The organism is Paenibacillus sp. EB106-05-06-XG162, from assembly GCF_058791655.1.
This window is the reverse complement of record NZ_JBYTDT010000023.1, coordinates 1-57,671: the sequence shown is the minus strand read 5'-3', so window position 1 is coordinate 57,671 and position 57,671 is coordinate 1. Positions and strand designations below refer to the sequence as shown.

General features: G+C 44.7%; 48 protein-coding genes and 3 pseudogenes (1 of these 51 running past the window's edge). 40 read left to right on the top strand and 11 right to left on the bottom strand.

Going from position 1 to position 57,671, the window contains the following annotated elements:
- On the bottom strand, positions 1-964 hold the beginning of the coding sequence (locus tag AC3WU2_RS28340) for a PQQ-dependent sugar dehydrogenase (RefSeq protein ID WP_492458257.1). 1,298 nt of this gene lie to the left of the window's left edge; 964 of the gene's 2,262 nt are visible here — the first part of the coding sequence; it begins with the start codon at positions 962-964; its stop codon lies beyond the left edge, outside the window.
- A 685-nt stretch (positions 965-1,649) separates the two neighbouring features.
- Between AC3WU2_RS28340 and AC3WU2_RS28335 the strand changes: the two genes are divergently transcribed.
- The 12 genes from AC3WU2_RS28335 (at position 1,650) to AC3WU2_RS28280 (ending at position 12,073) form a co-directional block, all read left to right on the top strand.
- A complete protein-coding gene (locus tag AC3WU2_RS28335) occupies positions 1,650-2,567 on the top strand; it encodes a GNAT family N-acetyltransferase (protein WP_492458256.1) in 918 nt (305 codons plus the stop codon).
- An 86-nt stretch (positions 2,568-2,653) separates the two neighbouring features.
- Complete coding sequence (locus AC3WU2_RS28330; RefSeq protein ID WP_492458255.1) at positions 2,654-3,403, top strand: kanamycin nucleotidyltransferase C-terminal domain-containing protein; 750 nt, start codon at positions 2,654-2,656, stop codon at positions 3,401-3,403.
- 26 nt (positions 3,404-3,429) lie between these two features.
- Positions 3,430-3,768, top strand: coding sequence for a hypothetical protein (locus AC3WU2_RS28325; RefSeq protein WP_492458254.1), 339 nt, complete (start codon positions 3,430-3,432; stop codon positions 3,766-3,768).
- Between the two features lie 105 nt (positions 3,769-3,873).
- Positions 3,874-4,266: a nucleoside 2-deoxyribosyltransferase gene (locus AC3WU2_RS28320; RefSeq protein WP_492458253.1), complete on the top strand. Its 393-nt coding sequence runs from the start codon at positions 3,874-3,876 to the stop codon at positions 4,264-4,266.
- A gap of 77 nt (positions 4,267-4,343) precedes the next feature.
- Positions 4,344-4,805 (top strand): hypothetical protein, encoded by a 462-nt coding sequence (locus tag AC3WU2_RS28315; protein ID WP_492458252.1) that lies wholly within the window; start codon positions 4,344-4,346, stop codon positions 4,803-4,805.
- Between the two features lie 82 nt (positions 4,806-4,887).
- The gene (locus tag AC3WU2_RS28310) at positions 4,888-5,724 is read left to right on the top strand and encodes an alpha/beta hydrolase (RefSeq protein WP_492458251.1); all 837 of its coding nucleotides are present in this window, start codon (positions 4,888-4,890) and stop codon (positions 5,722-5,724) included.
- Positions 5,725-5,950: 226 nt separating this feature from the next.
- Positions 5,951-6,637, top strand: coding sequence for a response regulator transcription factor (locus AC3WU2_RS28305; protein WP_492458250.1), 687 nt, complete (start codon positions 5,951-5,953; stop codon positions 6,635-6,637).
- On the top strand, positions 6,638-8,173 hold the full coding sequence (locus AC3WU2_RS28300; protein ID WP_492458249.1) for a sensor histidine kinase: 1,536 nt from the start codon (positions 6,638-6,640) through the stop codon (positions 8,171-8,173).
- A gap of 204 nt (positions 8,174-8,377) precedes the next feature.
- On the top strand, positions 8,378-9,553 hold the full coding sequence (locus tag AC3WU2_RS28295) for a TolB family protein (RefSeq protein WP_492458248.1): 1,176 nt from the start codon (positions 8,378-8,380) through the stop codon (positions 9,551-9,553).
- A gap of 30 nt (positions 9,554-9,583) precedes the next feature.
- On the top strand, positions 9,584-10,279 hold the full coding sequence (locus tag AC3WU2_RS28290) for a stalk domain-containing protein (protein ID WP_492458247.1): 696 nt from the start codon (positions 9,584-9,586) through the stop codon (positions 10,277-10,279).
- Positions 10,280-10,539: 260 nt separating this feature from the next.
- Complete coding sequence (locus tag AC3WU2_RS28285; RefSeq protein WP_492458246.1) at positions 10,540-11,154, top strand: hypothetical protein; 615 nt, start codon at positions 10,540-10,542, stop codon at positions 11,152-11,154.
- 571 nt (positions 11,155-11,725) lie between these two features.
- Positions 11,726-12,073 carry a VOC family protein gene (locus AC3WU2_RS28280; protein ID WP_492458270.1) on the top strand — a complete coding sequence of 116 codons (348 nt, stop codon included), beginning with the start codon at positions 11,726-11,728 and terminating at the stop codon, positions 12,071-12,073.
- An 84-nt stretch (positions 12,074-12,157) separates the two neighbouring features.
- Here AC3WU2_RS28280 and AC3WU2_RS28275 read toward each other — a convergent pair whose 3' ends face one another.
- A complete protein-coding gene (locus AC3WU2_RS28275) occupies positions 12,158-12,976 on the bottom strand; it encodes an IS3 family transposase (protein ID WP_492458245.1) in 819 nt (272 codons plus the stop codon).
- Between the two features lie 22 nt (positions 12,977-12,998).
- Positions 12,999-13,712: a transposase gene (locus AC3WU2_RS28270; protein ID WP_492458244.1), complete on the bottom strand. Its 714-nt coding sequence runs from the start codon at positions 13,710-13,712 to the stop codon at positions 12,999-13,001.
- Between the two features lie 211 nt (positions 13,713-13,923).
- Between AC3WU2_RS28270 and AC3WU2_RS28265 the strand changes: the two genes are divergently transcribed.
- On the top strand, positions 13,924-14,358 hold the full coding sequence (locus AC3WU2_RS28265) for an LSm family protein (RefSeq protein WP_492458243.1): 435 nt from the start codon (positions 13,924-13,926) through the stop codon (positions 14,356-14,358).
- Positions 14,359-14,650: 292 nt separating this feature from the next.
- Here the strand turns inward: AC3WU2_RS28265 and AC3WU2_RS28260 are convergent, their stop codons facing one another.
- Positions 14,651-15,376 (bottom strand): P-loop NTPase family protein, encoded by a 726-nt coding sequence (locus tag AC3WU2_RS28260; RefSeq protein WP_492458242.1) that lies wholly within the window; start codon positions 15,374-15,376, stop codon positions 14,651-14,653.
- 276 nt (positions 15,377-15,652) lie between these two features.
- Here AC3WU2_RS28260 and AC3WU2_RS28255 point away from each other — a divergent pair, with 276 nt between their 5' ends.
- Positions 15,653-16,492: a copper amine oxidase N-terminal domain-containing protein gene (locus tag AC3WU2_RS28255; protein WP_492458241.1), complete on the top strand. Its 840-nt coding sequence runs from the start codon at positions 15,653-15,655 to the stop codon at positions 16,490-16,492.
- 244 nt (positions 16,493-16,736) lie between these two features.
- On the opposite strand, the gene AC3WU2_RS28250 is transcribed toward AC3WU2_RS28255, so the two are convergent.
- Both AC3WU2_RS28250 and AC3WU2_RS28245 read right to left on the bottom strand, forming a co-directional pair.
- A complete protein-coding gene (locus tag AC3WU2_RS28250; protein WP_492458240.1) occupies positions 16,737-17,567 on the bottom strand; it encodes a carbohydrate ABC transporter permease in 831 nt (276 codons plus the stop codon).
- 2 nt (positions 17,568-17,569) lie between these two features.
- Positions 17,570-18,253 carry a carbohydrate ABC transporter permease gene (locus tag AC3WU2_RS28245; protein ID WP_492458239.1) on the bottom strand — a complete coding sequence of 228 codons (684 nt, stop codon included), beginning with the start codon at positions 18,251-18,253 and terminating at the stop codon, positions 17,570-17,572.
- Between the two features lie 276 nt (positions 18,254-18,529).
- On the opposite strand from AC3WU2_RS28245, the gene AC3WU2_RS28240 reads away from it, so the two are divergent.
- Positions 18,530-19,315 (top strand): alpha/beta fold hydrolase, encoded by a 786-nt coding sequence (locus AC3WU2_RS28240; RefSeq protein ID WP_492458238.1) that lies wholly within the window; start codon positions 18,530-18,532, stop codon positions 19,313-19,315.
- Positions 19,290-19,880 carry a TetR/AcrR family transcriptional regulator gene (locus tag AC3WU2_RS28235; protein ID WP_492458237.1) on the top strand — a complete coding sequence of 197 codons (591 nt, stop codon included), beginning with the start codon at positions 19,290-19,292 and terminating at the stop codon, positions 19,878-19,880. The genes AC3WU2_RS28240 and AC3WU2_RS28235 overlap by 26 nt, the downstream gene beginning before the upstream one ends.
- Positions 19,881-20,213: 333 nt before the next feature.
- Here AC3WU2_RS28235 and AC3WU2_RS28230 read toward each other — a convergent pair whose 3' ends face one another.
- Entirely contained in the window at positions 20,214-20,510 is a 297-nt protein-coding gene (locus AC3WU2_RS28230; RefSeq protein WP_492458236.1) for a hypothetical protein, read from the bottom strand.
- Between the two features lie 256 nt (positions 20,511-20,766).
- Between AC3WU2_RS28230 and AC3WU2_RS28225 the strand changes: the two genes are divergently transcribed.
- Positions 20,767-21,210, top strand: a complete 444-nt coding sequence (locus AC3WU2_RS28225; protein ID WP_492458235.1) for a cell wall hydrolase — start codon at positions 20,767-20,769, stop codon at positions 21,208-21,210.
- A gap of 444 nt (positions 21,211-21,654) precedes the next feature.
- On the opposite strand, the gene AC3WU2_RS28220 is transcribed toward AC3WU2_RS28225, so the two are convergent.
- On the bottom strand, positions 21,655-22,263 hold the full coding sequence (locus AC3WU2_RS28220; protein ID WP_492458234.1) for a TetR/AcrR family transcriptional regulator: 609 nt from the start codon (positions 22,261-22,263) through the stop codon (positions 21,655-21,657).
- A gap of 162 nt (positions 22,264-22,425) precedes the next feature.
- Here AC3WU2_RS28220 and AC3WU2_RS28215 point away from each other — a divergent pair, with 162 nt between their 5' ends.
- Positions 22,426-23,874, top strand: a complete 1,449-nt coding sequence (locus AC3WU2_RS28215) for an MDR family MFS transporter (protein ID WP_492458233.1) — start codon at positions 22,426-22,428, stop codon at positions 23,872-23,874.
- A gap of 339 nt (positions 23,875-24,213) precedes the next feature.
- Here the strand turns inward: AC3WU2_RS28215 and AC3WU2_RS28210 are convergent, their stop codons facing one another.
- Positions 24,214-24,891: a hypothetical protein gene (locus AC3WU2_RS28210; RefSeq protein ID WP_018759883.1), complete on the bottom strand. Its 678-nt coding sequence runs from the start codon at positions 24,889-24,891 to the stop codon at positions 24,214-24,216.
- A 395-nt stretch (positions 24,892-25,286) separates the two neighbouring features.
- Between AC3WU2_RS28210 and AC3WU2_RS28205 the strand changes: the two genes are divergently transcribed.
- The 19 genes and pseudogenes from AC3WU2_RS28205 (at position 25,287) to AC3WU2_RS28115 (ending at position 50,280) form a co-directional block, all read left to right on the top strand.
- Positions 25,287-25,733 (top strand): GNAT family N-acetyltransferase, encoded by a 447-nt coding sequence (locus AC3WU2_RS28205; RefSeq protein WP_492458232.1) that lies wholly within the window; start codon positions 25,287-25,289, stop codon positions 25,731-25,733.
- Between the two features lie 514 nt (positions 25,734-26,247).
- Positions 26,248-28,302, top strand: coding sequence for a hypothetical protein (locus tag AC3WU2_RS28200; protein ID WP_492458231.1), 2,055 nt, complete (start codon positions 26,248-26,250; stop codon positions 28,300-28,302).
- 12 nt (positions 28,303-28,314) lie between these two features.
- Positions 28,315-30,162 (top strand): FIMAH domain-containing protein, encoded by a 1,848-nt coding sequence (locus AC3WU2_RS28195; RefSeq protein WP_492458230.1) that lies wholly within the window; start codon positions 28,315-28,317, stop codon positions 30,160-30,162.
- 189 nt (positions 30,163-30,351) lie between these two features.
- Complete coding sequence (locus AC3WU2_RS28190) at positions 30,352-32,151, top strand: sensor histidine kinase (protein ID WP_492458229.1); 1,800 nt, start codon at positions 30,352-30,354, stop codon at positions 32,149-32,151.
- Positions 32,129-33,604, top strand: coding sequence for a response regulator (locus AC3WU2_RS28185; RefSeq protein ID WP_492458228.1), 1,476 nt, complete (start codon positions 32,129-32,131; stop codon positions 33,602-33,604). The genes AC3WU2_RS28190 and AC3WU2_RS28185 overlap by 23 nt, the downstream gene beginning before the upstream one ends.
- Before the next feature lie 124 nt (positions 33,605-33,728).
- Positions 33,729-34,643: an ABC transporter permease gene (locus tag AC3WU2_RS28180; RefSeq protein ID WP_492458227.1), complete on the top strand. Its 915-nt coding sequence runs from the start codon at positions 33,729-33,731 to the stop codon at positions 34,641-34,643.
- Positions 34,637-35,497 (top strand): carbohydrate ABC transporter permease, encoded by an 861-nt coding sequence (locus AC3WU2_RS28175; RefSeq protein ID WP_492458226.1) that lies wholly within the window; start codon positions 34,637-34,639, stop codon positions 35,495-35,497. Before AC3WU2_RS28180 ends, AC3WU2_RS28175 begins: the two co-directional genes overlap by 7 nt.
- Positions 35,498-35,550: 53 nt before the next feature.
- Entirely contained in the window at positions 35,551-37,065 is a 1,515-nt protein-coding gene (locus AC3WU2_RS28170) for an extracellular solute-binding protein (RefSeq protein ID WP_492458225.1), read from the top strand.
- 66 nt (positions 37,066-37,131) lie between these two features.
- Complete coding sequence (locus tag AC3WU2_RS28165; protein ID WP_492458224.1) at positions 37,132-38,238, top strand: M14 family zinc carboxypeptidase; 1,107 nt, start codon at positions 37,132-37,134, stop codon at positions 38,236-38,238.
- A gap of 17 nt (positions 38,239-38,255) precedes the next feature.
- On the top strand, positions 38,256-40,616 hold the full coding sequence (locus AC3WU2_RS28160) for an FAD-dependent oxidoreductase (protein WP_492458223.1): 2,361 nt from the start codon (positions 38,256-38,258) through the stop codon (positions 40,614-40,616).
- Positions 40,617-40,631: 15 nt separating this feature from the next.
- Complete coding sequence (locus AC3WU2_RS28155) at positions 40,632-40,808, top strand: DNA-directed RNA polymerase subunit alpha C-terminal domain-containing protein (protein WP_492458222.1); 177 nt, start codon at positions 40,632-40,634, stop codon at positions 40,806-40,808.
- A gap of 269 nt (positions 40,809-41,077) precedes the next feature.
- Positions 41,078-41,737, top strand: a pseudogene (locus AC3WU2_RS28150) (ATP-binding cassette domain-containing protein); the annotation flags it as partial.
- A gap of 330 nt (positions 41,738-42,067) precedes the next feature.
- Positions 42,068-44,014, top strand: coding sequence for a serine hydrolase domain-containing protein (locus AC3WU2_RS28145; RefSeq protein ID WP_492458221.1), 1,947 nt, complete (start codon positions 42,068-42,070; stop codon positions 44,012-44,014).
- A gap of 508 nt (positions 44,015-44,522) precedes the next feature.
- Complete coding sequence (locus tag AC3WU2_RS28140) at positions 44,523-45,074, top strand: SGNH/GDSL hydrolase family protein (protein WP_492458220.1); 552 nt, start codon at positions 44,523-44,525, stop codon at positions 45,072-45,074.
- 280 nt (positions 45,075-45,354) lie between these two features.
- Positions 45,355-45,919, top strand: a pseudogene (locus AC3WU2_RS28135) (ATP-binding protein); the annotation flags it as partial.
- Positions 45,920-46,028: 109 nt separating this feature from the next.
- Positions 46,029-46,184, top strand: coding sequence for a hypothetical protein (locus AC3WU2_RS28130; protein WP_492458219.1), 156 nt, complete (start codon positions 46,029-46,031; stop codon positions 46,182-46,184).
- A gap of 126 nt (positions 46,185-46,310) precedes the next feature.
- Positions 46,311-48,659: a S9 family peptidase gene (locus tag AC3WU2_RS28125; RefSeq protein ID WP_492458218.1), complete on the top strand. Its 2,349-nt coding sequence runs from the start codon at positions 46,311-46,313 to the stop codon at positions 48,657-48,659.
- A gap of 355 nt (positions 48,660-49,014) precedes the next feature.
- Positions 49,015-49,788 (top strand): DUF4097 family beta strand repeat-containing protein, encoded by a 774-nt coding sequence (locus AC3WU2_RS28120; protein ID WP_492458217.1) that lies wholly within the window; start codon positions 49,015-49,017, stop codon positions 49,786-49,788.
- Positions 49,789-50,073: 285 nt separating this feature from the next.
- Positions 50,074-50,280 (top strand): hypothetical protein, encoded by a 207-nt coding sequence (locus AC3WU2_RS28115; protein ID WP_492458216.1) that lies wholly within the window; start codon positions 50,074-50,076, stop codon positions 50,278-50,280.
- A gap of 128 nt (positions 50,281-50,408) precedes the next feature.
- Here the strand turns inward: AC3WU2_RS28115 and AC3WU2_RS28110 are convergent, their stop codons facing one another.
- Positions 50,409-51,908, bottom strand: a complete 1,500-nt coding sequence (locus AC3WU2_RS28110; RefSeq protein WP_492458215.1) for a stalk domain-containing protein — start codon at positions 51,906-51,908, stop codon at positions 50,409-50,411.
- A gap of 386 nt (positions 51,909-52,294) precedes the next feature.
- On the opposite strand from AC3WU2_RS28110, the gene AC3WU2_RS28105 reads away from it, so the two are divergent.
- Together AC3WU2_RS28105 and AC3WU2_RS28100 are read left to right on the top strand one after the other, a co-directional pair.
- Positions 52,295-52,513 carry a hypothetical protein gene (locus AC3WU2_RS28105; RefSeq protein ID WP_492458214.1) on the top strand — a complete coding sequence of 73 codons (219 nt, stop codon included), beginning with the start codon at positions 52,295-52,297 and terminating at the stop codon, positions 52,511-52,513.
- Between the two features lie 172 nt (positions 52,514-52,685).
- Positions 52,686-56,006: a DUF4855 domain-containing protein gene (locus tag AC3WU2_RS28100; protein ID WP_492458213.1), complete on the top strand. Its 3,321-nt coding sequence runs from the start codon at positions 52,686-52,688 to the stop codon at positions 56,004-56,006.
- A gap of 123 nt (positions 56,007-56,129) precedes the next feature.
- On the opposite strand, the pseudogene AC3WU2_RS28095 reads toward AC3WU2_RS28100, so the two are convergent.
- Positions 56,130-56,456 (bottom strand): annotated as a pseudogene (locus AC3WU2_RS28095) (DUF4275 family protein); the annotation flags it as partial.
- A gap of 552 nt (positions 56,457-57,008) precedes the next feature.
- Between AC3WU2_RS28095 and AC3WU2_RS28090 the strand changes: the two are divergent.
- Positions 57,009-57,431, top strand: coding sequence for a GNAT family N-acetyltransferase (locus AC3WU2_RS28090; RefSeq protein ID WP_492458212.1), 423 nt, complete (start codon positions 57,009-57,011; stop codon positions 57,429-57,431).
- The last annotated feature ends 240 nt before the right edge of the window (positions 57,432-57,671 follow it).

Below are 57,671 nucleotides of genomic sequence, written 5' to 3'. Positions count from 1 at the left end.
CCTGCGTATCGGTTTGGTTTGTCGTTTTTACGGTGAGAGGGCTGCTGGCGTTGGAGATATTCCCTGCCGCATCTTTGGCTTTGACCGTGAATTGATAGGTGGTATCCGGCGTTAATCCGGTAAAGGTGTAGGTCGTATCCTTGACATTCGCTTGCGTCATGACATTATCTTTGTATAAGTCATAGCCCTTCACACCAACATCATCCAGCGATGCGGTCCAGGATATGTTCGCAGTTGTATCCGTTACACGGTTTGCTTGCAAGTTTGTTGGTTCTGTAGGCGGGAATACATCACCGGTGGCATTGACTTTTACCTTGTCAAAGGTGGCCGTGCTTAGGCTGGATACATTATGGCTGGTGACAGCCAATCCTACATACAACGAAGCATTCATATTCAGAGTCAAGTTGCCCAAATCGCCCCAGTTCAACCCGTTGTTGGATACATATCCTTTGATCACATTGCCTTTGCGTTCAAGCTTTACCCAGGCTGGGCTCGTCGAAGCAATTTTAACACTCTGAGATGCTCCTCCCGTCTCAGTCCGGTACTGGAACGTGAACCCGTTGGAAGGCGTCAATAGCAAATCGGCATGCTTGGAATTGGCATTCAACGTTTCCCTTATCATTATACCGGCCTTCGCAAAATCGTGTGAATTGGTCTGAGAAGAAACAAGGGCAATAATGGCGCCGTCTCCCGTCCAGGGCTGATAGAGATAATTGAACTGATCTGATTTGCCCCAGATGTCTGTACCTGCGCCGCTTACGGTAAATTGATCAACCCCTGGATCGTAAGAAGCGCTACCCGTTAATCCAGGAGAACCGATATTTTGTTGCTTCCACGGATTCGGTACAGCACCTGCCATAGCTGCGACATCAACCTCTGCCTCGGCGAAGCCTGATGTAGGTAATAAAGCGAGTAGCATACAAAAGCAGAGACTCAAAGCCATAATTTTGCTTCGTGTAATCATCGCTACACCTCCTTTTTAGATTTTGGATGAAATCCTCCTCCCCTGAAAATTAAACCGCTTATACTTTCGATCTTTATTTTACCATATTTATCTAATATCGGAACTTAATTATACGAAAATAAATATTAAAATCTAATTACAACCATCCGATGCATTCTTTTATTCTCTTTCTTTTCGACCTGTTATGGAGAATTTACGTGCTATGCGGATGACTGCGTGGTGGTGTGCAAGACGAGAAAAGATGCGATCCGATCGTATGAACTTATCCAAACGATCATGGAAAGATTAGAGCTAACGATGCACCCGATGAAAACCCTAATTGTGGGTTTATGGTCTGTTGAAGAAGTGCTTGACTTTCTGAGGATGCATCACCGGAAGATCAAAGCGGAAACGTCTAAAGCAGGTGTTTATTACACAACACAAGGGGCTGGGAAGACCATCCCTTTACTCTAGTAGCGGGCAACGTAGTGATTATCGACTTAAAGAGTATTATTGTAAGGTCCGATAAAAATTGATTATAACTATTTAATATCAAACGAATTATCAAAAAATTGGTAAAATAATACTGTTATTTGAAAATTAAAATAATGGTGGTGTTTTGGCTTGAGCGAAGTAGAAGTTAGAATATTTACAAAGGATGATATGCTGAAGTTAGGTGATTTGAACCCAACGGAGAGTGAAAGACATGTCAATGCAATTTCGTAAATACAGAGATGAGAGCGATTACATGGCACTCCGAAAGATAATCACCCAAAAGTTTGCCGACCCAGCCCGCCGTTTTTATCCTAGTCTAGGGGATTTTGACTATAATCGCGCCTTCGGTGGTGAAAAATTCCTTCGAAATCTGATGGTTTCCGAAATCGATAATGGGACCATTATCGGCGCAATTTGGCCAGGGCATTATCGCATTCTTTATTGCTTTACTGGGTCTGAGTACGTTCATCTGGAAGAAGAAGTATTCGCCTGGATGGAACAATATTATTGTGGTCCATCACTTGAAGATCGTAGCGGACATGAGGTTTATATTTGGAGTTATGTCGAGGATTTTCACCGAGTAGAGACGCTGAAGGCTAGGGGATACGAACAGCATACTTGGTACATGTATTCTGGGGTAATTGATTTAGAAAATGTGATTCAAGAGCCTCGTTTTCCCGAGGGTTTCATGGTGCGTCCGATCGAGACGGGTGATTTAGAGCAAAAAGTCAATATCATGAGCGGTTCAGCGGGATTAACAGCGCCGGATATGGAGATATACGACCGTTTGATGTCCTGTCCAACCTATCATCAGGATTTGGACTTGGTTATAGTAGACGAGGTGAATCAAGTCGTCGGCTTTGCAAATATCTGGTTCGATAGTGAGAACAATATCGCAATTATCGAACCGTTTGGAACGGCTCCCACGCATCGAAGAAGGGGATTGGCAACTAACATGTTGTACGAGTGTATGCGCAGGTTAAAGGATGCCGGCGTCAGTAAACTCTATATCAATCATGGGGGAATGTGGACGCTTGATCCAGAGCCTGATGACGCGATGCGCGTCTACACGAGGGTTGGCTTCCAAGAACTCGGAAATATGTTTGTATGGTGTAAGTCCTTCTCTTGACTGTACCAGTCTATTAAGACCAGGATACTGCCAGATTGATGCTTACCAACGTATTCAAAAATGAAATACAGCAAGGAGGTAATTAGATGGTTAATGTTTTTGCCGTAGCTGATATAATTGTCAATCATATTCAGACTCATTACCCCCAAGATGTTGCTATCGTTGGATATTATGGATCATATTTGCAGGGTAGAGCGACGGAGCGGTCGGATTTGGATTTCTTCTTCATTCCGGCCACGGATAGAGGAAGACAAGTGGAATGCCAGTTTCTAATCGACGGTATAAGCTTTGATTTTTGGCCAATCGGTTGGGAGCGTGCTGAAAGGATGGCAACATTTGATGAGTGGAGTACTACGATTATTGCAGATTGTGAACTATTGTATGTACGATCTGATGATGATTTTTCTAGATTCATGTGTCTTCGAGAGAAGATAGCCATCATGGGGAATGACGCCAAAGCATCTACTATGATTAACAAAGCCGAATCTGTATTAACAGAATGCCTTATTAACCTGGCTAAAATGCAACTGTCAGAACACTCTAAGGAGCTATCCTATTGTCGAACCCAAGCTCAAGAGTTAGCCGGAAACATCTTTAAGTCACTTGGATTTTTAAACCAAATCTACTACAAGCGCAGTTGGGGCCACTATCGTGAGCAGATCAGAAATCTCCCCATTAAGCCTGAACAACTGGATGAACACCTCGACACCATGATGTTGAGTTCTACTCCCGATGAAATTATGTCGGCATGTGAGAAACTGACTTCAGATACTCTTCGCCTTTATTGGAGCGACAAAACAGTCAAGAAGAGATTCGCTCTTACAAAGAGCGAATGAAGGGGTATTACGAAGAAGAAAGGGGGATGATGAACAAGCTGCTAACCGCATGCGAAAAGGGCCATTACGAAACAGCTTTCTTCGTTGCTATAGGTGTTCAAGACGGGCTATCCCGAATATTGTATGCTGCTGAAAAAGGACGTTGGCCTGGTATTGTTGACTTAGGCGAGCATCGAGAGTATTACGTTCGTTATGGGTATCCAGATCTTGTCACTCTGTTGGATCCAACAAATTTCGAACCGTTAAGAATAGCCGTTCTGCAGCTTATAGAAAAGTTGGAGATTCACCTAAGAACAGAAGGAGTATCTTTGAACCAGTTCGATTCTGTTCCCGAGTTCGAATCATTTTATATAAACAGAGTTTAAGGCAGCCGGCTTTCTGTGTCGGCTGTCTTTGCTTAACTAACGCGCAGGACACTTCCAATATGTGTTAATATATAACTACTAAAGAAATCGGAACGGGGGAAGCATGTGAAATTTTACATAGCATCCAGTCTCAAAAATATAGAAAATGTACGGCGAGTTGCTGAAAGTTTAAAAGCCCGTGGGTTTATACAAACGTACGATTGGACAACACACTCAAATATAGACTCCATATCAAAACTCTGTAAAATTGGCCAAGAAGAAGTAACAGGGGTTTTGGATGCAGATGTTGTAATTGTTATATTTCCAGCGGGGAAAGGGAGCCATGTAGAGTTAGGAATTGCTATAGGAGCGAAAAAGAAAATATATTTATACTCCTCAGCACATGAAATCAATGATATCGGAACCACATGTACTTTTTATCATATAGACGAAATCGAACAGATTATTGGCTCATTAGAGGAGTTGATAGATTCTGTCTGTCTAGTGTACCAAACATGATTGAACGACAGGTGGATCATTTAAATTACCAGTTAGATTCCCGCGTCCTGTGTTAGTCCATAATTGGGAGGGCAACAATGAAGTATTTCACTGATATTTTTTTAAGAGAAGTAGTAATAGGTTCTGATGAAGATAAAGAACTAGCTAAATTATGGTCGAAAGCTCATGATGCCTACCTGACTCAATTACTTAAAATTCAACAAAGAATATCAAAAAAAGTATGGAAAATTGAATACGAAAATCTTTTACATGATTTAAATTTTCATAAATTAGAAATTGAACAAGGTAATTCTAACAAGCATCCAACTAATGTGAATTTATTATTTTCTGATTCAAAAATTAATTTGATTCAATACAAGCAAGTCAGATGTATTAATTTTAATTTTGATGAGGCTAGTAATGACATTGATTGTTTAGGTGTTCACGATTGCGTAGCATCTGAATTGCTAGAGGTAAATGATGAGTTCTTATCTCATGAATTATTTTTCTCATCAGGTGCCATAATTTATTTGGAATTCAAAAAAATAGCAATAAAATAAAGCGATAATTTGATTTATCGAAGTGACCATTTTGGTACAATTTGGTTCAGGATCAAATGGAATTATTCAGGGGGCGTATTAAATGAAAGCGATCATGGCTAAACCTTGGAGAAGCGTATTTTCTCCGTCAGAAGGCCACTCCATAACAGGTGATGTGAGAATCATTGATGACTTCTACATCCCTCAGTTAGACGTTGAAAGAAGAGTTTGGATATACCTACCTAGGGGATATGAGAATAGCAGTAAACACTATCCGGTTCTTTATATTCATGACGGTCAGAATGTCTTTGATAAAGTAACATCTAATGGTACGGAGTGGGAAATCGATGAGAGCCTAGAAGAATTGTCGCTTAAGGATGAGTCACTTGAGGCAATCGTGGTAGCGATTGATCACGGCGGGAATGAAGAACGGAATAATGAATATAACGTTTATTTCAATGAAGAATACCAATTCGGCGGAAAAGGTGAGTATTATATTGCGTTCTTGGTTGAAACATTAAAACCTTTTATCGACAGCCAGTATAGGACCCTTCCAGAACCTGAAAGTACAATCATTGCTGGTAGTTCTTTTGGAGCGTACATTTCGTTGTATGCAGCCGTTAAACATCAAGATGTTTTCGGGAAGGTTGGGGCTTTTTCTTTAATGATGTGGCAAGAACAAGGCCAATTAATAGATCTCATTACTTCAAATAAAATAAATCAAGATATGAAAATATACATAAGCATTGGTGTAAATGAAATCGATCATCCTTCGAACAACAAATTAGTGAATGATTTAGCAGCGCTTACCTATACAACTTTGAATCAGTCAGGAGCTGCTGAAAATGGAGTTTATTTTGATGTTGTTAGAGAAGGAAAGCACCATGAGGATACCTGGAAGGGATTATTTCCTGTTGCTTTTAAGTGGCTATTACAATAGCTAGATTGCAAAAGTTCGATCGAAGATAAACTAAGGTTGCTTGCGTTGAGCCATTACGCTAACGGGATACGATATTTTAATTGCATTAAGGCTGCCGGATGGCAGCCTTTTCTATTCTTACGAAAGGGCAGGTTCGTGTCTGGATCGTAGACTTCGATTAAGGACCGTGCAACCGTTTCTGCATGTTTGGTATAATACATGGTACAAAGCATTCGAGGAGATGTTCATGATCAAAATACTTGTGGTGGATGACGAGAGCAGCATTCGCGCGGCTGTAGCTTATGTGCTGCGTAGGGAAGGGTATGAGGTGGAGATGGCTGCGGACGGCAAGGAAGCGCTGGACAAGGTGGAGACGTTCCAGCCCACAGTGATGGTGCTCGATGTCATGATGCCTCGTGTAAGCGGATATGATGTATGCCGCAAGCTGGATGGTCGTCCGCGGCCTGCGATTCTGTTGCTGACTGTCAAGGATGATATTGTCGATAAAGTACTGGGACTGGAGCTAGGCGCTGACGATTACATGACCAAGCCCTTTGATATGCGGGAGCTGCTGGCCAGAGTCAAGGCGCTATCACGTCGTGGAGGTTATGTGGAGCAAATGCACCAGGAGCAGCAGGATGTACTGAGACTTGGAGAACTGTCCGCCGAGCAGTTCAGCCGTGCTGTGTCTATTCAAGGTGAACTACTGGATTTAACACCGAAGGAATTTGATCTACTGGTGTTACTGATGCGCAATCCGGAGCGGGTCTATTCACGGGAAATGCTGCTGGAGCAGGTATGGAATATGGATTTTGCAGGTGGCACCCGCACGGTGGACATCCATGTGCAGCGTCTGCGCAAAAAACTGGGCAGTCACCACGGACTCATTCAGACCGTTTACGGCATTGGTTATAAAAGCACGGGGTCACCCTAGATGATCGGCAAATTTCGGCTCGGCCTGAAGGGGAAAATATCGTTGTTTCTCGCCCTGTTGCTCGTTTTTATCGTAACCTGCCTGAGCGTGCTGGTGCTGAGCGGCATCCGGGAGAACCAGCGAACGATGTTGGAGCAGTCTTTTACCCAACAGGCAGAAGCCGCCAATCTTCGCGTGCGGGAGGAATATCTGTCCGGAAGCAGGATACCACCGGATCAGTTTATGGAGCAGACAGGTCAACGACTGGCTGTGGATTTGGGCGCGCAGAGCGGTATGGCGGTGACGCTGTATACGGTGGATGGCGCATTTGCCGGCACCTCGCTACCATTTCAGCCACAGGCCGATGTGCGGGATGCGCTGCAATTTACGGCTCAGGGGCAGTCGGCATACATTACCGAAGGAGACCAACTGTTGTTCCTCGCACCGTTGTACAATGCCGATCAGCGTCTTGGTACGGTGCAGTTTCATGCATCGCTTGCCGAGCAAAATGCATTTTACGCACGTATTCGCCAGTTGTTTCTTCTTGCCGGTGCCATCGTGCTGGGTGTCGGATTCCTAATCGGATACGTGTATGTTCGGCGGCAGGTCAATATCATTGCCCGGCTGAACAAGGCCGCATCACAAATTGGTCAAGGGGATTATCTGTCGGCCCCTTCAGTGATCAGAAAGGATGAGCTAGGCGAGCTGGCACAAGGAATCTATGACATGAGCAGCAGGATCTCCACGTCTGTCGGCGACCTGCATGAAGAGAAGCAGAAGCTAATTGAAACGGTAGGACGGTTGCGAGAGTTGGAGCAGCAGCAAAAACAGTTCATCGGCAATATCAGCCATGAGCTAAAGACGCCGTTAACTTCGATTATCGCGTACGCCGACCTGTTGGCAATGTACAGCGATGATCCTGCCCTACTGGACGATGCCGGAAGACGCATCCATGTGGAGGCACAGAGACTGTACGGTCTTGTGGAGAAGGCGCTACAGTTATCAGCGATGGACGTTTACGAGTTTGAGACACAGGTGGAAGCGGTTCCGCTGCGGCCCTTGCTCGAGGAAGCTGTGGCCCGGCTGCAAGGAAAGGCGGACAGCTGCAGGGTTACGATTCATACTTCGCTTGTTGAAGGTGAGGTGTGGGCCGATCCCGAGAACGTGATGCACATCATGCTCAATTTACTGGACAATGCGATCAAATATAACCGCCCAGGCGGACAAGTTCACCTGCTGAACTACACGGCAGCGTCAGCAGACGGAACACACCGGATGATCATTGAGGTTGCCGACACGGGAATCGGTATTCCCGAGTACGCCGTATCCCGAATTTTCGATCCGTTCTATACGGTCAGTCGAGACCGGTCAAGAGCTAGCGGCGGAACTGGACTTGGGTTAGCTCTGGTTCGCAATCTGACCGAGAAGCAAGGCGGAACGGTACAGCTGGTAGAGACGGGACCGGACGGATCGCGTCTCAGGGTGGAGCTTCTACTGCATGCCTTCGGTTCGAAGAGGATAATATATACACCAAATGACGAAGCCCGGAATGAATGAGATCATCCGGGCTTTTCGCCATGATTCAGACAATGCCGGCTACTGGATTGTTTACAAGTTCGTTACAAGTCGGATATGTTTATGCAATATTGTCTCTATATACTAAAGGCCATGGAGGAGCTTTACATCGGGTTGGATCGAAACGAGACAACAACTGGATCAAGCGGCCCGGGTCTGAATAATTTTTGAAGCAGGAGGTCCCTGATGAACAAAGGGAAGTACATCGCCGGTCTGATTGCCGCGACCTTGCTGACTGTCGGCATCTTATCCGGCTGTGACGTAGAGCGGAAGGACAGTACAGCACAAGTAGGCAACACGCCGGATACAACTGGCCAACCTAGCTCCGGGGCGGGAGGAGGAAAGCGTGAACTGACAGTCGTCAAAGAGAGTAAACCGCCTGCTGAACAGGGCATTGCCGTTCAGCGTATACATCAGGTAAATGGCGCAAATATCGAGAAATGGCTCTCAGACCATGAACTGGAGATTCAAGTCACCACCGTGGAAAAACAAGCTACCGCGACGGAGGAAGCACAATATAGCTACCATCGGTTCCGTCTCGATCTGGAGACTGGCGATCGGCAGAGCATCAAGGAACAGACAGAAGCGGACCAGGGAGAAGTCATCAAAACTTTCCTATCGCCGGATGGGAAATACAGCTTCATTCAGACCTGGAAGGACAAATATAAGGCCGTTAACGAGATCAAGAATATGGCTACAGGGGAGCGGCATGAGGTCACAGTCGACAATTATATGGAAGTGGGCGGCTGGCTCAATAATGACTCCTATGTTCTTGCAGCCGGCTCGATGAAGGGCCGAGGCGAGATATGGAACATTTCCGTGGACGGTACCCGGAAGAAGATCGAGCTGCAGGATCCTGATGTTGAGATCTTCACCGAATTTGCTACGGGCAACGGGAAGATTTACTACACCGATGCCAAGAGCCGTATGAAGAGTTTCACCCCCACACAATCCCGGCCAACCCTGCTTGCTAAGGACGTCTCAACTATGAGTCTATCCCCTGACAGTCAGCGGATCGCCGTCTCCACCGCGAGAAGCGGCGGGCAGGAAGACTCGCGTCTGCTCATCTACGACACGGGTGGTCATGTACAAGGTTTGTTGATCGGTAAGGGCGATTTGCTGTCCCATCAGTCATGGTCCCCCGATTCCTCCAAGCTGTCCTTCGCGGTCTATACCGAGGATAAAGGCGGGATGAATGGGATCTATATCTTTGATACGGTCTCGGGCAAGGTATCGCCGCTAGGGTTATCGTATTATCCGGTATACCCGCTGAGCTGGAACCCTTCTGGCACGAGGCTGGGTATTACCGTGGACGATAAAGAGAAGCTAATCGTCACGCATATTGTGGATTTCAAAAAATGATATTGTTCAGAAAAAAAGGAGAGAATCGATATGAAAAAAACACTTTTGACCGCCATCGTATTGGGAATGACTTTATCGGGAGCCGCCGGCGTATATGCCGGAAGTAAGCTGGAGAAGATCAACGCATATCTGAATCACGGCATTACCTTTAACGTAAACGGATCCGATCAATCGTTAACGGATAGTAACGGCAAAAAGCTGGCGCCAATCACCTATCAGAATACGACGTATTTGCCGGTGCGGGCCATCGCCAACCTGGCTGGAATCCAAGTAGGATTCGATGCCGCTAGCCAGCAAATTCGGCTTGAAACAGCACAGGACAGCGGTAACCCCGCAGATAAATGGACAACCATCCATTACAGCGAAACACAAATCAAGGCCATCAAAGAGACTTACGCCAAGTTTGAATCCTTTGAGACAGCCTATGTTCCACAGCAAATGGCCAAAAATGACAGCTACGTTAAAGCAGCAGCTACGGGCGATGGAGTCAATCTGATCTTTAAGCATATGACGGTGAACGTGTCGCCGCGGGATTATTCCGATGGCTATAAATCCAAGGAGGTTAAGCTGTCCAACGGCGTGAGCGCGAAGTGGTATACGCCTTCCAAAACCCCGCTGTTAGGTTTCCAATTGGACGACCGGACAGTGACGATCAGCTCCCCTGACGGTACCCTGAACAGCAGCCAAATTGAACAGGTCGCTGTTAGCGTAGCTGAACTGAAGTAAGGAATCGAGGAATCGCAACAGTACAGTTTTTTTAAAACGAAGAAGAACTCCTGATTAGGGGGTTCTTTTTTATCTGTTTAAATCGGAAACGTCACTTGTTGACGTATTAGGTGCTGTAGTATGTTAACCTTGATTCAGCCACGACTAGCGTTTCTGAAATCACGTGCAACTTTCCATTATATGGAGTCGTTTAAGAAGTGAAACAGACGGGACAACGGCTATTGAGTGAAGAGCGAGAAAACTTTTAGGAGTGAACAAATGTGAGGATATATTCTAAAAGCATTAGAATATTGATTGGTGTGGTTTTTATCGTTTGTGTAGTGGGAGGTGTAATGGTATTCCAAAGCACATATGCTAAAAGTACGACTATTCAAAGCCACACAAATTCTCCTAACTATCCTGAAAATGAACTTGGACAGACATACGGTTCTGCGGAAGAAGCCACCTCCGTTGAAATGCTACCTGATTTAATCCATGCAGGAAGTGTGAATGGCATTAATGGGTATATTCTGAGAAAAGATTATCTCGGTGAACCTGGCGATGTCCCACTATATGATGTTTATGGGAAAACCATAATTGGTTCTTTTCATATTGGCGCTAAGAATATGAATTTTCCTAAAAATAATAACGGACAAACATACGGATCTATCGCAGATGCTACTTCTCCAGAATCGGAACCTGAGTTAATCAGCGCTATGGGTGTGGATGGCACGACAGGATATGTACTGAATAAAGACTTAGATGGTGAGCAACCAAAATCACCCGAGGAAGCCATTGCGATACAGAACAGTAGATCACCAGGTGGTCGTGATATTCCGCTGTATGACGTTGATGGTGAAACCGTAATTGGTGAGTTTCATAATGGAGGAGAGTAATAAAAAAGTATGTTAAGTGTTCCGCTAACGAGGAACGATAGTTCAATAAAAGAGAAGTTCAATAAAGATGCCACTTCATTTATTCGGGGCGGTGATTGTTTTTAGATGAAAAGGCAGATGATATTAATCGGCTTAATAGTTATTGTTATTTGCGCGGCGTGGATCGTATATAAACGTTTCCTCGTTCAATCGACGTAACGTTGACGGGTGTTAAGTATCAGCTTAGCGCTGAGGGTGCGAAGGCGGGTACGGAACCAGCTACGGTAGTAATTCAGGGCAAATTGTATACGAGCCTGAAGGGTGAACATACATTCAAAAGTGAAGTGAGTATGTTATTCGCTGAGGTAAGCGACAGAAGGAGTAGTTTCTGTGGCAGTTGATCATAATAATTCTATTAAACTAACGTACACTATAGCTTGATAAATTCACTAAAACGCGGCTGCCAGCATGGATCGGTAGCCGCGTTGCGTTAACGAACAGGTTGGTTGAAGAAGGAATTTGTTTTTATTTCTTGAATTTCTAATTTAATCGAAAAATTAAAGAAATTAGAGAAGAGAGCGAGTTTATTATGATGATAAAAGGTTTCGGGGGAATATTTTGGAGGACTAAAAATCTAGATGCTATAAAAAAATGGTACAGTGAAGTGCTGAAGATTGAAATAGAAAATTGGAATGGGACTATTATTAAACCCCATTCAGGAAATGAAACCATCTTTTCTTTCTTTACTGAAGATGACCTTTACTTCCCAACAGATCAACAAGTGATGTTAAATTTCGAAGTTTATAATCTAAACGAGACTATTAAGCATCTTGAACAAATTGGTGTACCTCTTGTAAAGGAAAAAGAGATTAGTGAATATGGTAAGTTTATTTGGATTAAAGATCCTGAAGGTAGACTGGTTGAGCTCTGGGAGAAATAACGGGTTGTAATTATTATGTTGAACAAACGGCAGCCAGCATTGAACTGCACCCCGTCAAGTAGACAGTACAAATAATAAAAACAGTTAAGCGGCCTTGTTCCTGAATTCCATTGGACTAAGGCCGTTTAATTTTGCTTGTAATCGTTCGTTATTGTAAAAATGAATGTAGGTCTCGACGTCCTTCTTGAGATCATCAAAGGTTTCGTACGTGTGTAAATAATACTTCTCACATTTTAGAGTCCCCCAGAAGGATTCCATTGGGCCGTTATCGATGCATCGACCAACTCGAGACATACTCTGAGACAGCCCGTTTTTGTCCAAAAGCTTTTTAAAGTCCAACGATGTGTATTGAAATCCACGATCACTGTGAAGCATAGGTTTGCTTCCTGGAGCTGCTTGCAAAGCTTGCTCCAACGTCTGAAATACCAGCGGATTGTTATTGGAATGCCCCAATACAAAGGAGACGACGGATTTATCATGGAGATCTAGAATAGCGCTTAAATAGGCTTTTTGACCATGTCCATATTTGAATTCGGTCACATCCGTGACCCACTTCTCATTTGGTACTGAAGCCTCAAATTTACGGTTTAACAGGTTCTCTGCCACTTGCTGTGGAGTGGGATGCACATATTTCGCTCTTTTCCTACGGATTACAGACTGAATCCCCCTTAGCTTCATCAGCCGGTACACACGCTTATGGTTGATCGTTTTTCCGGTTTGCTTGCGCATATGTAGAGTTAATTGACGGTATCCAAAGGTACGCTCCACTTTCTCATAGATGTTCAGCATCACCTGCGCCAACTGCTCATTCTCTAGCTCATGAAAGCTGGGTCTACGATTTAGCCACTTGTAATAGCTCGAGCGTGCAATCCCTGCAATTTCACAGAGAAGCTGAATGCGCATTGATGCATCCTTGTGAAGAGCTTCAATGGCAAGGTAAACCGTTTCCTGTCGTATATGACCTAGCGTCGCCTTCTTCGAGTTCCTCTAACTTTTTTAAGAATGCATTCTCAGTCCAAAGGCGCTCAATTTCGTACTCCATTTGCTTCATCTTGAGTTTCTGTTGATCAGCCTCTGTTATCTCTTCAGGTGCTTTCTTTCTGCCTCGACCATCTTTTAACGCATCCTGACCACGATCCTCGAACTTTTTCACCCATTGATATACTTGCTGGTAAGAAACCTGAAATTGTTCCGCCGTCTTTTGGTAGTCATGCTGATTAACCAGGCAATACTGAACAATCTCTATCCGTTCCTGCCACGTTGTAGAGCGACCTTTTGTCATAGCTTTTGTTTCTCCTCTGTAGGCTTTTAAGCTGCTATGACCATTATACTTCTTAATCCAATCGGAAAGTTGTCTCGTACTAGCTATCTTGTATTTCTCAATGATCTGATACTGAGAAAGTCCCCCTTCAAGATAATCCTTCACAGCTTGGAGTTTAAGTTCAGCGCTGTAACTTCGGTTATGGGTACGGCGCTCCAGCCCTTCATAACCATACAATTTGTAGCGTCGTTGCCATTTCATTAACGTTGTTTTGTTAATCTCATACTTTTTAGCAGCAGCTAGAAAACCAATCTCTCCATTTGAAACTTCTTCAATGATGTTGAGTTTTTCTAGTGCATTATATTTTTTCCTGACCACGAAAAAACTCCCTTTACAGTAACAGGTTTTATTTTTTAACCTGTCTACCGTAGGGGGAGCATATCACATATGGGCTGTCGTTTTCTCTACTAGTACGAACACATTCATCTTGACCAATTCCTAACATTATAGTTTCATACGGCACGTGCGTAGAGACGGCTTGCTACTGCCTGAATAGATTGTAATACCTGTAGAAAAGAGGTGATGAACGATGGCTGTAAAATCCAAGATGACAAGGAACAGCGCAAAGCAATGGATAGGTCAACCAGTATATATCGAATTAAAGAACGGGCGCTCTTATGTTGGTTGGGTCACAGGTGCAGAGAGAGGGCAATTGATTTTGTCCGGACAGAGTAGCACGCGGAAGACAAAATTTATTTCTAAAAAAGGTGTACGCAAAGCTCGGGTTTCAAGTTTTATACCAGGTATGTTGGGGTCAATGATTGGGAGCGGTTCGATGTTTGGCGGTGCTATGAACCCCGGCGCCGGGGGCATCGGTGGAGGAAGCGCAGCAGGTGGAATAGGTGGGGGCTTTGGAGGCTTAGGGAGCATCATGGGATTTATGGGAAAAGCATTCCCTTTAATGAGGATGGGCTTTGGAATGATCAAATCCATTATGCCGATTATGAAAATGTTTAACGTTTAAGGATTATACCAGCTTTGCAGACTAAGCTGTCAGCGAAGCTGGTTATCTACATCGTACTAATATGAGAGTATTTTGGTTATATTCAATCAAAAAACGAAACAAACAACCTCTTTTACATGTTTTGGTCCCATGAAGATACACACCTACCAAATTGTCGGTTGACAAGAACATTGTCCGAATGAAGTCCGCTGAAAATGCGGGCTTTTTCGTATATCGGATCAAGTTCTTGTCATTTGGCGATGAAAAAACTTGATCCGATTCTTTTGAACGTTGGCCGTTACGATAAGCTTGTTTATACCGGTGGGAAAATGGAATCCTTCCGCTCGCCGTCTCTTACGCTCAGCAACGATTCCGACACAAAGCCGTCGATTCGTGCGTCATACTCTTCCCACGCATAATCATTGTTCTGGATGATCAACTTCGGGATCGGCCACGCATCGATGACCTCGCGGACGAATGCCTGGCTTGCGCTCCACACCTCGCCAGCCTGAACGAAATCTTCGTCCGATTGAAAGGAGACCGGTCCCCATTCGTTGCCCCGAATGCCGCATATGTACCGCCACTGCCCTTCGACATCGGTGTGGTAATAGTAGATCAGGTGAGGGTTCAGCGGCATCAACAACAGTTGCAGCGATTCGGTAAAGCTTTGGAGCTGCGAGATATTCATGCCTTGCAGATGCGAGACGCTGACAATGTCCTGGAAAAGGACGCTTTCGATAATGACGATGTCTTCGGGGCTGCTTAACTGCACCTCGACGAACCGGCCGTACCGGTCAACTAGCTGCCGAATGAAGGCGTTGGCACCTTCTGCGGTATTCAACGCATAGTACTGCTCCATGGGAGGCAGCAAAGGGTGATTTTCTTCCTGCTCGAGCAGGCATCTTGCGCTTACGCCTTGCGCTGTCAACCGGTTATGAATGCGGGTCGCCGCCGTCGTTTTGCCGGAGCCGGGGATACCGTCGATAATAAGCAATCGTTTCGTAGAATGAATGGATGGTGAGTGTCGTTGTTCGTTCATGGATGTTTCGGAATGCCTCCTTTGGTAAGTATATCGATTATACTTTCGACATTAGGAAGAAATTCCCTCTCTTCGACGGGGGCGAAATACCTTCCTTTTCTACTGTCGAGAATAGGGAAGGTATGCTAACATAGCAGCAGGAAGTGGGATAACTACCGAGCAGCGGTATCGTTCCAACATCGCATTCAACGCTGCGGGTCGAGACAAGCTAAGTCTAATAGGGGAGAGGCAATTGTGCTCTGGACAATAAATTCGGAAATGAGGGTGTTTATGAGAATGCTACAGAGAAAATTGATCGTGCTGGTGAGAGTTTTGACAGCCGCCGTTATGGCAATTACTTTCTTGAATATAGATTACCAGCACGGCAGCCCAAACAAAAACGTCGCTCTCGCTGCCGCCAAAGTGAATAGAGGTATAACCGTATTATGGAATGGCAAACCGTTGAAACTTGAGTCCGCTCCCGTTTTGCGGAAAGGCATTGTATTTCTGCCGATGAGGGAACTGTTTAGTGTCATGGGTGCAGAAATAATTTTTAATAAAGGACACATTGATGTTCATCAGGCAGATCACTATCTCGGACTGGATGTTGACAGCCTTAAGGCAAATGTGGATGGATCGAACGAAACTTTGCATGCGGCGCCATTTTATTCTGGTGGCAAAACCTATATCTCTCTCGATCTGCTATCTCAAGCTTTCGGCGCTAAAGAAAAGTGGGATCCAAAATCACAGCAAGCGGATATTCGCTGGAAAGGTCCAGATATTCTGTCATTCCAGCCGGGGATCGCCATTAAGTTCCCGAAAGGCTCCGATTCCGATGAAGAAAAGGTGATCCAGCTGGTGAAGAAAGCAATGCAAGCCATTGCAGACAAAGAAAAGTCGGTTCTGCGCTCGACAATGGATGAGAATGCCGATTACCTGGATTTTCTCATCGAATCAAAGATTCAATACCGCTTCACTCAGCTGGTCCACATCGAACCTTACGACGATTCGACGGGCCGGAAAAACATCACTTTAGGATTCTACACCCTGAATGCAGGAATCATCGAACACGGGAACTACATCTTTACATCGCTCAAGAACAAACAGGGAAAATGGTATATCGCAAATATTGACTGAGGAGAACCCCCCGGCACCTTATGCAAGAATTGACTTAAAGAAGTCGTTCAGCTAAACAGGCAAGAATTCAATTAACAAGGAACGATAGTTCAAAAAAGACTTTTGAAGGCAACAGAGGAATGTTTCGGAGACATCCGTACGGCTCCGGATCAAAAGAAATGAAATAGACGAATACATGAATCCTTGCTCCATTCGGATCAGGGATTTCATGTTTTCGTCTCAACCATTGCAAAGCATTAAGCTCTTATCCCTTTAGCGAGCCGGACGTGATGCCGTTAATGATATATTTTTGCATGAAAATGTAGAACAGAATGAGTGGTGCGACCGCCAGGAGCATCATCGGGAAGAAATTCGTCCAGTCGGTCGAGAATTGCCCAATATTGCGGAACACCTCTAAGAGCAATACACCCTTTGAACGGGATTGCAAGAACAACAATGGTGTCATGAAATCATTCCACACACCAAGTGTATTCAAAATTGCTACCGTGGCAATGACCGGCGTAAGCAGCGGGAATACAATTTGCCAGAAGGTCCTCCAAACCCCACAGCCGTCCACTCTTGCCGCTTCTTCCAGCTCAAATGGAACGGTAGAGCTGATAAAGCTTTTAATTAAAAAGATAGAGAACGGAAGGCTGTAACAAATTTCGATAAGAACAATGCCCGTGAGGGTATTCATAAGCCCAAGCTGGGCGACCTGTTTATAGAGGGCTAAGATCCCCATTTGGTACGGTACCATCATCCCAACCATGAATAACAGGAACACGATCCGATTGAAGTGATTCGTGCGTCGCACCAAGCTGTAAGCAGCCATCGTAGAGAACATAACAATACCCGCAACGGAGGAAATCGTAATGATCAGGTTGTTGCCGAGCACATGCAAGTAGTTCATTGCCTTAAAGGTGCGAATGTAATTGTCGAACGTGATGTTAACTGGAAGGCCCATCGGATCAGAGACCGCATCAGTTGGCGTCTTAAATGTCGTGATGATCAAATAGTAAATAGGGATCATAAAAATCGCCGCTAAGATGAGCATCATAATTTCCGTGACAGCAGTTTTTTTGGAATATCGATTCATGATTATCGCCGCTCCCACATCTTGATTAGTGACATGTGAATAAAGGTGATGATGCCAACGAGAATAACGAAGACGATGCCGAATGCGGCTCCGTAACTATAGAAACCTTCACTGAGCCCTTTCTTGAGCATGAGTGATACGATCGTTTCCGTAGAATACCCTGGGCCACCACCAGTCAAGGCATAAACAATATCAAATACCTTCATGCCATTTATCATCCCCATAACCGTATTGAAAGTGATCGCCGGAAGCAGGAGAGGAAGTGTGATATAGCGGAACATTTGCAGCCCACTCGCTCTATCAATCTTCGCCGCTTCGTAATAATCTGTTGAGATGCTCTGCAAGTTGGCCAAATAAATAACCATCGTGTAACCAACCCACTGCCATACGGAGGCGATGATGACCGAATAGAGTGCAAGATGAGGATCTCCGAGAAAATTGCTGAGTTCAAATCCAAGAGCGACTACAAGTTGATTAATCAAGCCAAAGTCGGAGGGTGAGTACATAAAATTCCAGAGATAACCGATAACCAATACACTGAACACCGCGGGAAGGAAGAACGCAGCCCGAAGCAGATTTTTTGTTTTTAATTTTTTATTGAGGAAGACCGCTAATGGAATGGCCAGTATATTCTGCCCAAGCATCGCGAGTACCGCATAGATTAACGTGTTACGAATACCTGTCAAATAGATTGATTCTTTAAACAGAGCTTTATAATTGTCTAGACCAACAAATTTGACAACGACCGGATGTACATCCGACCAGTTTGTAAAGCTGTATAAAGCGGTCTTTAACGTCGGAATGATGAAAAAGGTACAATAAATAAGTAAGGCAGGAATCAGGATCGGCAGCCGCGTTGCGCTAAAGGGCAGTTTAACTCCACCTTATATTGACTGTATGGTCAGTCATAAGATATAATAACAATGCAAGGGATGATTTAGCATATTGGGGAGGAGATTACTATGGATCTTTTTTACGAAATTCAAGGGGAAGGCTCGCCAATCGTCATGATTCACAGCCCGGGCGTCGATTCGAGGGAGTGGAAGTATGTCGCGCCGATATTGGCGCAATCCCGCAAGGTCATTACCTTCGATGGCCGAGGGACTGGGCGCTCGCCTGCTCCGCAAGTACCGACCAGCCTTGTGGAGGATTTGCGCAAGCTGCTCGAACATGTGGGGGTGGATCGTGTCACGCTAGTTGGTCATTCAATGGGCGGACAGGCGGCGACGGATTTTACGTTATCTTATCCATCGATGGTTGAGCGGCTTGTATTGGTAGCCCCTTCTCTAACGGGATTCACTTTTTCTCAGGAGTTTAACGAGTGGATGGCAGCTGTCAACTTGGCCGCTCCCAATATTGCGAGATTGGTGGAATTGTCTTTAGCCGGTCCGAATTATCGCGTCACGATTGCCAGTCCTCATCGGGATTTCCTTCGTGAAATGGCTGCTCACTACATGACGAGAGTGTTTACCGAATGGCAGAGCTTTGAAGTCCGCTGGCCCGAGCCGCCGGCGATTGAAAGGTTAGAGGAGATTGCTGTAAAGACGTTGTTTATTCATGGTACAGTAGAATGGCCGGACATGATCAAGATTGCCGAGCAATTCAAGCGGGTCCCATCGATTCGATTTGCTGAAATTGAAGGGGCGGATCATATGCTTACCTTGACCCACTCTGAAGAGCTCGCCGAGCACATAAAGCGTTTCGTACAGGGAGAACTCGACAATGCCTCGAACACAGGAAGAGAATGAGCGAATTCGTCAAGTCGCCAAGGAAAATATTCGCACGGCAGCTATGGAGATTTTTATCGAACGAGGGTACCATGACGCTTCGATTGATGATGTAGCGAAGAAGGCCGGCGTTTCCAAAGGCTTGATGTACAATTACTACAGGGGGAAGGAAGGGCTCCTCGAAGAAATGGTACAGAACCGGATCGAAGAAATTAATCAAGTGATGCAAGAGGCGTCCGCTCTTGGTTCACCGTCCGAACAGCTGAAACATATTGTTAAAGGTGCGCTTGACAATGTCAAGCAGCATCCTGAATTGTACCGCTTTTACTTGCATTTGCAAACACAGCCGAAAGAAGATAAAGTACTGTCCAAGTACAGCCAGATACTCAATGAGGCAATGGCCAAACAATTCGAAGTGCAGTGCGGGATGTTCGCCGGACTTGGAACCGCGAATGCGCGATTAAGATCACTATACTTCTCCTCTACTCTTCATGGAATGATGCTGATGATTTGCACCTATCCCGATCAATACCCGACCGAGGAAATGAAAAAACAGATCATCCAGCAATTTTGTACCGATCGATAATCGCACCAAACCGAACAATCGAACTCTACACTCCGCAGACATGCCTCAGCTCCGAACCGTTTGTATCAGCTTAATGCTGAAAAACCGCATCGCCTTCAGAGATCCTTGGCGATATGCTTCCAATAGTCAGATCGCCATTTCAGAGGTAGCTAGAAGAGTTCAGCTCATTCCGCTAACGGAGAACGATAGTTGAATAGAATAAATTGTTGAGCAGGCTGCTTAAGCCTGCTTATTTTATTGAACTAACTGGCAGTTTAGTTCAAAATCAGTTGAGCATTCTCCCCCATATGGTTTGTAAATAAAAAATGAGGAAGCAGACTCAAATCTACTTCCTCATTTTTTTATAAAAATACCATAGTCAAAAATTAATTCTTTAATTTCTGAATTAATTTGTTCAGCACTACGTGCAATTTCATTTTTTTTGAAGGTTCCTTCTTCATTAACTCGATAAAATTCACCAAAATGCGTATAAATTTTTTGTATTGAATGTTGTGCTTCATTTTTTTCTTCAGCAGTCATTTTTTTTTGTTCCGAAACATTATATTCTATAGGAGCTACTGAGTTTGCAAAAACTAATACGCCTGAACTAAGTACTCCTATTGTAATAAGTAAAGATATTTTTTTGATCATTGTTTATTCTCACCTTTCTTTAAGGTTAATTATTAATCATTTAAAGATTTTTAATCATGAGCACTGAACTAACGGGACACTATAGCTTAATAAATAGCTAAGACACGGCTGCCGACATGGATCGGTAGCCGTGTCTTAGCTAACGGGCAGAAGAGTATGGTGGAACGGCTATTTATTATCGGTCTCTATTTTGCCAGAGTAACACATCCGCTTCACCTGCAATATGATGAGTCTAGAAATCTAAAGAGGTGAGCCAATGGCAGTCGTAAAAGCCAGGAAACGGGATATTGATATGTTGGCAAGGTTGCTTCGAGCTGAAGCTGAGACCGAAGGCGAGACGGGCATGCTCCTTGTTGGAAATGTTGGCATTAACCGAGTAAGAGCGAATTGCTCCGATTTTAAAGGAATCCGGACGATTCCCGAAATGATCAATCAGGCGCATGCGTTCGAAGCATTGCAACATAGTTTGTACTATCAAAACGCAAGAGAGAGGGAACGCCGTCTGGCGCAACGGGCTGTGAATGGGGAGCGGGCTTGGCCAGCCAAATTCTCCTTATGGTATTTCCGTCCAGGATCGTTCGAAAATCCCGGACCATGTCCGCCGACTTGGTATAATCAACCGTTAGCAGGACGATGGAAGAAGCACTGTTTTTATGAACCGACCGCGGAAGAATGTGAAAGTGTATATGGTACGTTTTAATTTTATAAACGAAAAGTGCTAAGGATCCTTTAACCTGACTTGTCACATCCATGTGTCGGTTGACAAGAACTTTATCTCATTAAGTGCCTCGTAAATCGTGTTCTTTGGGTTTAGTGCAATAAAATTGTTGTCACGCTCATTATTCGGAAACTATACCGACGTGACAGGCCGTCCAATGTCGGATGACGCAGCGCCTGAAGAGATCCGGGCTGCCGTCGAGACAGCATATCTTACGTTTAAAGTTACTGTATTCCAAGCACTAATAATTGCCCACTGGCTTCGGCTGGTGGGCTTTTTGTTGTTTACAAATAAAAAATAACCATCCGGTAATACAAGGTCGACGGAAGCATCGTATCCTGCCCGCACTGGCGGGGTATTTTATTTCAAGGGAGGAGTTCAGAGTATACATGAAAAAACCCACCCGGCGTAAGCCTTACGAGTGAATTAGTTAAAAGGGAAATGTACATGCGCCGATCCGAGTCTTGAGATTTGGGAGAATAGAATAGCCATATCTATTGGCGATAGATCAAATTCTCGCTGAATCCAGAATTGAATGGTCCCCACATAGGCTGAGGACAGATAAGCAAACAGATACTGTTGTTTTACAGGAATATCCGCTGAATTAGTCTGCCGATATTCTGCTAGGTAGGCGTTCATAAACTGTTGATTTATTAATTCGGTCATCTGGCGTGAAAGATCAGTATCGCCTCCAGGACCTAAGAATACTTTGAAAAAGCGCTTTTGCTCAAATACAAATTCGAATGGACGCACGTAACCTGCTGGTGGATCTTTAAAGGGCTCACGATTTCCTAGCGTGTGGCCAAGTTTTTTTATGATCCGATGAAACTGTTCCAATATCTCATTTTTGAATTGTTCATAAAAATCTTGAATGCCTTGATAGTGCAAATAGAAGGTGCCTCTATTAAGTCCAGCTGTATCAGTCAGTTCTTTTACAGTAATGTTCTCCAATGGTTTTTCTGATGCCAAATCAAGCAAAACTTCTCTTAATAGAGCGCGGGTTCTCAAAATGCGCCGGTCAATTTTTTCAATCATTACAGTTCTCCCTAAAAAAATGTAACTTTACTGATCTTTTTGTGCTCAGCTGTTGATTAATGAACAGAAATATGAATTATGATCATCGATTTTTGAGTGTTCTCATTATAATCAATAAGTAAGAGTTAATCAACACAATGTTCAGTAAAAAGGAGAGTAGTTATGATTAAACACCAAGCAGCCCCAGAATCGTCTGGACAACTTAATGAGATCCCTACACGAAGAACATTCATACTTGCGCTAATGGCTATTATTCCTGGCATGATGATGGTGATGATCGACAGCACTGCAATGAATGTAGCCATTCCCAGTTTGACCAGAGATTTTGGAGTTTCTTTTGACGCGTTACAGTGGGTGATTACTGGTTATATGCTAGCTATGTCCGTTACTATTCCACTTGCAGGTTGGTTCTCGGACAGACTTGGAGCAGCGATAGCTTATATTATAACAGTTATTCTATTTGTAATAGGATCAGTTCTATGTGCATTGGCTCAAAACGCCATGCAGTTAACTATTTTTAGGATTATCCAGGGGCTTGGAGGGGGGATGGTTCAACCAATTGGTATGGCTATGGTGTTTCGCCTTGCACCGGAGAATAAGAAAGGTCAGGTCATGGGCATGCTTGGCATTCCTATGTTGCTAGCACCGGCATCGGGACCCGTCTTGTCTGGTTGGCTATTAGAATCTAGTGGTTGGCATTGGATTTTTCTCATTAATCTTCCCTTGGGAATGCTTACTGTTTATCTAGGAATACGATATTTAGTTGATGCAAAATCTCTAAAAATTACGTATTCCTTGGTTAATAGGCACCCATTGGATATAATTGGGTTATTTTTAGCTCCTATGGCTTTTGTTTTACTCGCTCTAAGCATAAATATTGATGCTGTTTCCTGGCTCGTTTGGCTAATGGGAGCAGCCGGTATCATGTTACTGATTTGGTTATGGCTGCATGAAATAAAACATCCACATCCAATCTTAGCGCTTCAGGCATTCCGAGCAATCAGCTTTAGAAGAGGCATGTTTGTGAGTTGGATACAATACATCGCGCTGAATGGATCACTCGTATTGATCCCACAGTATCTCCAAAATTTCAGAGGGTATAGTCCATTTCAAGCCGGTCTGGTAATGAGCATGCTGGCAATTACTTCCGGATTACTTATGCCGATCGGAGGGAAGATTTTTGATAGGGTGGGTATACGCCCTCTTGAAGGCTCGGGTCTTGGAACGATTGCCTTGGGTTTAATGTTCCTCTCGCAAATTGGCCCGAACACAGGAGGAGTACTGATTGGAGGAATAGTAGGGTTGCTAGGAATTGGAATGGGACTTTGTATGATGTCTCTAAATACCTATATTCTTCAATCGGCTCCCGCGGATCTGATCAGCCGAGTTACACCCTTAACTTCAGCAAGTTCCAATTTAATTATACCTCTTGCGATTGCTGGCTTAAGCAACTTCCTGGCGATTCGAGCTACCGCGAGAACAATACAAGTAGGCGGTAATACATCTATGGCTGAGATGGCGGGTTATTCTGATACCTTCATACTTACAGCTTGCATTGCTTTATTCGGAGCATTGTTCAGTCTACTGCTCAAGCCTAAACGCCAGGAATAGATTTTGGGTATTTCAAGAGTAGTTTAATATGAATTATCTTAACTGGATGCCCAGAAAGGAGTAGCATCAGATTAGATGATTACTATGGACAACGTATTCCTACTATGCTTTGTTGAACAGAATAATTCAAGTAAAGGTAATAATATAGATAAATCAATTTAAATAGGAACCTGTGAGTCGGCTAGAGTGGCGATCAAAAGTACATATTGGAATGTTCTACAAAGGTAAATTGAGACATCTGTCGTTCAATGTGATCGAAAATGGAATTCAAATTAAAAATGATAGGATATCCTGCAAAACGTCAAATGCTGTGCAGGGTAACCTATCATTTTGATTTTCTTACTTATAATACGAGGAAATGAGCGGTACCATATAGCCGGCATTTGTGCTGACTTGAAGGTTAACAGCGATCGTCTTCACACCGCCGATATCGACCTCAATTTCTTTCAATCCATCTTCCGGCGTAATCGTGTCTACCGATTTAAGCAGCACATTCTGATCTAAATCGGAGATATTGACAGATGTCAGATTCCCGTCAATTGCGGCAATCTTAAACACGAGTTTCTGGTACTTCTTATTCGGTGTAAAAAAGAGAGAAGGACCACCACCGCCGTCGAGATGTTCAAAGAGAACTTCTTTGTAATCTGTACCTTTATAATTCGTTTGTTTTGGATCCTTGGAATACGTTGTTTTGTTGAAATCCTCAGATTTCAGCGGCGTGCCATTTACCTTTTCGCCGACAATGATTTCGTTATTTTTCGTGTCAGTCGTGACAGCCACATTTAGTGCGTTACCAATACCTTTAATAGGTACATATGTATTGCCGTTGTAAGTAATGGGTTGAAGCGCTAGTCCTTTGTCATCATTGAACTGTGCTACTTTACCATTGACGCGAACTTTCACGTCTCCATTAAGATACGCTTCAATCTTCTTCATTTTGGTTCCAGCATATACGCCAGTACTGATACCCACAAGCAATGAAGCACCAATAATGCTGGCTACGAGAGCCTTTTTCACTACGAATCCACTCCTTTTTCTACTATTGAGTTAGAAAACTCAATTAACATCATATCCATACAGATTTTATAGGATAATGGAAAAAGTTACAATAGATCCATCTTCTTGTTTTACAAATATTGCAATAACTTCAGGCATGTCTATTAGCAAAGATAAGTCGCGTTATTCATTCGTATCCAAAAGTCCAAAATCGGGGAATAAGTTGATTTCCTTGAACCCACAAGGCAAAACATTGTGGGGCCGTTCTATTGCTGGCAATGTTGTGCAGTATAATAAGGGAACAGTGAAGACTTCATATTTCTCTCATGGAATAGTTTACGATAGTCGGTGACTTCCACTGTGAAATATGCTACACTCCGTACAGCAATTTATACATTTATTGGGGCGGTGAGTAGATGTACTATCGTAAAGCAAATATGAATGATATTAATCAATTGATTCATTTAAGAAAGAAACAACTAGTAGATGAAGGAAGCGAGCCAAATCAAGATATTGATAGCGAACTTAAGAATTTTTTTCACAACAAAATGAGCGATGGTTCGTTAATTGAGTGGATCGTTGAAGACAATGAAGAAACTATTGCTACGGGTGCAATTATCTTCTATGATTTCCCGCCTTCATTCACAAGTATGAGTGGTAAAAGAGGCTATATAACGAATATGTATACGAAAGAAAATTACCGCGGACAAGGGATCGCTACGACTTTGTTAACTAAATTAGTTGATGAAGCTAGAAACGTAGGTGTATCAAAAATTTGGCTCGGTGCTTCAACGTTAGGTAGACCGGTATATAAAAAGTTTGGTTTTCAAGAAGCAGATTATTGGATGGAATTAAATTTTTAGGCAATTACATTTACTCTAATGCCGCGAAAATCGCGGTTTTTTTGTTTCACTGCAAATAGTTGATAATTACGTATAACGATACAAAATACAAAATGAGGAACGACGTCTATTCCGGCCTAGTTCCATACAAATGAAGCCGAAGAATATGCAGCAAAACATAAGAGATTCAGGAGCTCAAAGAAGAGCTTGGGTACTAGTCAAGGATTTACTCTTGCGCTGGGCTCAACCGTTAACATGGAGTAGGCCCTCGACCAAGAGGGCTTTTTTATATTTTATTTTAAAGGAACCTGATTATCTGTTCTTAAACAACAAAATGCTTAAAAATGTTCTATCGAGAACATAGATCCGTGAATGTTTTATGCTGGATTATGGTGCTATAGTGAAAATGCAAGCCAAATTGTATGAAAGAGGTGAACTAGAGCAAAGCGCTTTTGTCAAGAGGGTATACCGACACCTATGTACTTCGCCATGCAGAGGACAATCATTTGAAATTTGCAAAGGGAGTGATGAATTTATGGGTAAGCGTCTAACTCTAGTTGTCTTGATGGCCTGTGTTGCACTAATGGCAATTTCGCCGGTCATGGCCCAAGTAGGGGCTTCCGGCGGTTCATCGTTGAAGGATGAACTGAGCGAACAGGTCGGCCATCTGAATATGGCCATTGATACGATTGATTCGTTGAAGATGAAACAATATCTTGTAAGTGTACGTGATCAAGCTAATACCGGGAAGGACCTGAACTATGCGCTGAAGTTGGCACACGATTTCAAAACGGTTGGCAGCAAGCTTTGGACGAATTCTCCCTTTGTCGTCTATCATGTTCCGGCGATAAGCCCAATCAAGCGGCTGCCGGACCTGCTTCCTGAAGATGGGGAGATCAGCGACCAACTTTCCGTCATTTCTGCGCAAGGCGAATTTGAAGCGGCTTCTTTCGTGCTCGCCCCGCTTAGCAATGTGGATGCAGTTACTTTTGCCGTGAGCGACCTGGTGAGCGAGAAAAACACGATTCCGGCGAATGCGTTAGATCTGAGGGTAGTGAAAACCTGGTACCAAGGCGGGACGGCATGGTACAGCTACTTTGCCGACTCTTCCAAAAGTGTGCTAGTGCCTGAACTGTTGCTGCACGACGAAAATTTGATCAGAGTCGATCAAGCCCGAAAGGGAAACTCGTTGCGTATCGATTACCCTAATGGAGCGAAATATGTGGACATATCCAATATTCCAGCTACCAAGTTTAACTCTTATGACGAGCCGGTTGCAGACAGCCCTACGCTTCTTCCGATCTCGCTAAGGCAAGGAGAGTCCAAGCAAATGTGGTTGACCTCACATGTCCCCAATGAAACACCGGCGGGTACATATACAGGCACGATCGATATTTTTGCAGACGGAATTTCTGCCGGACAACTTTCGTTGACAATTCGCGTGCTGCCGTTCGAGCTTCCAAACCCAAAGACGTATTATGATCTTAACAAAGACTTTTACGTCATGCTCTATCATCAAAGCCGCGTAAAGGAAAATTTGAAAACGGCGAATGGGAATATGAAACTGGTAGAAACCAAGCTGCTGAACGATTATCACAACTTGGTTAACCATAACGTACTTCACATCCCGGGTCCGTATTATTCCATCGAGGACAAAGCTACTTTCACAAAGCAGCTTGAGCTTATGCAGCAAGCCGGACTCAGCCTGAACCCGCTCTTTGGTGTCAAGCAGGCATTTGCCCCTTATACGATTTATACGAAATATACCGGTTATCTGTCGGCTAAAGCTGCTTATGAAGCGAACCCAACCGCAGAGAACAAGCTTAAGATGGATAAACTTTACACCGAATGGCGCAACGGTATTGATGCCCATAAAGCGTCGTTGGATGAAGCGATTGATTTTGTCTCCAATCTAGTTGGCCACACCAATTTCTATTTGGACGGTTGGGATGAGCCAGGCTCGATGATGCTTCAGTTCGAGCAGGAGATGTGGAAATATATACAGGATAAAGGGCTCAAAGTATATTCTACTGGCAATGAGAGCCACTACCCACTTGATGTTAAAGAGAATTACTTGAATATGGTTGGAGAACCGACACGCGAGAAAGCGCAGACCTGGCATAGTTTCGGCGACGACAAGATGATTACCAACTATGCTTACCCACACACAGGTCCCGAGAACCCCGACCTGATGCGCCAACGTCATGGACTGTGGGTGTACAAAGCAAATTATGATGCTACTTTCAATTATATTTTTTATGAGGGACCTCCGAACATCTGGAACGACAACTCCATCCAGGATGAATTCCGCAACTTCAATCTGGTTTATCCGACCCAAACGGATTTGATCGACACCATCGCCTGGGAAGGCTATCGCGAAGGCATCGACGACATTCGCTATGCGACGAAGCTCAAGCAGCTTGCTGTGGATGCAATTGCCTCGAGTCAGCAGGAACGGGCAGCCGCCGCAAACAACGCATTAACCTGGTTGGAGGAAGTCGATGAGCGCTCGACGAATCAAGATTTGCTGCGGTTGGAGATGATCCGTCATATTTTGCATCTGATTGACTTGGAAAAAGAAGCGCAATAAGGAGGGGTTAAAATGGTGAAGAGGCCCAAACGATATATAGCGCTATTATTGTCCATTGTTCTTGTTCTCTCTCTTGTAGGTGTGATGCGGGCGCAAGCGGAGAGTTCTTCAGCCAAAAAGGTTTACGAAGTCACATGGTCAAGCGAAGATTTATCTGCCCCAATGAAATGGGTGCAAAGCCAATACTTTAACAATCCGCTTTATAAGGAAACACGGTTTGAAATATATTGGCCCGGTACACCGATTCCGCCGGGAGGGCCGCGCGAAACGTCATTTTACATGGTCTATAGGGAAGATGGTTTATATATGTTTATTCAATCCAACGAACCCGAAACCGACGCTGACGGCAAATTGAAAGAAAGTTCGTTGGAGTTTTTTATAGCCCCGAGCGAGGGAGATCTTCCATACCACCAAATGATTGTGCCGACAGGCGGCGGTCCCATCGAATATTATGAGTGGCAGACCGAATATCGCGATAACCGGCCGCTTAAAGGGAACGTCAGAGTGAATACCGGGCAAGTACCTACCGGATGGGGGACCGTGATTGTCATCCCGTGGGAGAATGTATATGACTCTGTACCGTTAGACGGCGGCAGCTGGCAATTCAACTTGATCCGCTGGTCTCCTTCAGACGGTCAGACTTGGGGAGGACACGTTCACCAGCCGGGGAAATTCAACCTGCTTCACTTCCAGGCGCCGTCTGCGGAGCAACGTACAGCAATCCAGAAGCATTTGCTGAAGTATGCCTGGAACAAATTTCAATCGACAGCAGTCCAGGTGACCGATTATTGGTCCGATAAACCAGCAACAAAGGACCAAGATTTCTATAAACAATTCGTCTTGCCTCTGATCGTTAAAGGTCGTGCGGCTGGTACGCAAATGGACCGATTGGACGATTTAAATGCGGATGAAATCGACGAACTGTATGGGAATGCTCCAGATTGGATGGAGCTTCGTTACAATGTGGATGCTCAACGTCTTGCCTATTTGAAGAAGGGATTGACGAATCAGCATACAGATCAAATCCCGCCGACGACCAGAGCTGATCTAGACGGCACCAAAGGATCCGGCGATTGGTATGTTTCCGATGTGACGGTTTCACTCCTTGCTGACGATGACGATTCTGGCGTGGCATCTTCCGAATATGCGATAACTGTCGTTCAAAGTACTTACGGACTGCAGTCTACCGACGGATTCGTACCTTACACTTCTCCGATCGTGTTAAGCGAAGCCATCTACGAGTTGTTATACCGCTCAACAGACACGGCGGGCAATATCGAAGAGGCCAAACATGTTTCCATGCAGATCGATAAAACCGCCCCAACATTTTCGATATTGTTGAATAGCGGCAAGTTAGGCGAAGATGTGCAAATAACCGACAGCCAGCCTGTAACGTTCACATTGCAAACGGGTGACAATTTGTCTGGCGTAGCAGCACAAACGGTCTCAGTCGATGGAAATCCGTATATTCCAGGAACGGAGCTCAATTGGGCAGGCAATCTCGGTACGCATACCGTGCGCATCGTTGTGAAAGATCATGCGGGCAACGCGACACAGACGGAGATCGCCATTCAAGTAGATACGGATCTCGCGTCGATAGGGCACCTGTTGCAACGTTACGCAGAATCCGGGCAGTTAACAGGGCCATTGCAAAAACAACTTGTCAATAAATACGGCCAAGCGCTGGATCAGTTCAATAAGGGACATCTGAAACAAGCGATCAAGCACATGGAGGATTTCCTGGAGCATATCAATCAAAATTCGATGCAAGATCATATTACTGCGGAAGCCAAGGCCATCCTGATCATCGACGCAAATACACTCATAACGTCCTGGTCCCAGGGCAACGAACTAAATTAGTGTTTTCCGATTCATATCCAAAACCCGCTGGCCAACACCAGCGAGTTTTTTTGTACTCTTTTCCAGATGCATACATCCTTTTCCCGCTACAATCATTGCAATATGCAGTAGCTATATATTTTGATACAATGACCGTACATCGGTGGAGGATACACCCCGGTGTATGATGTAAAGTTAGGGTGAGCTGTCATGATGGTAAAACGTTTCCTTTATCGATTGATCCCGGCCAAACTGAAATACCGTTTTTTCTTTGCGTTTATACTGTTCGTTCTCATTCCGATCGCTGCCATTCACATCTATCAATTCAGCACGATGGAGAATCTGATCAAGGAGCGGATCAGTCAGCTGAACGACAATCAATTGGAGCAGATCGGAATTTCATTCGAAGGAATGAAGACCAAAATATTAATGTCGATGTTGACGTTGGAAAAGGATAAGAGCGTCATGTCCATTTTGCAAAATCCGGACAACTATGATGAATCGGAAAGAAACAACATCATCGAGGATAGATTCAAACAGCTGCAACAATATGTGTACAGCAGTTACGTTCATTTTACGCTCGCTGACTTTCATGGGAATAGCTATATGTCGTACAAGACAGATCATAATGAACCGATCGACGAGATTGTACCCAGGGATCAGTTAGCCGAACTGTTGAGCGGTGAAAGCTCCTATTTCTTGCTGCTCGATAAAAAAGCCAGCGCATCATTGTGGGACAACGCTCCGTTGTTCACGCTTTATTCTATAGCCAAAGACGAAAATCATGAACCTTATGGCATGCTGCGAATTCGTGTCGATTACAACGAGTGGTTCAAATCTGCTGCCAAGGAAATCTCCTCAGGTCAAAACTTCCTCTTAACCGACTCCGGCGGAACAGTCATTTCCAAGACTAGCAGCGGGGTTCTTGTGCAATCCGACATCATTCAGAGACTCATATCCAATTTGCGTAACGGACAGAACATATCCTATTATATGGACAAAAAAACCAATTCCCTTGTCAATATCCGTTATTTGCCCTCGCTTCAATGGTATGTTATGAATGTATTTCCGCTCGATATGTTTCTGGGTGATCTGAAAGCGATGCGCAACCAGGTGATGATTACTTTATATATTACGATTGGTGTATTTATGCTGTTTACTTTTATCATTTCCGCTTCCGTTACCCGTCCCCTGCAGAAATTGCAAAAGAACATGAAAGAAATGGCCAAAAGCAATTTACAAGTTCACATTCCTGAAAACGCTCACAAAGGTGAAATTCTTGGGTTGAATCAGGCCTTCAACCAAATGGTGCAGGATATAAACGATCTCGTAGACCGGCTGAAGATTGAAGAGCGGCAAAAGGAGGCGATTCACCTGCAGATGCTCCTTAACCAGATCAACCCCCATTTTCTATTGAATACGCTTAATTCCATCAAGTGGATTGCACTGGAACAGAAAAATGATACGATCACGGAAATTTGCTTGTCCCTCGGAAAACTATTGGAGTCAAGCTTGAATTCCGATGTCGAGCTGATTCATCTTAAAGGTGAACTTGAATTACTTCGCGCTTATGTACATATTCAGAAATTCCGTTATGACGGGCTGTTTGATATCCATTACGATGTAGATCAGACATTGGAATACGCCCTTGTACCGAAGCTGGGCTTGCAGCCGCTCGTAGAAAATGCGATACATCACGGGCTGTCGCACATGGAAAGCGGTGGAATCATCTTGATCCGTATTTATGCAGAAAATAACAAACTGATTATTGAAGTGGAGGATAACGGCATCGGTTTGCACAAGCCGAAGTCAATACTGCCCATCCGGAACCGCAAGGGCATCGGCCTGGCAAACTTGCGTGAACGATGCCGCTTGTTGTTTCGGAAGAATGCGGATATTCAACTGATTTCCCTAGCGCCGGGAACAAGAGTTAAGTTGACTATACCTTTGCTTATATCCATTCCTTATGCAGTGGAGGGCATGCGTCATGTGGAAAATTCTGATCGTTGAAGACGAAGTGCATGTAAGAAAGTCGTTAATATCGAGTTTCGATTGGCAAGCAAGTGGCTTCGAAGTCGTTGGCGAGGCCGGCAACGGATTAAGGGCGTGGGAATTTATCGAGGCTGAACAGCCAGATCTGGTCATATGCGATATTTTCATGCCGGTTATGGACGGGATCGAATTGTTGAAAAAGACGAAGGAGGCTGGATTGCCATGCCTGTTCGTCATGTTGACCTGCCTGAACGAATTCGAATACGTGCGGCTGGCCCTGCAGCACGGAGCGTTCGATTATATCTTGAAACTTTCCATGGATATCGCCACGATGAAGGAGATATTGGCGAAGGTCGACGCTGAATTAATCCACGCTGCAGAACAGACTTCCCGCATCTTATTCGTTGATTTCCAGCAAATGTATCATGGCATGTGGGAGGCGCTCATTCAACGTAAGGAATACCGGTTAACCGGGCAAGAGTTGGAGCAATCGGCTGGCCGTTGGTCCCATGTATTGATCTGTTCGATACTGAACGGCGACATTCCGGTCACAGTTGAAGATTTCATTGCCCTTGGTTTTGTCGTGCCTGGCAAGCATACGGCCATACACCAATTTTCCATTTTTGGACAAACGACATTCTTCTATTGGCATCGGAATGAAGTCGAACTGAAACCGTTCTCCGGCGACGTGCCACTCTATTCTACGGTTGTCTGCTCGAGCGTTTCAGGTAAACAATTGTTTGAGGCGTGGAGAGATACGCTTGCGCAATTGGACCAATTCTGGTATAGCGGTCGTAAACAATTGCATTTTTTCGTGATCGGGAAAAGCTCTCCTGGAGGTGGCCATTATGTGCCGTGGAAGCAGGAACGCAAGCTGATTCATTATTTTGAACAGGCGCGACTGGAGGAGTGCGGATCTTTGCTGGAAGAGATCTGGAGTGGGATGGAGCGCAGCTTGCTCCCCATGTATATGGTGAAAGAAACGGCGCTGCAACTTGACAGCTTGTTGCTGCGCATCGCCAATTCACCGTTCGTCGATACGAACGAGCTGATCTTGTGCGCGAATCATAAGGAATTGCTGACGAAGCTGGTAGAGAGGTTAAGGACAAGCGTGAGGCATGCGCATGGAACCAAGGAACCACTGACCAACCATAACGAGATCAACAAAATACTTGATTTCATCCATGAAAATTACAATTCCAATATTACGCTCAAATCGATGGCCCAATTTGTTGCCCTGGACGAGCATTATTTAAGCAATCTGTTCAAGAAAAAAACAGGTGGAAATTTCATCGATTATTTGCACGGCGTACGGGTCAAGGAAGCGAAAAATTTTCTCGATCATACCGACCTGACGGTTAACGAGGTGGGGGAGCGGGTTGGTTTCGTGAGCGACAATTACTTCATCAAAATATTCAAGAGATGGACAGGGATGACGCCGACTCACTACAGAAACAGGAATGCGGAATGATTTGCAACAATGATATTGCTTAAAAATGTTCTATCGAGAACACAGATACGTGAATGTTATTGTGCCGCGGTAGGGTGCTATAGTTTGAATATGCAAGACCAATCGTTATGAAAGAGGTGAACGGATGCAGGGCATCGCTTTTGTAAGGAGAGTATGGCAACACCGGGTGTTCTTCGTGATGCTGATGCCTGGATTAATTTGGTTTGTAATCTACAAGTACGTACCGATGTATGGGGCAATCATCGCATTTAAGGACTATGATTTTTTAGGGGGAATCTTGGCGAGTCCGTGGGCCGATCCATGGTATAAGCATTTCAAATTTTTTTATGATTCGCCTTATTTTACGCAATTGCTGGTAAATACGTTTATCATCAGTTTTTACAAACTGATTTTCTCCACGATCCCTCCGATCGTACTTGCGCTGTTGTTTCATGAATGCCGGAAACGATGGTTTAAGAGTGTGATCCAGACGCTCAGCTATATGCCGCACTTTTTATCCTGGGTAATCATCTACGGGATTCTGCTAGCCTTTCTCTCGCAATCGACAGGACTTTTCAACCGCTGGATGACCGAATGGGGGCTCGATACAATCCCATTTCTGCAATCAACGGAATGGTTCCGCAGCATACTAGTCGGTTCGGATATCTGGCAAAGCGCCGGGTGGGGAGCGATTATTTATCTGGCTGCGATTGCCGGCGTCGATACGGCGTTGTACGAAGCGGCAAGAGTAGACGGGGCGAGCCGGTTGCGCATGATCTGGCACATTACATTGCCGGGTATTCGTAATGTGATCGTTCTACTGCTGATCATGAGGCTGGGGTATATCCTCGATGCCGGGTTCGATCAAATTTATATTCTTTATAATATTCAAGTCTATTCGGTTGCAGATATTATCGATACTTGGGTATACCGCACCGGGCTTGAACAGATGAATTTCAGTGTTGCCTCGGCGGTTGGCTTGTTCAAATCCTTCATCGGCCTCATTCTTGTGCTGGGAGCGAACCAATTGGCGAAACGATGGGGGGAAGGGATTTGGTAAGAGGGATCGAAGACCGCGTATTTGATTTTTTCGTCTATTCGATATTGTTGTTTGTCGGACTGGCGACTATATTTCCGATGATGTACGTCGTTTCCGTTTCCATTACACCCATGTCCGAGGTGTTAAAAAATGGGGGATACGTCATTATTCCTCACAGCATTACTTTTGACGCATACAAGGAATTGCTGGGCAACTCTGCAATCCCGCGCGCATTCTCGGTAACATTGTTCATCACGGTAGTCGGAACAGCAATCAATATGGTACTGACTGTGATGATGGCTTATCCGTTAAGCCGCAAAACTTTGCCGCTGCGCAGCTTTCTGTTGCTGGTAATCGCCTTTACGATGCTGTTCAGCGGTGGCCTCATTCCGCTCTATTTGGTTATCAAGGCGACAGGGCTGCTGAATACGGTCTGGGCGATGATTATTCCAGGGGCAATCGGCGCATTCAACATTCTGATTATGAAAAGTTTCTTCGAGAATCTTCCCGAAGAATTGTTCGAATCGGCGCGGATCGATGGGGCCAAGGAATGGCGGATTTTGCTCCAGATGGTCATCCCATTGTCTGTCCCTGTGCTGATAACGGTCGGCCTCTTCTCTGCCGTTGGCCATTGGAATTCCTTCTTTAGCGCGATTATGTATATAACCGACCCGAAGCTGCAACCTCTTCAGGTGATTGTCCGCAACATTCTGTCACGAGCACAAAACCCTATAGAGAATTTTGAAGTGCCTTTGCCTACGGAAGCGGTACAGATGGCATCTGTCATTATCGCTTGTCTGCCTGTGATGGTTGTTTATCCGTTCGTACAGAAGCATTTTACGCAAGGCATGTTGATCGGTTCAATCAAAGGCTGATTCGATCCGTTGATTTCGAAAACCATTTTATCATGGAAGAAAGGATGTTTTTCATGAAACAAAAGAAATGGGTGTCGTTTTGTTTGGCTGCCATGCTGTCGCTAGGCACAATCCTCAGCGGATGTGAAGGCAGCAGGGAGTCAAAAGGCGGAGATAATACAGGACAATCCGCTTCTTCATCCGATGCGCCAAAAACCGCACCGATCAAATTGGAAATTATGACGGACAGTGGCGGCGCGAAATTGCCGGAGGGCGACAATGACCGAATGAAAATCAGGCTTGACGAGAAACTGAACACCGACATCCAGTTGTCTCTATTCGATGATTATAATCAGGTGAATGTGCGCATGGCCGCCGGAGATTATCCGGACATGATTTCGGTTAACCGCATATCGATGCAGGAATACGCCAAAAAAGGACTGCTGCTCGATCTGACTCCGTATATGGGAAAGCTGGAGCAGGCGAAACAATTTATCGGAGAGGATAGTTTAAAGAAAGGAACCGTGGATGGGAAAATTTACGCATTGGCGAAAAAACCGTCATTTCCTTTCTTTAACATATGGATCCGGAAAGATTGGTTGGAACATTTGAATCTGAAAGTACCGACAACGTTGGAAGAGTTTTTTGAAGTAGCCAAAGCATTTACAGAAAATGATCCGGACGGTAACAACAAGAAAGATACCTACGGCATTACAGGAACGGGACTGGCCGCCTTCGATCCCATTTTAACCGCTTTTGGCGTAGGTACTTTCGGAACGTTTTACAAGAAGGATGGCAAATTGATGAATTCCTTCTACGATCCGGAGATGAAGGATGCGCTAAAGTTTATCAATGAGTTGGTGAATGCCGGCGTTGTTGATCCGGATCTGCTTACCAATACGGGCAACCAGCATGAGCAGAAAGCGTTCCAAGGGAAGGTCGGCATGATCTGGAATGGTTTCCCAAGAATGACATTCCCCGAGCGCGTAAAGGAATACAAGGCGGTAAATCCTGACGCTGAATGGATGCAACTTCCGGCATTGAAAGGTCCGGGGGGACAATATGCCGGTACCTGGGACGTAGGCATTGCGCCGGGCATGCATGCGATTTCCAAGTCGGTAGAGAAAGATCCGGAGAAATTGCAGAAAATATTCGATCTGTTGAATTACGTGGCGAGCCCGGAAGGTTCCACCCTTGTCGCCCATGGGGAAGAAGGCCGTCACTGGAATCTCGAGAATGGCAAAATCGTTAGAACAGAATTAAGGGCCAAAGAGCATGCCTTTATGTATCAACTGCTTGGCCGAAATGAAATGGAATATTTGCAATCCGGTTATCCGGCCGAAGCGATCGATTTTGCCGCCAACACACCGCGCATCGAAGTGTATAACGGATTGCTTGATCTTCCGGAAGGGTATAATCCTGCGGATGCTGAAAGGTACATGCTTGAGGAATTGATGAAATTTGCTTACGGCAAACGCCCGCTTAGCGAATATGAAGACTTCCTGAACACATTAGAAACGACGTTCAAATATAAGCTGATGCTGGATTCAGCCGAAAAGCAGCTCAAAGAACTGGGCATCATCAACTAAGAAGAACAGGCAACGGGGAGTGAATGCACTTTCCGTTGCCTGCTCCATGTCAGGAGAATGAAGCGGATGGAAAATATACGAATTACCGACAACTACGCCGGAGGAAATATTCGCGTTATTGCGCAAGAAGGCAGTTTGGTGAAGTTGGAGCAGGACATCCGGGATACGTCAGGCTGGTGGTTTTATTGGAATTTTCGCGCTGAAGCGGATCAGGCGCAGACAATCGTATTTGAATTTCTGAACGGTGAAGTTATCGGACCATGGGGTCCTGCTGTCAGTATGGACGGCATTAGGTGGCAATGGCTTGGAACGGATTCGCTCATTTCCCGGCAATCATTCCGATACTCGTTCATGGAGGGGGAGCGCGTCTACTTCAGTTTCTCGTTGCCGTATCAGCTGCATCATTTTGAACGGTTCTATTCCCGCATCTCCGATGTTCCGGCTGTCCGGCGGCAAGTTCTGGCGATTTCGGAACAATTGCGGCCCGTCCCGCTTCTTGTCATCGGCAATGCTGCAGCCCGCAAACATATTATGTTCACGTGCAGACATCACGCATGCGAGTCTCCTCCCTCTTATTTGCTAGAAGGGCTGTTGTACTATTATTTGTCGCAAGCTGAATCGAAGGTATTGCAGCAATTTGCCATCCATTGTGTCCCATTCGTTGATCTGGATGGCGTAGAGAACGGCGACCAGGGCAAAGCACGCCACCCTCATGACCATAACCGGGATTACGTCGCTGCCCCTCGCTATGAAGCTACGGCAGCCATTGCCGAATATGCGAAATCGCTAGAGCTGGCGGCAGGGATTGATTTGCATAGCCCTTATAAATGGGGAGAACGAAATGATTTTCCTTTCGTTGTAAAAAGAGGATCGCCAGTGAAAGGTGAAATTGAACGGTTCAACGCATGTCTTGCTACCGCAACTCGCTGTCGCGCTGCATCAGGACTAATTTCTTATAGTTCCATATATGATATCGAAATGGGCGAAGATTGGAATCAGCCGAATGGCGCGACTTGCAGCGCGTTTTTTGAAAGAACGGGGGCGCAGCTTGCCTTCTCATTCGAGTTACCCTATTTCGGAAATGAAAATATGGTGATTACTCAGGACAATTGCCGCCAATTCGGCGCCGATTTTGCGCGGGCACTGGAAGCGTATTTGCTGCAAATTCGTTGAATAGGGGAGTGGCAGGAATGAAGTTCGAAATTGTAAAAACCGATATTACGGTAATCGGTGGCGGTTTGGCCGGTGTAAGTGCGGCCGTAGCGGCGGCCAGGCTCGGCCGTTCGGTGGCGCTTGTGCAGAACCGTCCCGTGCTTGGCGGCAACTCAAGCAGCGAGGTGCGGGTTTGGGTTAGCGGTGCTACAGCAACAGGTACGCATCGATACGCTCGGGAAACGGGGATTATCGGCGAAATGCTCGTTGAGAACCAGTATCGCAATCCGGATGGCAACCCTTACTACTGGGATCTTGTCGTCCTCGAGACCGTACTTGCCGAGACGAACATCCACTTGTTTCTTAATACCGATGTGCACGAAGTGGAAGCGGAAGGCACAGAAGCGTCCAGGACCATCCGCTCGGTAACCGGATGGATGATGGGATCGGAACGGAAAATTCGTTTTGAGAGCAGCATGTACATGGATTGTACAGGTGACGGACTGGTCGGTTTCCTGGCCGGGGCTCAGTACCGGCTAGGCCGGGAAGCAAGAAGTGAATTCGGCGAACCATGGGCACCTGAGTCGGCCGACGATATTACGCTCGGCAGCACATTACTGTTCTACACGAAGGACGTTGGCTACCCAGTCAAATATGTACCGCCTGCGTTCGCCAAAAATATTGCCAAAACGTCGATTCCGATGCGGCGAGTGATCCGCAGCGGCGACTCCGGCTGTTTCTATTGGTGGATTGAGTGGGGCGGAGAATTGGACACCATTCATGAAAATGAGCGAATTCGCGACGAATTGTGGTCAGTCATTTATGGCATATGGGATTATATTAAAAATTCGGGCAACTATGAAGCGGAGCATCTAACCTTGGAATGGGTCGGGGCAATACCGGGCAAACGCGAATACCGCCGATTTGTCGGCGATTATATGCTCCATCAGCACGATATTATCAAACAGACCCGATTCCTCGACAGGGTTGCGTTCGGAGGATGGTCGATCGACCTGCATCCGCCGCAAGGGATGTATGCGGCGGAGGATGGTTCGAAACATCTGTATTCCGACGGTATTTACCATATTCCGTTCCGTTCACTCTACTCGGTCAATGTCGACAATATGCTGATGGCCGGCCGGAATATTAGCGCGACACACGTAGCTTTCGGTACGACGCGAGTCATGGCGACGTGCGCAGCGATGGGCGAGGCAGCGGGGACCGGTGCGGCGCTCTGTGTTCAGAATGGCATTACGCCAAGGGAGTTAGGTCGCGATCATCTGGAAGAACTGCAGCAGACCTTGCTGCGACAGGATGCAGCCATCATCGGCATAGCGAATCGCGATCTGAATGATTTGGCGCTTGGTGCTGTGGTAACCGCTTCCGGTTCATTAAGGCGCATCGCTATCGAGCAGCCGCACGAGCTTCACCATTTGCACGAGGATGCGGGTTTGCTGTTTCCGGTCGTACCCCAGCTTGAAGGTCTCGAACTGTTGGCGGATGTCACTGCCGAAACCATGCTGGAAATTGAACTGTGGGACACCGGCCGGGCGGAAAATTATGTACCTCATTCGCTCATTGCAGCTTGCAGCATACAAGTGAGCCCCGGAAAGCGGCAATGGATCGCCGCTGACTTGTCTTGGAGGCCGCAGGAGGATCAGAACGCTTTCGTTATTGTCAAGGCGAATCCGCATATCGCTTTGTGGTTGTCCCGTCAGCCGTTGTTTGGCGTGCTCGGTTTTGTCAGGCAGTCGGAGCCTGTTGTCGCCGAGTTGAGCGAGGGGCAGTACGTAGCCCAGCCTGTAAGGGACTGGCTCATGCGCCCCGTTGTCCGCAAACCGTTCTGTTTCCGCGTCGCAGGAGAAACAAAGGCATACAGCGCCGACAAAGCGATCGACGGCTACAACCGTCCATATGGCGCACCGCATTTATGGTTGTCCGATCCATTAGCCACTTCTGACGAAGACGTAGATCGTTGTATGGCTGCGGACGGTGAAACTGGCATTAATGGTACGGAAATTGCGGAGACAAGAAAAGGCGCTGCAGGACGTGAAGCCTGGCTTCAATTGTCCTGGAATCGCCCGATCAGCTTGTCGGAAGTGCACCTAACCTGGAACGACGATGTGAACGAATATTTGATCAATCTTCACTTCATGCGAACGCCGTTCGATATTTTCCCCGAGCTGGCCGCGGACTATCGGATTGACACACATGTGGACGGACATTGGATAACGGTTCACAGGGAGACATCGAACCGAAAGCGAAAACGGATCCATCATTTCGCCCCTACCGTGGCTGATCGTTTACGCGTCGTCATTGAACGAACTAACGGCAGTCCGCATGCGGCACTGGCGGAAATCCGTGTATATGAGCAAGAGCGGTCCCAGCAATCAAGATGATGGAGGATTATCGATATGAGGGATATGCTGTTATATGAATTGAGACGTGAAGAAATTTCCCATCGGGCTAGGCTTGGCTACGCAGTTGTCATCCCGCTTGCTAAGGAAATAGACGATGAGATATTGAGCATAACTATTGAGGAAATGAATCTAAGTGTACGAATATATAATTGCTTAGCAGTTCATTCCTAGTTACAAGCTCCGCTTTAAGAGAAGCGGGGCTTTTTCATCTTCTTTTTCTTGATTCCTATAATTATCATAGTTCAGGAATGATTGAGGCTGTAATACGGTGGGTGAAGAGGGATGATTATGAGGAATTCCACGGTTTTCACGGTTCGATTCAATCAAATGACCTTTTAAATTTTTGAAACTTAGTGATTTGTAAGATTTTTGTAAGAAAAAAAACAGAAAAATGACAATCTTATTTATTAATCTATATAACAGAAGGCGAGGTTATGGGCATGGAATATGTCGTGAGAACCAATTTGCTAACCAAAAAAAATACACGATAATGAAATTGTTTCAAATGTAAGTATAACGATTAAGAAAGGAGAAATTTATGGACTATTAGGTCCTAATGGAGCAGGTAGCAGGTAAGACTTCCATTATGAAAATACTTACCAATCTCCTACAACCAACCCGTGGCGAGATTGAGTTTTTTGGACAAAATCTATGCAATACTTCCTATGAACATTTAAAACGAATAGGGAGCATTATGCATTATCGAATACCTAATTTTTTATGAGAAGCTGACTGGTCGTGAGAATTTGGAACTTCATTGTAATTTTATGGGATATCACAATAAAAATGCATTTGACCAAACGTTAAAACTGCTTAAATTAGAGGGTGTCGATCAAAAAAAAGTAAAAGATTTATCACTTGGAATGAAACAGAAACTTGGAATTGCTAGAGCGATCATAACAAAACCGGAGTTCCTCATTCTTGATGAACCTATAAATGGACTTGATCCAATCAGTATGAAAGAAATACGAAATTTATTTACGAGGTTGAATAAAGATTATGGCATAACATTTTTGATCTCTAGTCATATCATGGGCGAAATCGAACAAACCGCAGATACGATTGGGCTGATGAAAGATGGGGAATTAATAGAAGAGTTAAAATACCATGTATATTCAATTAGCTGTTAACGACTTTAAAAAACATTGTTTGTATTAGAACACAAGTTAAACCTGTTATAAAAAGATTAGAAATAATGGTCGCAATAAATGTGAAAATCCCAATTGTCATTAACTTCGCTTGCATCAATTTTCTTCGATCAATCGGATAGATCCTCACCTCTAGTTTTAGAGATTTCTCCTTAGGAAGAACGCAGTTTACCCCAATTTTATTTGGTATAGGCGGAGTATTACTCAGTTATTTTGCAATTCGTAATGTCACAAAGGAAGATGTATTGTAATACCTTTGATAGGATCACCTATCTAAGGTGTATGCATAATAAATCAAAAATAATGAATATCCAGATGAATGAGGGATTAAAATTGAAAAAAATAAATCGTTTCCTTGCATTCTATTTGTTATTGTCAATAGTATTCGCAAACTGTTTTCCTTCTGTCATGTATGCTTCCAATATCAAAACATCATCTGATATAACAAAAGTGATGGATAGTGTAGTGAAAGAAGAAATGGATAAACTTCATATCCCTGGTTCAGCCGTGGTAATAACAAAAGGTGATAAGATTCTGTTCAGCAAAGGATATGGTTATGCAGATCTAGAAAAGAAAAAAAAGTTAGATGCAACGACAACGATTATGCGAGCTGGATCTCTTGCTAAAACTTTTACAGCTAGTGCAATCATGCAGTTAGTTGATCAGAACAAAGTTGATTTGCATCAAGACATTAATAAATATTTAACAGATTTTAAGACCACTAATTACAAGAATTACCCAATTACATTGCATCATCTTCTGACTCATACAGCTGGCTTAGATGAGTATTATTATGCTAGAGATGCTCTATATAGCAAAGATCTATCGGATACACGCCAAATATTGAAATATTATTTTCCAAACCAAGCCCCAATTCGAGAGCCAGGGGAACAATTCCAATATAGTAACGTTGGTTTTGGTTTAGCTGGAAATATGGTAGAACAAATAACAAAACAATCCTTCCAAAGTTATATGAAGACACATATCTTTGGACCTCTGAATATGAATGGGGCTACCTTTGATTTTCCTGAGAATAACCCAAACCTAGCTTCTGGTTATGCTTATACAGGAGATGGGTATCAAAGAATGAAGGATTCACGTATAAGTTTACCTGGGGGTGGCGGGTTAAACCTCGTTCCTCAAGATATGGCTCCTTTTATGATCATGCAACTTAATCAAGGGAAGTATAAGGGAAAGACGATTTTACAACCATCATCTATCAAGCAGATGCAAGCACAACAATTTACAAGTCATCCGAAAGTAGATGGAGTGGGATATGGTTTATTTCAGGGTAAGTTAACAAACGGTGAGCCACTTATTATAGGTAAAGGAGTTATCAACGGATATGTTTCCAAAATGTTTCTCATACCTTCACAAAAAGTTGGAGTGTTTGTAATTGCTAACTCCGTACAATCTGGAGACGAATTACATTGGAAAGTAGTAAATACATTTGCAAACAATTTTTTACCAACTCCCCAAAAAATAGTGCTTACACCTACAAATTCGGGATTAAATACAAAGGATATTGAAGGGCAATATGAATTAACCTTAACACCAGTACATGGTTGGGGAAAATGGTTAAAGTTTTTAGGAGCTGCCATCTTACAGGTAGAAGCTCAATCTAATAATAAATTGAGGGTAACTGGTACTTTTCCACATGAAGGAGAGGAAATAAAGACCAAAAAATTTTTACAAACTGATAAAGGTGTATTTGAGGAAATAGGTGGTATACAACAACTCACCTTTAAACAAAAAGAAGGTCACTGGGAATTATCTGGTTCAGTAGATTTTACATTTCTAAAAAAATCTTTTTTGGAACGACAATCTACCTTAATGTCAATCTATATTGGTAGTGGACTGGTTTTTGTGATTACCTTTTTAGTTTGTTTCATTTATGGGATCATTCGTCTCGTTAGAAAGAAGAAGTTTTCCGTTAATTTACTATCAATTAGTGGCATCGCAGGATTAAATACCATTTTTGCAGTAACTCAATTCTTTTATGGCAATAGTCATGTCGTTTATGGGTATCCATTTTGGTATATATGGGGAATAAGTCTTCTACCAGTTATCTCTATGATAGTCGCCCTCTATCTTTTGATCACCAAAGGAATTTCCCTAGTTAAGGGTGCAGACATTGTTTCCATATTGCAATTTATATTTGTATTAATCGCTGTCATATACACGATCTACTTATATTATTGGAACCTATTACCTATTCACTATTCATAAACAAAAACGGATCATAATCACTCGATTTTGCCAGAAGCTCCACTGATCCATCTCTGAGTATTACAGTTCGCGCTGGACAATCCGCGTGAATTCAGCATAACTCGCCAAGGAAGCAGTTCATACTACGGTCTAATAAAAGCAAATCAGAACACTTTATGTATCACAAGAGAATCTCTATTCAACTTAGGAATATGAGAACTAGCATTTGTTTGGTTACACAAGGCACAACAATTCAAATTATCTTGAAAACCTAATGACGTAAGAACCTTTTTATCGATTCTCATCATAATTAGTATGGGTTAGCACTTTAAATTTGCGCAAAGGTCTTTTTCCAATTTAAGGTTATTGAGCTAACTGGGAACGATAGGTTAATAATTAACTAAAACGCGGCTGCCGGCATAGATTGGCAGCCGCGTTTTGCGCTAACGGGCAGGATTGTTTAGCTCAAGGGCGAATAGAATAAGCAAAAAACTGTTTTATCTAAATCAGAATTGGAAGGATGAGCAGTATGAGCCTATCGACAACAATCAGCAATTTGGAAAACGGCAAACATCAGCACATCGTCGTTTATGGAACCAGTCTAACCGAAGGCGGCGCTTGGTTCAGCGGATTAAAGGAGATTCTAGATCGCCGGTTTCCAGGGCAAGTTAAGTTGACCAACAGCGCCAAAGCTGGACAATGGTCGGGCTGGGGACTAGAAAATTTGGAGGAACGTGTAATCGCTCTCGCTCCCGACGCCGTTTTTCTGGAATTCGCCATAAACGACTCATATTTACCTTATCAGACGAGTGTTACGAAATGCGGTGAAAACCTGAATGCTCTTATCGATCGAGTTCACGCTGCCAACAAGAATTGCGAAATTCTGTTAATGACGATGAATCCACCAGTTCGGGAACACCTGGAAATTCGTCCTCTGATTGAGCAATATTATCAGGTGTACAGAGATACGGCTCGCAAGCGCGGACTTTTGCTCATAGATCATTACCCGGTTTGGCTGAGAATGTTAGACGAAAATCCCGCCGAATTCGACCGGCTTATTCCGGATGGAATTCACCCTTAGGACGAGGGCTCGACTAAAATAACGCTTGCCGAAATCGTTAAGACCTGGTTGTAGCAACTAAGGTATTTATCATTGGAATAGAAATCATTGGAGGGAATGATAGCAAGTTCTTGTCATTTAGGCTAAAATCAGCTTCGTGGGTCGTTACTTGAGCAAAGAACACATATGTTTTTGAACAGCGGCAATCATCGCTGTTTTTTTAATTTTTAAGACTAAATATTCCAGGAGGCGATATTGCAAAGCGTTGGAACGAACAAATCATGTTAAATGAAAATATTGGATGCTTCTTCTCGATCCGGCGATGCACGCAGAGGAGCGCGAACGTCTGCTGGGCAAAGTGTATGTCAAAACCCAAGAGACGTTGGTGCTCATTCATGATTTCTTCGATTTGGCTAAGCTGGAGTCCGGGGATCAAAATATGACGATGACCCGAATTCTCATGAATGAACCTTGCGGCACGACGATTCTGGCTTATTACGACATTCTTATGGAGCAAGGTTACCTCGTCCATATCGAGATCCCGGATCATCCGATTTATGGCTAGATCTCGAACAGCATTCAATATGGCAATCACGGTAAACAGCTCGGTTTGACGCTCCGGGAAGATGAATCTTCTATCTATGTGGATATATGGGATCGGGTAAAGGGCATTGATGCGATACATATCGATCATGTGTTTGAACGGATGTACGCTGGAAGATTCGTGGAATAAGTTCTATCAAGGCAGCGGACTGGGTCTTACAATTACGAAGCGGTTGGTGGTGAGTATGGGCGGGTCCATCCACCTCCGCAGCAAGCCTAATGAGTTAACGGTGTTTACCGTTCAATTGAAAAGTTTTTCATGAGCATCATCGCACATAGAGTCAGCTTAAGAAATTCGTAAGTGTTATGTAAGAAAAAAGAACATTACGTCCTATAAGATATCGTTATGAGAGTGCGAGAGGAGGTAAGAGTATGGAGCATATCGTACGAACGATTCGATTGAGCAAGGCTTTTCAAGGGCAGGAAGTCGTCCCGAATGTCAATAAGAATATGAAGAAAGGCGAAATCTACGATTCTGCTAGCCGTGATTGGGATAGCGGTTGGATACATGGCGATTCGCAAAATTGATCAAATCAATATTCGTTAATTTGGTAGAGTAAATTTGATATTTTTTACGTCTCAAATAGATGTAAATAACATTCATTCCCTAAAAATTCAGGGTAACGCTGCCAGCAGAGAGGGGAAACTTATAGCATGAATGTAAGAAAAAGACTAGTCTCCGCAGCGATTGCGGCTATTATGGCCGTGTCCGTTCCCGTGTCAGTCATGGCACAGGATGGAGCGAAAAAAGCAGCACCATGGTATCAAGATGGAGTACAGGCACTCGTAACGAAGGGAATCGTTGACAAAGGAATAAAACAAAATCAAGAGATTTCTGTTAAAGACTTTATCCGCTATGCGGTAATGTCGCTTACATATCAACATGGCATCGATCCGATGAAGGTTGCTTCCGAGAAGGGGTGGTTGAAGGAAGGAGAATTCACTTCCGTTGACGCTCCGATCAAACGCGGCGAGATGGCACGCATGATGGTGCGAGCACTCGGCAAGGAACAGGGAGAAACGAGCTTGGCCGAATATGCGACAAGCGCCAAGGCACTTGGGCTCATTCAAGGGAATACAGATGGAAGCTTACACGAAGATCAGCCAGTGACTGTAGCTCAAGCGGCTGTTGTGCTTAAAAATTACAGAAATAAAATGCAATCAACGATGGACGACAGAGGTGTGTCACAAATTTCCGTGGAAGACTTCTTTCGGAGTTCGGGCAGCTTTGGGTATGAGCTTTCTCCAGATGGCAAGTATCTTTCTTATGCGGGTACTTGGGAGAACCGTTCCAATGTGTTTGTCGAGAAAATCGGAGAGAAAAGCGAGCCTATTCGCGTGACAAGCTCAAAAGATCGCGATATCGCCGGCTTCTTCTGGAAAGGCGATAACATTCTATATCGCAAAGATAAGGGCGGAGACGAGAATTTCCATGTATATTCGTCCACTTTTAATGGCAATAAGGAAGTGGATTTGACGCCTTACGATAAGGTCAGTGTTCAACTCGTGAGCGAATTATCTGGTGTGAAAGACGAAATTCTGATCTCGATGAATAAAGAAGATGCTACCATCTTCGATGTATATAAATTGAATGTAAAGACAGGGGAAACGAAGCTGATTGCCAAAAACCCAGGGAACATTATGGCATGGGTAGCTGATCGCCAAGGTAAGATTCGACTCGCTTCTGAGAGCGACGGTATCGTAAGTACATTGTTGTACCGCAATACGGAGGAAGAAGCGTTCAAACCGCTGGCAACGTTAAATTTTGGGGATACGATAAATCCGCTTGGTTTCTCGGCAGACGGTAAATCGATCTATGCGGTCTCCAATAACGGTCGGGACAAGACGGCGCTCGTCAAGCTGAATTTAAAGGGTAAGGAAGAAGTTCTGTATCAGCATCCGGAAGTTGACGTGACTGGAGCATTTTACGACAAAAATCAAGATAAAATGCTGGCGGCTATCTATGTGACAGATAAAACGCATTTGGCGTTTTTTGATGATAAATTCGAGGCGATGTACCGCAAGCTGCAGCAGAAGCTTGGCGTTAGTGAAAGTGAAATCGGGATAAACGATTATAACGAGGATATGACGAGGCTGATCGTTCGTGTCTCGAATGACAAGACTTACGGGATGTATTATTTGTACGATAACGTATCCGGTGAGTTAACATTCTTGGGTAATATGAGTCCGTGGCTTAAACCAGATCAGATGGCTGATATGTATCCTGTCTCTTACAAGAGCAGAGACGGATTAACGATTCACGGCTACTTAACATTACCGAAAAATAAAAAGCCTCAAAACCTGCCGATGATCGTTAATCCGCATGGCGGGCCGTGGATACGTGATTTGTGGGGCTTCAGCCCGGATATACAATTGCTCGCAAACCGCGGGTATGCCGTACTTCAAATGAATTTCCGTTCATCCATGGGGTATGGGAAGTCCTTTATGGACGCAGGAAATAAACAATGGGGATTGAAAATTCAAGATGATATTACTGACGGTGTAAAGTGGGCGATTCAGCAAGGGATTGCTGATCCGAAACGAGTTGGTATTTATGGCATATCGTTTGGCGGATTCTCAGCCTTGACGGGCATTACGAAAACGCCGGAATTGTATGCTGCTGCTGTTGATCATGTAGGTATAACGAATATGTTCTCGCTCTTGGGAACGGTCCCACCGTATTGGGAGAACATGAGGAATCTCTATAACGAACGTGTCGGCGATGTCGAAAAGGACAAAGAAATGCTGAAGCAAATTTCGCCGGTGTTCCACGTCGATAAGATCGTAACGCCATTATTCGTAGCTCAAGGGGCGAATGATCCGCGGGTGAAAAAAGCAGATTCCGACCAATTTGTTGAAGCACTCAAAAAACGCGGCGCGCAAGTGGAGTATATGGTCAAGGATAATGAAGGACATGGCTACACTAACGAAGAGAACTTGATCGATTTCTTCAGTACAATGATCAAGTTTTTGGATACAAATTTGAAGCCGCAGAGCAAATAAGATAATAGTTACTAGAGAATAAATAACTATGCTATAATTTATGAAATTATACAAATCGGATAGGGTAGCACCTCTCTTGCATTGGTGAGAGGGGTGCTTTTTGCGTTCATTTGTTCATTTTATAGAGGCGCAAGGTGAAATTAGTTGAGAAAATTAAAACGAACGGGACACTATCGCACATAGATTCAGCTTAAGAAATTCGTAAGAGTAATGTAAGAAAAAAGAAGATTACGTCCTGTAAGATATCGTTATGAGAGAGCGAGAGGAGAAAAGAGTAGGAAGCATAAGTACGAACGATTCGATTCGAAGACTGGTTAGTCAACACATCTATTGCAGAAGAAAGGAAGATAAACGTTTGAACAACAATATGAAGTTAGCTATGATTCTCCTGGCCGCTGCCAGTATCGGACTCGCCGGATGTACGAAAGTCACGAGTCCATCTAGTTTGTTCCAGCAAAACGCTTATATATCGACAAACACAAATGGATCAAATGCAGTGAAAGGGGATATTTCTCAAATAGATGTTACTAACATTCTTTCCTTAAAAATTCAGAGTAACGCTGCTATCGTTACAGTCATAGGCGACAAACAAATCAAGCAAGCAGAATTGGAATTATTCAAGGGCAACTCACATGGAATGGATACCAACGTGACTACGTCGACCCAAGATGGAACATTACAGATTATACTTGAAAATAAACAAAAGATCATAAATACGGGACCATTGCCCTCTTTAACGATTCGTCTTCCGTATAAAGAATTCAAATCCCTTGAGATAGATAATAAATTGGGCAACGTATCCGTTGAGTCAGAATTATGGGTCCAACACTTAAATGTGAGCAGCAGTGCCGGCGACATTACCGTAACGGATGTCATTGGTATGGAAAGCAGTAACATATCTACTAACGTTGGTAACGTCGAATTCGCTCTACCTGATCAACCAGCACCTCTAAATGTAAATCTATCAACAACAATAGGAAAAATCTACAATCAGGTTGCTCTTGAAGAAATAGCAAATACCACAAAGGTTGTATCCAAAGAACTCCATGGATATGTGGGTAAGCCTCAATCCGAAAGTGCAACACTAAACATTTCCACGCAGGTGGGCGATATTCTGTTCAAAAATTAAGTGTCATCATCGTACCAGGCTTGCCATTATCATGATTACGTGAATGAGAGACGTTAGAATATAGTTCATCGAGATTCTATCCTTCCATAAGAGCAAAAACTAGATTCAAAGCTCTTATGGGAGGTTTTATATAAGTGATTTATGGCGAAGGGCAACAACAAAATGTGAAGGTCGACGACATATGTCGGGTGACAAAAACATAGTAACATTAGAAGTCGCTAATTATGCGGCTTTTTATTTTTATGATATCAAGTTCTTGTTGGGGATACCATTGAATTTATTAAAGTGCCTAATCATAATGAGACACTAAAGGTTCAAGTTATCGAGCTGAGAAGATATGATACGTTTAAAGAGATGTATGAAGACGTTCCTTTTGAGAATTTTGATTGTGAAGGCTGGACATTAGATGAGATGATTAAAGGCACATATGAAATATACTCGCAGGAACAAGAAGAGCAATGGGGAACTTTGGCTATTACAATAAAATATTAATTGATTGAACTAACGGGACACGATAGTTGAATAACACACAAAATTGAGCAAGGTAGGATCGAGGAATCAATGGATAGCTGGTGAGGGAAATAAAACAGCGGGTGGCCAGAGGCCATCCGCTGTTCTGCTTAATGTACTTGCACTTGTGTATTCATCCGTAACTGCTGCAGCTGTGAATCCCATGTAATCGAAAGGCCGAGTCCCTTCTCGAAGAGTTGATAAGGAGCAGCGATAGCACCTGTTAAAGAAGATACAGATTCAGGGAGCTCGATAGCTTGGTCATCCACTAGAATTATACTTTCCCCACCGCGGAACGTGAAGGATCGGCCTTCATATTCAATCGTATAGGAAAGTGTGCCCGATGGATCTTGATTGGTCACAAACCGTGCTCCGAGTGCTCGGGTAATCGTAGTTATCGGAATATGAACTGTATTTGCACTCACTCGCGGAGCAAATATCGAGTTGATCACTTGTCCATCAATCATGATGTCTACTGCAATATTGACCTTAATTGGGAGATAGATCATGCCATCGGGTGAATCTGTCGTTGCGCCAACTGAATTAAAATGGTTGCCGCCCCAACCCCATACTTCGCCGCGTTTTGAGATCGCCTGATTGTGGTAGGTTCCTGCGCTGATCGATTTGATCTTTGGTAAGCCGTTAACCTTGCCTTGCTTGCCTGTAACCGTTCTTCCATAGCTATATACATCGCCTGCTGTCGTTAGGAACAGCGTGTAAAAGCTAGCTGCTCGTACTTCTTTAACAGTCAATTTAGGTTGAACGACAGTTGACTTACCCTTGGCGTCCAAAGTCCTGACCTTACCTTTCTTGTCTAACGCAAATAAGGCTTGTTCATTAGAAGTGACGGAACGAATATTGGATAATCCTTTCATCAGTACAGGCTTAGTAGGAGTCTTGATATTGGAATTGGACATGAGTGATGGTTCATTCCAGCTCCATACGGTGCCATCCCGTTTCACGGCATTGATTTGGTGGTTGGATACATGTATCTGCACCACATCCGCAATGCCGCTCACAGCAGCAGGTTTCCGAACGCTGTTCGTATCATTCTTGTTCAACTCACGCTGCCACGACCATACGCTCCCGTCTTGACGAAGCGCTACACCGAAGTCCGAGCCTGATGCTACAGTGACTGCATTTGCAATTCCTGCCACCTGCTGAGGCAGTACAGAATGGATCGTATTGTCATCTGAACGCGGTGCTGTTCCCCATGTCCATACCGTTCCATCCGCCTTAACAGCGAGATTGTGTCCGTCTCCGCTAGTAGCAATATGCTTGATATCCGACAACAAGTTCAGACGAACAGGCCCGTCTGTTTCCGATATGGTAACGGTTTCTTGTATCCCTATTTCGCCTAATAGGTTGCGTCCCCATGTCCATACCGAGCCGTCCTTGCGAATAGCGATTGAGTAATAATTACCTGATTCAACTTGCGTGAATTGCAAGGCATCATGGATTCCTTTCTCCGAAGCGGAAGCGGATACAGGAATCGCTGTCCCGACAAGCATAATGATCATGGCGATGATTAGCGGCTTAAAGGCAATTGATGCTGCGAAATGCCGGATGGGTGAAGATTGAGTCTTGTATATAGAATTAGGCGATCTCATGGATTATTCATCCCTTTCGTAAGATTAGTATGAGTAGATATATACTAGATTGACGCAGTTTGTTGTTAAAAAGTTCCAAGAGGTATTTTGGGGTGAATGAACTTTGATCCAAGTAGCGGCAGTAATCATTGAGAACGAGGTAGGTCAGATCCTCATCGCTCGACGTCGACAGGTAAGTCAGCGACAGGCATGACGCCGAGCCAATACCGCGACAGCAAGGCGGGCGAGTAGATGGAGCGGACGCGGTCGGTGGCCGGGAACTCTGAGAATTAGCAGGCGCAACGGATGATTGAGAACTTGACGGGCCAATAACAATCGGCCGAATACTCGCGAATCGGCCGAGCGAGAACCGAATCCCGCCAATGAGAACTAGGCAGAGCTGATGCGTGAATGCTAAGATAGCTCCGTTCGAATATGTGCGGAGTGATTGGTTGGGCTGTACTACTGCTGTTGCCCAATGGAAACTCCGCCCACTGGCGGTAACGGACGCGGCCGTGATGGCTTCCTCTCCGAAGGGAGCCGATATTATACGCCCTGCTGCTGAACGAGCTGATGAGCATCATTTTCTAAAACTTAAGCAGATGGCAAGCTGTATCCTCACTTAATCTCTCATAGCGTCATTGCAGGAATGTTCGTAGTGAAATCATTTTCAAGATGGCTTATACCAGATTTCGCGAAAGGGGGGATCAAAATTTAGCATTCACCTGGACAAGAAATAAGGGTTTAAAGTTTTTTGGAATTTCTGTACTTGAGAAGAAAGTAAAGGAGCTGACCTTGTTGAATTTGAATAAAAAATGGGTATCCGGATTAATGGCGGCTATATTACTATTGGCTCCAGTATCTGCTGTGCAGGCGAAATCGCCTGTATCGGATGTAACTATCCTGCAAGCGACAGCATCTTCGGCAGTGCAGGAGACGCAATTCCGCAATCTAGCGGCAGGCCTCCCGTATGAATGGTCTGAAGCTCCGGAAGCTTCGCATCCCGATAACGGATACAAGCTTACGGACGGAAAATACGGCGCATTAAATATGAACGACCCGGCTTGGGTAGGACATCTACGCGGACAAACGCGCGAAATCGTCTTCGATCTCGGAGAGGAAAAGTCGATTGGAAAGATTACGGCTAATTTCTTTCAAGATTATCCAGCGAACTCGATCCTCGTGCCCCTGTCGGTATCGATGTATGTCTCTGACGATAAGGCAAATTGGGGGCTGCTATCCCATAGCGCTACGCAGCTGCTCTGGGGAGAAGGACCGCCCAGACACGAGACGTTTGAATGGGATGGCAATCGGGATGGAATCAAAGGCGGGAATACGGCTGGCAAACTGGCTTTTGCCCGTTATGTGAAGGTAGCTTTTACGATGCATCAATCGCTATGGGAATATATTGATGAAGTCGAAATTATGGGTACGGACGGTAAGGTTGACGGGGCGGTAAAGGTTCCTGCCGAGCAGCCTCATTTTCTGGAGCCGGGGGAAGCAACGGCTGGTATCCGGAATCTAAATCTGCTGTATAACGGACAGTATGCGAATGGTTTGGGCAATTGGAATAAGAAACGGATTATCCCTAACATCAGTTATGTCAATAAAGACGGAGAGCCGGTCGATTGGCTTTTTGATGGCGTACTATATCTCGGGATTGCTTCGCCTTCCGGACGTGATTTCGGTCTCGGACAAACGAACCTGGACGATTGGAAATGGTATTTGGATAAAACATTTGCAGCCACAGGCGATATGCAGCAGTTGAATGAAGCAGCCAAGGAAGTGGGGGCCAAGCTGAAACAGCCCGATCATCAAGTGAAGGTCGTGTTAATGATTCCGAATCCCGGGGAATCCTTAACCGATTTTGGCGATATTGACGGCAGCGGTTCCTTAAACTTTAACGACGCCGTCGCAGGCAAAGAAAAAGCGTTTGAAAACAGGAAAAAAGCGTTGCAGTGGTACCTGGATCAGACCAAGCAAAGATGGCAGGCCGCCAACTACTCTAATCTTGATCTTGTCGGCATGTACTGGATGCCGGAACAAATCGAGATATCCGAATCGGGACCGGACATGGCACGCGCGATGACGGAAAAAGTGCACGCCATGAACATGAAGGTTTTCTGGATTCCTCACTCTTTAGCTTACAAAATGTTTATGTGGAAAGACGTCGGGATGGACGCCGCGGCTTACCAGCCGAATTACTTCTTTGGCGGGATGGATTCCGACCGGTTGGAAGATGCTGCGAATAACGCTAAGCGTTACGGAATGGGGAACGAAATTGAATTTGATGACGGGATGCTGACTGATCCCGAACTCCGCAAGCGTTATATCGAATACTTGGACAGCGGCGTCAGGTCTGGCCTGATGCAAAATGGATTCAGAGCTTACTATCAAGGCAATAATGCAGTATACAACTTAGGGGTGAGTAAGGATCCGGATTTGCGTCTCATGTATGACTGGTTGTACCAATATTTGAATGGAACGTACGCCACTAACAGCAGCCCGGCGCCAGAGACGATGGCTGAGCTTGTGCGGGGTTATGTCGCATCGAAAGAAATCGATTCGGTTTTTGGCAGTGAGTTGTTGAATCGGTTGCAGACCATCAAGCTTCTTCTGGAACAAAACAAGCCGAAGGACGCCTTAACAAATATGAAGGATTTTCTCGCGCACATCCACGACCCAGCCGTGCAAGCGCAAGGGCTGATTTCCGTTCCGGCAGCAACGATACTTGATACCTACGCTCAAGTTCTCATTCATTCCTGGTCTGACGGCTCGGAGCTCAGCAATCTGGTTCTTGGCAAAAATTACACGGTTTCGAAGCGGCCTAACAGCAACTATCCCGATTCTGGGAACGAACTTACGAACGGACAATTCGGCGGGACGGATTACGGCAACAAGCAGTGGCAGGGTCATGCGGGAAGCGACTACCCTGACGAACGAAGCCGCACATTCACATTTGATTTGGGCAGCAGCAAATCGATCGGGCAAGTTAGAGCCCATTTTCTTCAGGATAGAGGACCCGGCATCTATTTCCCTCAGAACGTCACTTTTTCTGTTTCATCTGACGGCCAATCCTGGAGCCGGCTTGCAACCGTTACTCCATCACCGGCACAAGATGCAGCCGCGGCCGAGTTCGTGAGCTGGAGCGGAATAATTGACGGCGTGCCGGGGGAAGCGGGAGCCGATAAAGTGTACGCCCGCTACGTCAAAGTTGAATTTCCGGTCAACGTCTGGGTCTTCCTTGATGAAATCGAAGTTCTCGGCATTGACGTTGATAAGAGCAAGCTAAAAGCGGATATCGATCAAGCGAAGAAGCTGTATGACGATACGAGCGTAGGTACAGCGCCGGGGCAAGTATCCGAGGCAGCTCAAGCGAAGCTGGTTACTGCGATCGCTGCTGCGCAGGCGGTGAACGATAACAGCGCGGCGAAGCAAGTCGAAGTCGATGCAGCAGTGAACGCACTCAGCGACGCAGTGAAGGAATTTAGAAGTGCGATCGTTCCGCCGAAGCCGGATACACCTACGATGACGCTAACCGGTAATAGCACGGTTGCGGCAGGAGAAGAGTTTACGGTTACGCTCGGACTCGATCGAGTGAGCGGTTCCGTATACGCACAAGATTTATCCTTGCAGTACGATGCGGCTGCGATGACGTATGTGGGTGCAGAATCCATTTTACCAGGCGTGAGCATCGTGGATAAATTAACAACGTCCGAGGGCAAGCTCCGGTTCATCGTCGCGAGTGAAGGGGCAGCACATGGCATTCGCAATAAAGCGAACGTATTGAAGCTGACATTCCGGGCCAAGAATGTGACGGTGCCGTTAACGGGGACGATTGCCGTATCGAATGCGCTTGTCGCAGACGAGAAAGGGGCGGAAGCAAGCATTAGAGCCGCATCGCTGACGATTCAAGTAACTGTCGTTACGCCAGGCATTCCTGGTGATGTGAACGGTGATAGCAAGGTCAGCATCGGGGATTTGGCCATCGCGGCGGCAAATTATGGCCGAACTAGCCAAGATCCGAACTGGGCGGCGATTAAAGCTTGCGATATCAACAGCGATGGCAAGATTGATATCATGGACTTGGCAGCTATTGCGAAGTTGATTGTGAAGTAGACGGGGATATAAGGAAGCAAGGCACCCATTCAGGAGCAATGGGTGCCTTTTGTGCGCTTGAAAGAGCATAATGCTAACAGGTGCAAGTCCCGAGTATGCCGCGAGGTGGCGGAAGTACATTTCTAATTCATCATGTAAATCTTGGAAAGTCAAATTGTCTGCGTTCTCAAGTCGTAAAGCATAATTCGAGTGCTGATAAAATAGAAAGCAAGGTCCTTTAGTTTGTTGAATGAATGCCTGTGTTGCCTCATCCTTTTCGAGGTATTCTTTCCTGTTATAGCTGAATAGATGCCATAGATAACCACCTTTATCATTAATAAAGATATCCTCCTTATCTTTTTCACTAAGATGTGAAGCGAAATGTGATTCCCACTGAGAGCGTAGATAACCGCCCCATATTGGGATCTCCAGCACACTCATTTTTTTCTTAAGGCGTTCAGATATCACCATTATTATTGTCCTCCGAAAATCACTCTCACTGGAATTATAACATGAACGGTACTGATACCTAAGGAGTTAAACTAACGGGACACGATAGTTCAACAAAAACATTTGAAGGCATCCGGATTCTTGATGGATGCCTATTCTCAACTAACGAGAAGGATAATTTAAGATAAAGATCGAAAATGTTGAGAATCATATTACAAATAAATCGATCGAGGTAAGAAATTGAAAACAAAGAAAAGCATGAGACAGACTTGTCCAAGGTGTGGGTATGAGAAGTGTGTGCCCAAGCTGTATATCGATAACCCTAAATATCCTTCGGGTGCAATTTTAAGATGTAAGCAGTGTAAATCACTGTTTTCGCTAAAAGATGGTGCATGGACCTTTTGGGAAGAGTGGAATTGAGTTAACGGAGAACGATAGTATAGTATATCATTAGGCTGCCGGCACAATCGGCAGCCTGTTTAGTTAACGTGCAGGATAGTTGGGTATTAATGGTGAATATTTGAAAAAGGGGCATACATCACATCAAAACTTCAGTGCAGAGGGAGTGGGCAATTGAATATTAGAGAGGCTCATGAAGGGGATTACCCTGAACTAAGAAAGCTGTATCTCGAATCACGGCACAATACCTTCGAATGGGACAATATTATTGAAATGACTTTGGAGGATTTCGACAAGCATACGGAGGACGAATTCATCATCGTAGCAGAAGAGGCCGATATCCTTATGGGCTTTACCTCCTTGTATTTGCCGGATAACTTCATTCATAATCTTTTTGTTCACCCGGATTGCTCAGGGAAAGGAGTCGGCAGTCGTTTGCTGCAAGCAGCTAACGTTAAAATGAATAAACCGATGCGATTAAAATGCGTATCTAAAAATCATAAGGCATTGACATTTTATGAACGCAACGGATGGAAGAAGGTTGTTGAGGAAGGCCGTCCGGGAGAAGAGAAGTACTGGGTTATGGAATATAAATAAAACAAAGAACCACATTTGGTTCCTTGTCAGGCTGTCGAGGAAGTCTCGACAGCCATTCTTATTGCTTAATATTTTTATACGACAAGATAACAGGCAACCTCAAAGAGTTTCATTATGTTTATGCCTCCGAGAACCGACTTTATAGTGACCAAACAGTGCATTTCGTTCAACTCCCTCGGTACGATTTAGTTTTCTCACGAATACTCGCTTATTCGCAGGATTTCGCCCTCGCTAGAAATA

What these genes read in the sequence shown, in the direction of transcription:
- AC3WU2_RS28335 (WP_492458256.1), top strand. Translation starts at nt 1,650, where the DNA reads ATGTCAATGCAATTTCGTAAATACAGAGATGAGAGCGATTACATGGCA.
- AC3WU2_RS28330 (WP_492458255.1), top strand. Translation starts at nt 2,654, where the DNA reads ATGGTTAATGTTTTTGCCGTAGCTGATATAATTGTCAATCATATTCAG.
- AC3WU2_RS28325 (WP_492458254.1), top strand. Translation starts at nt 3,430, where the DNA reads ATGATGAACAAGCTGCTAACCGCATGCGAAAAGGGCCATTACGAAACA.
- AC3WU2_RS28315 (WP_492458252.1), top strand. Translation starts at nt 4,344, where the DNA reads ATGAAGTATTTCACTGATATTTTTTTAAGAGAAGTAGTAATAGGTTCT.
- AC3WU2_RS28310 (WP_492458251.1), top strand. Translation starts at nt 4,888, where the DNA reads ATGAAAGCGATCATGGCTAAACCTTGGAGAAGCGTATTTTCTCCGTCA.
- AC3WU2_RS28305 (WP_492458250.1), top strand. Translation starts at nt 5,951, where the DNA reads ATGATCAAAATACTTGTGGTGGATGACGAGAGCAGCATTCGCGCGGCT.
- AC3WU2_RS28300 (WP_492458249.1), top strand. Translation starts at nt 6,638, where the DNA reads ATGATCGGCAAATTTCGGCTCGGCCTGAAGGGGAAAATATCGTTGTTT.
- AC3WU2_RS28295 (WP_492458248.1), top strand. Translation starts at nt 8,378, where the DNA reads ATGAACAAAGGGAAGTACATCGCCGGTCTGATTGCCGCGACCTTGCTG.
- AC3WU2_RS28290 (WP_492458247.1), top strand. Translation starts at nt 9,584, where the DNA reads ATGAAAAAAACACTTTTGACCGCCATCGTATTGGGAATGACTTTATCG.
- AC3WU2_RS28280 (WP_492458270.1), top strand. Translation starts at nt 11,726, where the DNA reads ATGATAAAAGGTTTCGGGGGAATATTTTGGAGGACTAAAAATCTAGAT.
- AC3WU2_RS28275 (WP_492458245.1), bottom strand. Translation starts at nt 12,976, where the DNA reads ATGCGCATTCAGCTTCTCTGTGAAATTGCAGGGATTGCACGCTCGAGC.
- AC3WU2_RS28265 (WP_492458243.1), top strand. Translation starts at nt 13,924, where the DNA reads ATGGCTGTAAAATCCAAGATGACAAGGAACAGCGCAAAGCAATGGATA.
- AC3WU2_RS28260 (WP_492458242.1), bottom strand. Translation starts at nt 15,376, where the DNA reads ATGAACGAACAACGACACTCACCATCCATTCATTCTACGAAACGATTG.
- AC3WU2_RS28255 (WP_492458241.1), top strand. Translation starts at nt 15,653, where the DNA reads ATGCTACAGAGAAAATTGATCGTGCTGGTGAGAGTTTTGACAGCCGCC.
- AC3WU2_RS28250 (WP_492458240.1), bottom strand. Translation starts at nt 17,567, where the DNA reads ATGAATCGATATTCCAAAAAAACTGCTGTCACGGAAATTATGATGCTC.
- AC3WU2_RS28240 (WP_492458238.1), top strand. Translation starts at nt 18,530, where the DNA reads ATGGATCTTTTTTACGAAATTCAAGGGGAAGGCTCGCCAATCGTCATG.
- AC3WU2_RS28235 (WP_492458237.1), top strand. Translation starts at nt 19,290, where the DNA reads ATGCCTCGAACACAGGAAGAGAATGAGCGAATTCGTCAAGTCGCCAAG.
- AC3WU2_RS28230 (WP_492458236.1), bottom strand. Translation starts at nt 20,510, where the DNA reads ATGATCAAAAAAATATCTTTACTTATTACAATAGGAGTACTTAGTTCA.
- AC3WU2_RS28225 (WP_492458235.1), top strand. Translation starts at nt 20,767, where the DNA reads ATGGCAGTCGTAAAAGCCAGGAAACGGGATATTGATATGTTGGCAAGG.
- AC3WU2_RS28220 (WP_492458234.1), bottom strand. Translation starts at nt 22,263, where the DNA reads ATGATTGAAAAAATTGACCGGCGCATTTTGAGAACCCGCGCTCTATTA.
- AC3WU2_RS28215 (WP_492458233.1), top strand. Translation starts at nt 22,426, where the DNA reads ATGATTAAACACCAAGCAGCCCCAGAATCGTCTGGACAACTTAATGAG.
- AC3WU2_RS28205 (WP_492458232.1), top strand. Translation starts at nt 25,287, where the DNA reads ATGTACTATCGTAAAGCAAATATGAATGATATTAATCAATTGATTCAT.
- AC3WU2_RS28200 (WP_492458231.1), top strand. Translation starts at nt 26,248, where the DNA reads ATGGGTAAGCGTCTAACTCTAGTTGTCTTGATGGCCTGTGTTGCACTA.
- AC3WU2_RS28195 (WP_492458230.1), top strand. Translation starts at nt 28,315, where the DNA reads ATGGTGAAGAGGCCCAAACGATATATAGCGCTATTATTGTCCATTGTT.
- AC3WU2_RS28190 (WP_492458229.1), top strand. Translation starts at nt 30,352, where the DNA reads ATGATGGTAAAACGTTTCCTTTATCGATTGATCCCGGCCAAACTGAAA.
- AC3WU2_RS28185 (WP_492458228.1), top strand. Translation starts at nt 32,129, where the DNA reads ATGTGGAAAATTCTGATCGTTGAAGACGAAGTGCATGTAAGAAAGTCG.
- AC3WU2_RS28180 (WP_492458227.1), top strand. Translation starts at nt 33,729, where the DNA reads ATGCAGGGCATCGCTTTTGTAAGGAGAGTATGGCAACACCGGGTGTTC.
- AC3WU2_RS28170 (WP_492458225.1), top strand. Translation starts at nt 35,551, where the DNA reads ATGAAACAAAAGAAATGGGTGTCGTTTTGTTTGGCTGCCATGCTGTCG.
- AC3WU2_RS28165 (WP_492458224.1), top strand. Translation starts at nt 37,132, where the DNA reads ATGGAAAATATACGAATTACCGACAACTACGCCGGAGGAAATATTCGC.
- AC3WU2_RS28160 (WP_492458223.1), top strand. Translation starts at nt 38,256, where the DNA reads ATGAAGTTCGAAATTGTAAAAACCGATATTACGGTAATCGGTGGCGGT.
- AC3WU2_RS28155 (WP_492458222.1), top strand. Translation starts at nt 40,632, where the DNA reads ATGAGGGATATGCTGTTATATGAATTGAGACGTGAAGAAATTTCCCAT.
- AC3WU2_RS28145 (WP_492458221.1), top strand. Translation starts at nt 42,068, where the DNA reads ATGCATAATAAATCAAAAATAATGAATATCCAGATGAATGAGGGATTA.
- AC3WU2_RS28140 (WP_492458220.1), top strand. Translation starts at nt 44,523, where the DNA reads ATGAGCCTATCGACAACAATCAGCAATTTGGAAAACGGCAAACATCAG.
- AC3WU2_RS28130 (WP_492458219.1), top strand. Translation starts at nt 46,029, where the DNA reads ATGGAGCATATCGTACGAACGATTCGATTGAGCAAGGCTTTTCAAGGG.
- AC3WU2_RS28125 (WP_492458218.1), top strand. Translation starts at nt 46,311, where the DNA reads ATGAATGTAAGAAAAAGACTAGTCTCCGCAGCGATTGCGGCTATTATG.
- AC3WU2_RS28110 (WP_492458215.1), bottom strand. Translation starts at nt 51,908, where the DNA reads ATGAGATCGCCTAATTCTATATACAAGACTCAATCTTCACCCATCCGG.